The sequence below is a fragment of the Leucobacter sp. cx-42 genome (assembly GCF_014529985.1).
Classification (GTDB): domain Bacteria; phylum Actinomycetota; class Actinomycetes; order Actinomycetales; family Microbacteriaceae; genus Leucobacter.
In genome coordinates this window covers 512,187-569,857 of the sequence record NZ_JACVMU010000001.1, presented here as the reverse complement: position 1 = coordinate 569,857, position 57,671 = coordinate 512,187, and the positions used below count along the sequence as shown (strand labels likewise).

Below are 57,671 nucleotides of genomic sequence, written 5' to 3'. Positions count from 1 at the left end.
TTCGAGTCGGGAGCTGTTGCCACAGTGATACTGAGCTGGGACGTATGGAACCACAATTTGCCCCACTTCGAAATCTATGGCACGGGAGGCTCAATCTCGGCGCCGAACCCGGATCACTTCGACGGAGCACCCGTTCTGCGTCGCGGTGAAGCACGTGATTTGTCGCTCGACATGACTCCTCCAGGAGGCGGCGACTGGCGCGAGACCGCGTTGACACATCGTGATGATGCGTATCGTGGGATCGGACTTGCCGAGTTCGGGCATGCGATTCGCGCAGGCGTTGAACCGCGAACGGGCGGAGCTTTCGCTTTTCACGTGCTCGAAGTGCTGCTCGCGTTTGAGCAATCATCTCAGGGCGGTCACCACGTCGACATTGCTAGCACCTGCGAACGCCCGCGTCCGCTTCCCTCGGTTGGGCCGCACGAACCTTATCGATTCGACTGATATTAGAACAGTACGCCCCGGCCTCGGCCGGGGCGTACTGTTCTCTCAACAATGGGAGAAGACCGATGCTACAACGTAGAGTTCAGAACAGGTCAGCCCGTGGTCAACTGACTGTTGGCGAACTAGTGTCTAGGCCGCACCTTGGCCTTGAACTCGCTGCGGGGGCTGCCGGACTTGAACGGCGGGTTCAATGGACGCATACGTCAGAACTCGAAGATCCCGGTCCGTGGCTTGAAGGTGGTGAGCTGCTGATAGTCAATGGCTTTGGGATTCCGGAAGATGCTCCTGGCCAGACTGAGTATGTTCGTCGCCTCGCCCGACATCGGCTTGCTGGTGTTGCAGTGAGTGTTCGCGCCCCGGAGCTTACTTCGGAAATGCTCGCGGTTGCGGACGAACTTGGTTTCCCAGTGATGAGGATTCCACGCCAGGTTCCATTCATCGAACTCTCGTATCTCGTCGCCAATGCGAGCGAACGCTCGACTCGAGATCGGCTCGCCAAGCACCTCCATATATTCGATACGCTCCGGTTGCGGAACACGATCAACAGTGATGTCCCAGACATCTACCGCCAGCTCGAACAAATCTCCGGGTACCGGCTTGCGCTTGTTTCTCCTTCCGGCCAGGCATTGCTTGATGAATGGCCATGGGTACCTGAGATCGATTGGGGAGATCGACTCGACTCGACAGACCTGAGGGTTGTGCCAGGTGGTTATCTAGTCCCGCTCGTTGTCGGGGATCGGGTCACTGCCTATCTTGTGGGCATTGAAGACAACGACCTGTTACCTGAGGGGCTTGCAGCGCTTCAGCACGTGAGTACGCTCGCTGCTCTGGACGCCGTTGAGGATCAGCGCAGGCGTGAGTCTGAACACCGCATCGGGGCTTCAGCTTTGGCCAGAGCGTTGGAACAGGAAACGCCGCAGGAGGAGATCGAGCGGGAGCTTTACGAATCTGGACTTGTCAGGGAAGTGCCGTTCCGGCTGATTGCGTTCGGTCGGATTGCGCATGCAGTTCCCGAAACGCGCGCGCGGGATTGGCTCGCGGATCGACGGATTCGCCATGCGATTCTCTGGCAGGAACAACTCATCTGCATGCTGCAATGTGATGACGCGCAGCTCGCCGAGCTCAGTAGCGCTTTAGACGTCTCCATCGGTGCGAGCCCAACGAGTATGAACGTCGCTGAGATTCCGAGAATGCTGCGGCAGGCACGCTGGTCGTTGAGCCTTGCCGATGAGCATCAGGCTCCTGAGATTATTTTTACCGAGCAACAGCTTGGGCTTGCGCGTTGGCTGAATCCAGATGCCAAGACGATAGATCGGATTGCCGAAGATACCCTACGGCCGTTGTTCGAACACGACACTAGTCACGGGTCCGATCTTGTCGACACACTCGCTGTGTATTTCAAACAGAACGGTCGCATGCGAGCGGCTGCCGGTGTGCTTTTTGTGCATGAACATACACTGCGATACCGGTTGAGCCGAATTGAACAACTAACAGGCAAGAGTTTAAAGACTATGCGTGAATCATTCGAGCTCTGGCTCGCAGTAGAAGTTCAAGATCTGTTCGCTCGCAACGAGGAATAGCGCCCCAAACCGCTGGTATCAAAGTGGGACACTTTCGAGTTCATACGAAGTGGGAGCCTAAACCGGTACGCGTCGTCACCGGTCGACGACCCCGCTTCGAACTTTAGGAGAACCCATGAACAGCACGGCCGCAGCCGTCGCAGGTATTGGTGACCCCAAGGCGCCTGTTCGGCGTCGTACCGTCGCCCAAGCGATTATCGAATATCTACAGGTGCAGTACAGCGATTTCGACGGTGAACGCCGTCGTTTGATTCCCGGCATGTACGGAATCTTCGGCCACGGGAACTCTGTCGGGCTCGCGCAGGGCATTGACGAATATGGCGTTGACTTCCCACATTATCCGGGCAAGAACGAGCAGAGCATGGTGCACGCAGCCATTGGCTTTGCGAAAGCATCAAACCGTGCCGCAACACTCGCGTGTACCGCTTCAGCCGGCCCCGGCTCAACGAATATGGTGACCGGTGCTGCAACAGCCACGACGAACCGGTTGCCTGTGTTGCTCTTCCCGGCCGACATCATTAACAATCGGTTTGGCGACCCAGTGCTGCAGCAGATTGAGCATCCGATCGAACGCGATGTATCGGCAAACGACTGCTTCCGGCCGGTGAGTAGATACTTCGACCGTATTACCCACCCTGGCCAGCTGCTTTCCACGCTTCCTGAAGCAATGCGTGTGCTGACAGATCCCGTCGAGACAGGCGCAGTCGTTGTCTGTCTTCCTCAGGACGTGCAAGGAATGGAGTTCGACTTCCCGGAGGCATTCTTTACTCCACGAGTCTGGCACATTCGTCGCCGTTCCGCAGTAGAGGAAGAACTCATCGGTGCGGCTGAGATTATTGCTGCATCGAAGCGGCCAATCATTGTGGCCGGTGGTGGAGTGCGCTATTCAAAAGCGCAGAAGGCGTTGGCTGATTTTAGCGATCGCTTTGGCATCCCGGTCGTTGAGACCTATGCAGGCAAGGGCGCAGGCCCGATTGGTGCGCTCGGTCTCGGCGCTCTTGGCGTGACCGGTACCGTTGGCGGCAACCAGATTGCAGGGGACGCCGATTGCGTGATTACGGTCGGCACTCGTCTGCAAGACTTCATTACCGCATCGCACTCGATTTTCAGTCACCCTGACGTGAAGATCGTGAACCTGAACGTCGGTTCGTTTGACGCGCATAAGATGGGCTCATATCCAGTAGTTGGTGACGCGAAACGCTCATTGCTGGCAATACACGAGAAGCTTGTTGAGATTAACTTCGCTCCGGTTGATTCATACCCGGAGGAGATTGCGGCGGCTCAGGAGAAGACTCGCAAGGCACGCGAGTACGACCTTCAGGATTTTGCCAACGAGAAAATGAGCCAAGCTCAGGTGATCAATGTGCTCAACGAGCGCATCACCGCACAGGATGCGCTTGTGCTTGGCTCGGGCGGTGTTGTCGAGGGTATCCACAAGGCTTGGGATCCTTCCAACGGCGCTGAGATTCACTTCGAATATGCGAACTCCTGCATGGGCCATGAGATCCCAGCTGGACTCGGCTACAAGCTTGCCCAGCCTGATAGTGATGGCGAGGTGTATGTGCTGATCGGTGACGGCACCTATTACATGCAGCCGACCGAGCTCATCACTGCGGTGCAGGAAAAGCAGAAGATCATCGTGATCGTGATTGATAACCGTGGGCACCAGTGCATCTGGCCGCTCCAGGCTGCCAAGGGCGGCGGGCAGGAATTCGGTACTCAGTTGCGCGAACGTAACCCAGTTTCCGGACGGCTTGACGGACCGATCGTAGACGTCGACATCGCGGCGAACGCTGCGAGCATGGGTGCTGCAGCGTGGTCAACCAACACGGTCGAAGAATTCACAGCAGCTCTCGAAGAGGCGAACTCGGTCTCCGGCCCGGCCGTCATCGTGGCAAACGTCGAACAGTTCCGCTATTTGTCAGGAAATGGCGCGTTCTGGGATGTTGGTGTGCCAATGACCTCCCAGCGTGAAGTTACTCGTGAGGGCGTCGCGAAGCATCTCGCCGGACGCGAACGTCAACGCTATTACAGCGCGACGGTTGCTCCAAGCGAGAACTAGGAGCGCGGTAAGTAAACGCAGGGCGGGCTGAATCTAATCGTGATTCCGCCCGTCCTGCATGTGTTTTAACGAGGAAAGAGAGATTATGGGTTCATTCGTTGTTATTAACCCAGCAACCGGTGAAGAGGTAGCTGCATACCCTGCCGCTACCGATGCTCAAGTCGACGCCGGAATCGCAGCTGCTGATCATGCATATCGTGGCTGGGCACGCAACACGACGCTAGAACAGCGAACGACCGCCGCAGCGCGATTGGCAGAGTTGTTCGAGGAACGAGCGGAAGAGTTCGCAGAGACCATTAACTGTGAAATGGGAAAGCCCATTGCGCAGGGGATCGGTGAGACCAGATTCTCTGGAGCGATTACTTCGGCCTACGCCCGCAAATCGGCAGAATGGCTTGCCGATGACGCGGTGGAAGCCGAAGATGGGCTGCGAACCTTCGTACGTTACCAGGGCATTGGAGTGCTACTCGGGGTGATGCCGTGGAATTTTCCGGTGTATCAGGTCGTGCGTTTTGCTGTTCCCAACTTAATTCTCGGTAATACCGTACTACTGCGCCACGCCTCCCAATGCCCCGAATCCGCTCTGGCGCTCGAACGAATCTTCCGTGATTCTGGTTTCCCGGAGGGCGCCTACGTGAACCTTTTCGCGACCCATGACCAGATCGCAGAGATTATTGCGGACGATCGGGTTCAGGGTGTCTCGCTCACTGGATCGGAGCGGGCAGGTGCTGCCGTGGCCGCACAAGCTGGTAAGCATCTCAAGAAGTGCGTGCTTGAGCTCGGCGGTGCTGATGCGTTTTTGGTGCTCGACACCGAGGACCTCGATCACGCTGTGGAGCACGCGGTGCGCGGACGGATGGACAACAGCGGTCAGAGCTGCACCGGGTCCAAACGCATCGTCGTGCTTGACAAGTACTTCGACGAGTTCTCTGCGAAATTTGTAAGCGCACTCGGTGAGCAAAATCTCGCGAACGGTGACTTCGGCCCGCTTTCGTCGAGCGCGGTGACTCGTGAGCTCGCGGAAATGGTAAATGGCGCGGTTGCACAGGGCGCCGAGATCCTCGTCGGCGATGGGGACCCAGTGGGTAACGTCTTTACCCCAACGATTCTCGCTGGTGTCACCCCGGCCATGGATGTGTACCGTCAGGAGCTTTTTGGGCCTGTTGCGCAGCTCTACCGTGTGAGCACTGATGAAGAAGCAATTGAACTTGCAAATTCATCGCCATTGGGCCTCGGCTCAGTCATCATTTGCGATGATCTTGAGCGAGCAGAGCTGGTTGGATCACAGCTTGATGTCGGAATGGTGTTCATCGGCGCGGCAGGCCTGAGCGCAGCTGATGTGCCGTTCGGCGGCGTAAAGAAATCTGGGTTTGGTCGGGAAATGGGACGAGCTGGGCTCTTGGAATTTGCCAACAGGAAAGTTTTCAGGTTCGCAGAAAGAGCCGATCTGCCCCGTGCTACGGCGCAGATCAATTCAAATTCTGGCTGAGTTCATAGCAGGCAGGAAGCTCAAATGAGCATCAACGAAGAACACACAAGAGGAGCACCATGTCCAAATCACGCGCGATCCTCATCGTGCCAGAGGATCGACCAGCACCGCCATTGGAGTCATTCGCGAATGAGACCGAAGTGACGGTGGTGAGAACTGTGGCGGAGTTTCGGGAGGCGCTGCCAGGAACCGAGATTCTCTTCTTGAATGATTTCCGTACCCAGTTGCTCCGAGAAGTCGGGCCAGGCGACTTGAAGTGGATTCATACCTCAAGCATCGGAGTCGATGCGTTACTCACCCCCGAAATTGTTGACAGCGAGATTTTGGTGAGTAATTCACGCGGCGTCTGTGAGCGGCCGATCGCTGAGTGGATACTCGGGGTCATCGTCATGTTTGCAAAGGATCTGCGACGCACCGTAGAACTGCAACTCCAACGGAAATGGCTACACAAGGAGACTGAGCCAATTCTCGGACGAAAGGTACTAGTAGTCGGCCCTGGCCCAGTAGGACAGGAGACTGTGCTGCTTCTGCGTGGAGCAGGAATGGAAGTCACAGTGGTCGGACGAACTGCAAGGATCGACGACCGAATCGGTGAGATTCACGCGTTCTCGGATCTTGACTGTTTACTCGGAGGCGCTGACGATGTTGTGCTTACGATGCCTCTCACAGAAGAAACGCGTGGGCTTTTCAACCGCGAGCGTTTTGCGCGCATGCGACCGGGAGCACGACTAGTGAATGTCGGACGAGGGGCGGTCGTTGTGGAGGCGGATCTCCTTGACGCTATTGACTCTGGCCACCTCGCTGGAGCTGCCCTTGACGTGTTCGAACAGGAACCTCTCCCGCGCGATCATCCGTTCTGGTTGCGACCAACGATTCTTGTCTCTCCGCACGCTTCAGGTGACCTCGCCGGCTGGCGGGGTCGCGTCGCTGAATGTTTCGCCAAGAATCTGCTGAAGTGGAACGCCGGCCAGCCATTGGACGACGTTGTTGATTTGAAACGTATGGGGATCATCGCTGGTTAATTCGATACATGAAATGATGTGAGCCAGATGAATGGGGAATCTGGCTCACACGTGTTTCAGGCTGGGACATTTAGGGATGCCCTGCGGTGTCTAGGGTTGCTCTGCAAGCAAGATTGTTCAATGATGAGGATTCAATGACGCGCGTAATACAAGACTTCTCAGCGGAAGCGACGAGTGCCGGAAATACAACCCCAGTGACGAGCAAAATCTCGCTCAAAGGCAATATGGGAGTGGGCGAGCTCGTAATGAGTGTGCTCGCATTCTCATCACCATTGACCACAGTTGCTGGAACTCTACCGGTTCTACTTATTTTCAGTGGGCAGACCGCCCCTGCAATTTATATGTTACTCACACTGATGTTGGTGGTGTTCTCCGTGGGGTTCGTTCGGATGAGCCGGAACGTGAAGAACCCTGGCGGCTTTTACGCGTTTGTGACTGCTGGAATCGGGAAGCCTGCAGGTCTGGGTGGCGCCTTGCTGGCGCTCGTTGGTTACGTGTTTATTGGGTTCTTTGCCCCATCGCTGTTCGCGATTACGCTCCAAGGCTGGGTTGTTAACGCCTTGAACGGACCTGATATCCCGTGGTACTGGTATGCGCTTGGAATCATTGCTGTAACCACGTATCTTGCATACAACCGAATCGATCTGTCTGCCAAAGTGCTTACGACAGTCATGGTCTTGGAAGTCATCGTGGTCGTGGTGTTTGACGTGCTCGCATTTGTGAATTCCGGGGCGAAAGAGCCCGGGGGCCTAGGGCTTGCATTGCCGAGTTTGACGGACGCGAGTATTGGTTTGGCGTTGCTCTTTGCCGTTGGAAATTTCTTCGGCTTCGAAGCCACTGTGATCTACCGAGAAGAGGTGAAGAACCCAGAACGAACCATCCCTCGCGCGACATATCTTGCCGTCGTTGGAATTGGGCTCTTTTACGCTGTTGCGGCCATCGCCTACATTGCCTTCCTAGGCGGTTCAAATGTGCAGGCCGCCGCCGAAGCCAATACAGTCAACCTGTTCGACGACGCGTTACGTGCATTCGCAGGGAACCTATTCGCTGATATCGCAGTGGTGCTCTTGATGACCTCGATTCTTGCCTCAATGCTCTCAATTCAGAACATTGCCGCACGTTACAGCTTCTCGCTAGCCGTTGATCACGTGTTGCCGCGACGCCTAGCGCGTGTGCACCCGGCGCACGGCTCCCCACACATCTCAGCTCTTTCTGTTGGTGCGCTTTGGGCGGTTGCCACCGTGTTGTTCTCAGTTCTCGGCATCGCACCCGAGAAAATCTATCCTGTAGCCAGCGGTAGCGGTACGTTCTCTGTGCTGCTCCTGCTGTTTATTACCAGCATCGCTATTTTCGCGTTCTTCTTGCGTCCATCAGCACGGAAGGGGACAGCGGCTTGGAAGGTGCTTCTTGCTCCGGCGATCAGCGCGGTCTTCTTCGGTATCGTGACGTTCTTGGCGATCAGGAACTTTTCGGCGTTGATCGAAGGTTCAACGTTGATGACAGGAATCTTTATGTCATTCACCTTTGCACTCTTCATCGGCGGCATCGCTTACGCCCTGTATCTGCGTAGGCAGAAGCCTGACGTGTATGCGCGATTGGGCCGCCAGAGCGTATAAGGCCTCAGCGCAGCAGTGCCCCAGACAGGGATCAACATTCCTGCCTGGGGCACTGCTGCGTGTGGGCAGCGGCTTATTCGTCTGCAGTGTCTCAAAGCGGCACAAACTCCTTCGCGGCACTTGCTCGATAGTTATGTAACCGCAGGAAGCTCGCCAGTAACGGCGTCTTGCAGCGGGCCAGAGATCCATCAACGACGAGGATGATATGACTGACGCGCCCTCGGTGACCACTCCATTGGTCGCCCTGAACAACATCCAGAAAACCTTCGGTGCAGTAACTGCGCTTCGCGGCGTGAGTATCGATGTACTCCCGGGAGAGACATTCGCTCTACTTGGGGACAACGCGGCTGGAAAATCGACGCTCATGAAAGTGCTTACTGGTGTGTACCAGCCCGACCAAGGCACAATTCGCATGGACGGAGAACAAGTCGCTTTCTCGAGTCCTGCAGCGTCACGATCAGCCGGCATCGAAATGGTTTATCAGGACTTCGCCCTGGCCGACAATCTCGATGTGCGCACCAACATCTTCCTGGGGCGTGAACCACAGAGGAACGTCCTTGGGCCTTTGGTTCGTGTTGTTGACAGGAAGAAAATGGAACGCGAAACAAATCGCGTACTTGAGCGCCTCGATATTCCGATTAATCCGCGGTTGAAGGTAAAGCGGCTCTCCGGCGGCCAACGGCAGGCGGTGGCCATCGGTCGTGCGCTTGCCTTTGACGCGAAGCTCATCATCATGGATGAGCCAACGGCGAACTTGTCCGTCGCCAAGGTCGACAAGTTGATCGAGGTTACACAGAAACTCAAAGATCTTGGGATCGCGGTAATCATCATCACGCACCGCCTCGATGAAGCGTTCGCAGTCGCTGACCGCTGCGCCGTGATGCGGCAAGGCGAGGTGGTGGGGCGGTACCGGATGGATGAGGTATCTGAATCTGAGATCGCGCACCTGATTTCCCAGGGAAATCTCGACGCGTATGAGTCAGCCGAAACGGATATTCCCGCCGAACGTCGCCGGATAGGCAGCACCTCGGCAGTCACACACTCTGAACAGATTCCGACGAACGGGAGCGACGCATGAATACCAACACTGTCGCAGTCATGCTGCGTGAGATGAAGCAGGACGGTCCAACGCCAGCAACGCGCTTCAAACACTTCATTGGAGATTATGGAATTCTCCTCATCTTCGCGGCACTGCTGATCTTTCTAGCGTTCGCGGCTCCGAACTTCCTAACGCTCGATAACATCGTGAACGTCGTCCGGCAATCGTCAATCATTGGCATTGTCGCGCTCGGTATGACGTTTATTATGATCACTTCCGGCATCGACCTCTCGGTTGGTTCGGTCGTAGGCCTCGCGGGAATGGTGTTTGCGATTCTCGCCCCAGCGAGCGGGTCAGCACTGTGGATCCCACTGATCGTCGGCCTCAGCGTAGGTCTCCTGGTTGGTTTTCTCAGTGCGGCACTCGTTGTGTGGGGAAAAGTTCTGCCGTTCCTAGCAACACTGGCAACCATGGCGATCGCTCGCACTGCTGCTCTCGTCCTCACGGACGGTCAGGTGGTTTCTGGATTGAGTGGCCCTGCAGAATGGCTTGGCGCCGGTTTCATCGGCCCGATCCCAGTACCTGTGATCATTTTCATTGTCGCCGCGTTTATTTGCGACTTCGTTCTCAGCCGAACGAAGTTTGGATCTCACGTATACGCGGTCGGCGGAAACGAAGAGTCGTCGAGAAAGGTTGGCATTTCGGTCAGCCGTGTTTTGTTCACGGTTTATCTGATTGGTGGCGGACTCGCAGCGCTCGGCGGCTTGGTGCTGACTGCGCGTCTCAACGGAGCTGCCCCAACGGCCGGACTTACCTACGAATTGCAAGTGATCGCAGCGGTCGTGATCGGAGGTACCAGCCTCTTTGGCGGCGTCGGCACGATTCGCGGAACCGTGATCGGTGTCCTACTTCTCGGCGTCGTGATGAACGGCATGAACTTGCTTGGTGTTTCGAGTTATTACCAACAGGGCGTGCAGGGCGTGATCCTCGTTCTCGCGGTTCTGCTGACCCGTTGGAAATCTGACTAGAACGCCCACTTGTAATACCTAATTTTGAAAGGAACAGAACCATGAATATGCGACGACGCATGTCTACGGTAGCCGCTCTGATCGCTGCCGCCAGTCTCATCCTCACCGGATGCTCAAAGGGAGACTCCGGGGAAGCCGGGACTTCCGGCAATGAGGAACAGTACAACATTGGCCTAGTTGCGCTTGACCTGCAGGATCCAGATATTGCGCACATGGTCGATGCCATGCAGACAACCGCAGAATCGGAGAACGTGAAACTCCAGGTCGCTGACTCCAAACGGGACGTCTCGAGCGAGCTCAACCAAGTTGAGGATCTGCTCACACGTCAGGTGGATGCGGTCATCTTGCAACCACTCGACGGTGAGGCCAGCCAGAATGCTGCGAAGCGTGTCATAGACGCTGGTGTGCCGCTCTTTATCTTGTTGACGGAATTCGTTGAAGGTTCTGACATTGGATACGAAAGCTACATTGGCATTGACGATACGCTCGCGGGCAAGATGCAGGCCGAATACATGAACGAGTTGATGCCTGACGGTGGAGACATCGTCTTCGCCGCGGGTGCGTACGGTTCTTCGTGGACGGATCGTCGTAAAACAGGTTTTGCCGATGCGATCAACGATAACTTCAAGATCGTCGCCGAGTTCCAGGCGAAAGGTAGCCGTGACGAGGCAAAGCGCAACATGGAAGACGTGCTGCAGCGTTTTGGTGCTGGCAAGATCGACGCCGTTGTCGCGAACAATGACGAGATGGCGATTGGTGCGGCATCTGCCATTAAGGATGCCGGACGAACCGGGGACATCGGTGCGGTAGTCGGCGTGGACGGCACACCTGCCGCTGTAGCAGCAATTGAAGCGGGCGAGATGTCAGCGACCGTACGGCAGGACTCGGCTGGCCAGGGCGAAGAAGCTGTTCGCGTGGTGCACGCCTTCCTTGAAGGCGAAAAGGTTGAGAACCGGTACACGCTACCATTTACGCTAATCACCAAGGAGAACGCGGCCGAATTCGGTCAGTAGGACTGCGCTTCCGCCAGACGGGGTGCTCTTGCAGCAGCAGGGGCACCCCGTCCTGATCTGGCACAGATGGCACAGGTCTTTCACTGCATACACTGCGTGAGTAGGTAGTGATTGGGGTACAAGGATGTCGAATCAGACGATTAAGGCAATGGATAACACGCAGCTACTCACCAAGCTGCGAGCCTTTGGGATTGAGGTTGATGACGCATCGCGCCGTCGATCTGAGTATTCTTTCGACGCCTCGAACTATCGCATCCGTCCCAAAGCGGTGGTCTTTCCGAGGACTGTCGAAGAGATCAGGAATGTGCTTCGTGCAGCAAATGAAGCCGGCATGCCGGTCACTACGCGAGGTGGCGGCACCTCCATGGCTGGTAATGCCATTGGACACGGCCTCATCCTTGATCTTTCCCGGCGTTTTACTGCTGCTGCAGAAGTCAACATCGAGGATCGCACGGTGTGGGCGGATGCCGGAGTAGTTCTCGGTGAGCTGCGCAAGCTCGTTGAACGTACGACAGGCGGCGAACTAACCTTTGCGCCAGACCCGTCATCGCTCAGCCGTGCGACCGTCGGTGGTTCAATCGGTAATGATGCGTGTGGCAACCACTCTGTAGCCTACGGTCGTATGATGCAGCACCTGCGAGAAATTGAGGTGGTCACTGTTGACGGGGCGCACCTGCGGCTCGCACGCGGGAGCATCGAAGCGGTTGATCCGGAAGACGCGCAGTCGACTGCGCGCGCTAAGCAACTCACCACAGAACTCCGTGAACTGGTGCAGGCACATCTCGCTCCGTTGAGGGTCGAACTGCAGAGGATCCCTCGGCAGGTGTCGGGTTACCATCTCGGGCATTTGCTACCTGAACAGGGCTTTGATGCTGCGGCGGTGCTCGCCGGAAGCGAAGGTACTATTGCGGTCATTACTCGTGCATTGGTCGGGCTAGTGCCGCGCCCGGCGGCGGTGGCGCTATTGTGCCTCGGGTACGAAAGCACTATCGAATCAGCTCGCGACGTCATGAAAATTCTCGAGAGTCAGCCGACCGCAGTTGAAGGGCTTGACCGTTCCATTGTCGAGATCATGCGGCACCGGCGCGGCGCGGAGAGTGTCGCCGGGCTACCCAACGGCGGAGCGTTTCTCATGGTGGAGTTCTCAGCCAATGACGTCGACGATGCTCGGGTTCAGTGTGAGCGACTGCTCGAAGCGCTGAGCGTCGAGGGGCGGGCCATAGACTCCGCGGTCGTGACCGATCCGGCTACCCGTGCGAAACTGTGGCGTGTACGTGAGGACGGTGCCGGTCTCTCCTCACGTCGTGTCGACGGTAAACAGACATGGCCAGGTTGGGAAGACTCGGCCGTGGCACCTGAGCGGCTTGCTGACTACCTGGAGGAATTGCTCCCACTCGTTGAAAAATACCAGTACTCCGCGTTTATGTACGGCCATTTTGGAGCGGGCTGTGTGCATATGCGCCTCGACTACGATCTGAGGAGTCAAAGCGGCAGGAAAGACTTCGAAGCATTCACGCGAGAAGCTGCTGCACTCGTTGTCGCACATAGTGGCTCTCTTTCCGGCGAACACGGAGACGGTCGGGCCCGAAGCGAATTGCTCAGCGTGATGTATTCGCCTGAGATGATTCAACTTTTCGCGACCTTCAAGCGAATATGGGATCCCGAAAACCTGTTAAACCCGGGGATCATTGTTAGTCCTGATGCATTCACCGCTTCGATAGCGCTCGCTGGCATGCCTGCTCCGGGGGCAATACCCGGTGGCCAGTTGATCTCCGCTGAAAACGGGACCAAGGGTCTCTCCAACCAAACGCCAACGCAACTGCCTTTGGCTAGCCCGTATGTTGGCAATGCGCATGCGTGTATTGGCGTGGGACGCTGCCGTGCAACCAGCGGCGGGTTTATGTGCCCGAGCTACCGGGCAACCAAGGATGAGAAAGACAGCACCCGAGGTCGCGCGCGTGTCCTTCAGGAACTCACGCGCGCTAACAAGAACAGCGTTGGAGGCTGGTCCTCACCAGAGGTCAGGGATGCGCTCGATCTTTGCCTGTCATGTAAAGCATGTTCAAGTGACTGTCCAACCGGCGTCGACATCGCTGAAGCAAAGTCTGAGCTGATCGACGAACACTACCGGGGGAGGATCAGACCGTTCACGCACTATTCGATCGGCTGGCTACCACGGTGGCTACCGTTCATCGGATTGTTCTCAGGCATCGCTAACGCCGGATCCCGGATCGGTGTGCTCCGCCGCGTTGCCGATTGGCTTGGCGTAAGCGCCAGGCGGAGCCTGCCCACTTTCCGCTCTCGCAGCGAAATCCGTACACGTCTCAAAGAAGCGGCGTTCGAACCAGACGGAGCAGTCCTTCTGTTTGCTGACAGCTTTACGAAAGCTTTCCGGCCAGAAGCGATCCCTGCCGCGGCACGTGTGCTTGGATCTACCGGAACTACTGTTGGATGCACGGCAGAAGCCTGTTGCGGCCTCACTTGGATTTCGACCGGTCAGCGTGATGCTGCACGCCGGCGGCTTGAACGTCTGATTCGACGTTTCGACGACGGGACGGATCGCGACATCGTTGTGCTCGAACCGAGCTGTGCGGCAGCAATCCGTGATGAGGGACCCAAAATGGTCGGAAGCGCTGCAGCTGATCGTGTTGCTGCGCGAGTGCGTTCGTTCTCGGTTGCGGTTGACGAAGCGGTTCAGCGCGGATGGCTTCCGACCGCGCCTGCGCCGGAAGCCGCTGTGCTCCAAACTCACTGCCATGAGCACGCTGTCTTCGGTTCAGGCGCACAGAAACGAGTGTTGGGGGCGTGGGGTGTCCCTCAGATTGTCGAATCTTCGTCATGCTGTGGAGTCGCGGGAAACTTCGGATTCGAGTCGGAACACTTTGACATGTCGATGCAAGTGGCTGAACACTCGCTCGTGCCAGCACTGAGTCAGGCGCCCGAGGGGGCGATCGTGCTTACCGATGGGTTTAGCTGCACTATGCAAGTCTCACAAATCAACCCAGATCTTTCCGGGCAGCATCTGGCTCTCGCGCTTGATCCCGCCAGAGTAGTGATCTCAGATCCTTCGACGACGTAGAGGCTCTGGACATAGCTTCGGCGCTCACGACTGAAAAGACGTGAGCGCCGAAGCTATGTGAGATGCGAACAAAAGTGCGCTACCAGCCGCCCTGCCACCCGGTGAAGAGTCCGAAGGGAAGACGCTGCGGTTCCTCACCAGGAACCGCATGCAGGAAGTCGAAGTCGCACCCTTCGTCTGCCTGCGTCACATGGTCAAGGAAGAGGCGTCCGTAGCCACGCGTGTACTTGCGCTCCGGTAGCTTGAATTCTGCCAGTCGTCGTTCGAGTTCTTCAGCCGGAATGTCGAGGTCCAACCGTTTCATCGCGACATCAAGCACAATAGGATCGCCATCGCGCACCACTGCTAGTGGGCCGCCCGCTGCCGCCTCGGGTGAGACATGCAAAATCGTAGTACCGAATGCGGTACCGCTCATACGCGCGTCTGAGATGCGTACGACATCGCGAATGCCGCGCTTCAATAGCTTCTCCGGGATCGGAAGCATGCCCCACTCCGGCATGCCCGGGGCTCCCACAGGGCCGCAATTGCGGAGCACAAGTACTGATTCTTCGGTGATTTCTAGATCTGGATCGTCGATTCGGTTGCCGAGGTCAGTCATACTGTCAAACACGACAGCGGGACCGCGATGCGTGAGCAACTCTGGACTCGCGGCACTTCGCTTGATCACTGCGCCATTCGGGGCCAACGAGCCACGCACCACCGCGATGCCACCTGAAGTGTCGAAGGGAGTCTCGAGCTTGGAGATGACCTCGCCATCGGGGTCGGGCGCGTTTGCGAAACCTGCTGAGATTGATTCTCCCGTAACCGTGATCGCATCCTGCTTTAGGAATGGTGATAGCTCCTTCAACACTGCACCAATGCCTCCGGCATTGAACAGCTGCTGCACGAGGTACTCGCCAGAGGGGCGCACGTTGACGATGCGAGGTGTGCGCTCGGAGATCTGGTGGAAGCGATCGAGCTCGAGTTCATAGCCAACGCGGCGGGCGAGCGCGAGCAGATGGAGCACGGCATTCGTTGAACCACCGATCGCCATCAACAGCGTGATTGCGTTGTCGAATGCGTCGGGGGTGAGGATCTCACGCGGCGTTGGGCCGCCGGTCAGTGCCATCTCAACCGCACGGCGCCCGGTTGCTTCAGCTGCCTGAGCTCGCCGCGCATGCACCGCAGGAATCGCTGCGGTTGACGGGAGACACATACCTAGCGCTTCGGTGATTGAGGTCATGGTTGAAGCTGTACCCATTTCGCTGCAGTGCCCGGCAGTGGGTTTTGCTGAAGCTTCGAGCTCGTCGAAATCTGACTGTGTCATCCGGCCCGCGCGGAGTTCGTCGGCGTACTTCCAAGTGTCAGTTCCAACACCGAGCTGTTTACCTCGGAAAATCGCGGGCTCTTGGGGTCCGCCGGTGAGCATAATGGTGGGAATATCGGCGCTCGCCGCACCCATGAGCTGAGCTGGCACAGTTTTATCGCAGCCGCCGAGCAAAACGATCGCGTCTAACGGGTAGGCACGGATTGATTCTTCGACGTCCATTGCCATCAGGTTGCGGAACTGCATCGCTGAGGGCTTCATCAAGCTTTCGCCGAGAGAAATGGTTGGGAACTCGAGCGGCAGACCACCAGCCATCAGCACCCCACGTTTTACGGAGTCGGCCAAAAGCTTGAAATGTATGTTGCAATTGACAAGTTCTGACCAGGAATTCGCAATTCCAATAACCGGTCGATCCTTGATGGCAAAGCCGGAGAACCCCTCGGCTTGAATCGCTGTTCGATGTACGAATCCGGTGAGATCATGCGGCGCGAACCAGCGTGCACTGCGAAGGTCGGCCTTGGGTGAGTCTTCCATTTTGTTCTTCATTCCTTCTCATATCGGTGAGAAGACGAAATGCATTTGTGGAGTCAACATGGCGGGTGAACTCCAACGCAGCATCGCGTCGCCAATTGCAGTTCAGTACAGCAACCTACGAGCACTGAAACCTGTTCCAAAATGAGACATCCGCGTGCATTCGACGCCGACGTAATCTGACCTCAGACGCGGCGAGAGCAACGTCGGAACATCGGATTCGAAGACAAAGGGGTCGAAAAGGTGAGCAGTGAACGCATAGGTGTTGGGTTGATTTCAGTCGGCTGGATGGGACGCCTCCATGCGCGGGCATATCTGGCAACACGACAGTTCTACCCCGAACTCGAACGCTACCCCGAATTGGTAATCGCAGCGGATCCAGATGAGTCAGGGCGTGCCCATGCTGCTGATGCGCTCGGCTTCCGCGACACCACCGCCGACTATCGCGAGTTGCTAAAACACCCTGAGGTTGACGTCGTCTCGATCTGCGCGCCAAATTTCATGCACCACGAGATCGCCCTCGCCGCCATTGCGGCCGGAAAGCCGTTCTGGATCGAGAAGCCGATGGGGATCAGCGCAACCCAGTCCAGAGAAATCGCGCAGGGAGCCGCGGCAGCGGGTTTGATTACTGCGGTGGGGTTTAACTACCGTCATGCTCCGGCGGTAGCTGAAGCACGTCGCCTCGTTCGAAGTGGTGAGCTTGGCACGATCACAAATGTGCAGATGCGCCTGCTGACAAGTTACGCCTCAGACCGCCAACAAGTGTTTACCTGGAGATACGAGAAAGAACGCGCCGGTACCGGCGTGCTGGGCGATGTGCTCTCACACGGCTTCGATCTCGCCCAGTTCGTCGTCGGGCGGGTCGAATCACTGAATGCGATCACCGAGACCTTCATCCCGGAGCGCCCGCTCCCATCCGGGGGATCAGCGAATAGCTTTGCTAAAGGAGAGGCTTCCACGACCATGCGTGCGGTGGAGAATGAGGACTACGCGGCCGCGCTGGCCAGATTTGAAAATGGTGCTGTTGGGTATTTCGAATCGACCCGTGTCGGTGTCGGCCCCCATGCTGAATTTGTTCTTGAAGTGTATGGGACCGAAGGTTCGCTGCGGTGGAATTTTGAGCGCATGAATCAGCTGGAAATCGCAAAGGATCTGCGCGGTTACCAGACAGTGCTTGCCGATGCGACTTTCGGGGAGTTCGGCCGATTTCAACCGAACTCCGGTCCCGGGATCGGGTTCAACGATCTGAAGACTATTGAGGCCGCGCTGTTTATTCGGTCAGTCATCGAGAAAGAACAATTCGCGCCATCGGTCGCGGATGGATGGTCGGCATCCGAGCTGGTTGACGCCTCGGTTCGAAGCGCTGCCTCAGGGGCATGGGTGAAGGTTCCGGAGGTTACTGGAGTCACGACCTACGATCGCTGAAGTCGACGTCTAGGCCAGCGCCACCCTAACGCTTCTTAATAGCCCATCCACCGACGACCTCGTTGGGCGCTGGCAGCCGCATCTATTTGATGAGCGAAGCCAAGATGGCCACGTCGACGATGATGCCCGGAATCCTGACTTACAACTCATTGAAATGGGCCAGCTCGACATCTAAATCCAGGCCGAAGTAGGACTCCGGTGCAAGCGGTCAACCCCTGACCGAACGGAATGGTGGCCCCGTAGCACTCAGATTCCCCGCCAGGCGCCGATACCTCGAGAACGAACCCTGTAGCAAGTTACCCAACTTGTGGCCGCTGTCGTCGGTGCCTCGCTCGCGGTATACGTTGTGAACAAGGTAACTTTTCCGTTATTTATATAGAGGTAGCGGACCGCGGCAGTGTTCGGCGAGGTCGTCGGGGTTTGCAGGCGGACTTACTTGATTCGGGCTGAGCTTATTGCCAGAGAATCTTGCTACAGATATGGTGAAATCAATATGACATTCCCGCTTCTCGAGATGAGAGGCGGGTTTGTTCTTTCCAAGCGGAGTGATTCGCGGGGCCCGCGGCGATTCGGAGCGCTCCGGCCATCCAAAATGAGGCATTTCTGTTGGCAGTGCTGGCTGGACGCAAATGCCCGAGAATCGCAAAAGCACTGGGTCAAGTTCTTTGCACAGCTACACCAGCAGTACTATGCAAGAGTGTGTGACCTGCTCCACTGTTGGGGCGCTTGTGTGAATAACGCCAGTCAAGGGTCGCGTAAGCCCGGCTGTGTATCGTAGCCTTGCAGGCACTGCCTACCGCCGTCGTCAGGAGGGTTCCCGTGGGGGAGACAAAGAAACTCGTCATTGTCGAGTCACCGACCAAAGCAAAAACCATTGGTGGGTATCTTGGCGACGACTACGAAGTCATCGCTTCGGTCGGTCACGTCCGTGACCTCGCTGAGCCTTCGGCGCTCCCGGCAGAGCTCAAGAAGGGGCCCTTCGGCAAGTTCGCCGTTGACGTCGATAACGGTTTCGCACCGTACTACGTCGTCAACGACAACAAGAAGAAGACGGTCTCGGAACTCAAGCGTGCTCTGAAGGAGGCGGACGAGCTCTGGCTCGCAACAGATGAGGACCGCGAGGGTGAAGCCATCGCGTGGCATCTGCTTGAAGTTCTGAAGCCCAAGGTTCCCGTGCGCCGAATGGTGTTCCACGAGATCACCAAGGACGCAATTGAACAGGCAAAAGCGAACACTCGTGACCTCGATCACGCGCTTGTCGATGCGCAGGAGACTCGTCGTATTCTCGACCGTCTCTACGGCTACGACATTTCGCCCGTGCTGTGGCGCAAGGTCGCTCCCAAGCTTTCCGCTGGCCGCGTGCAGTCGGCAGCAACCCGTCTCGTTGTTGATCGTGAGCGCGAGCGTCTCGCATTCGTCACCTCCGAGTACTGGAGCCTCACCGCACGCTTCATGCCTGGCGATGACGCGGTTGACCGCGTTCCGTTCGACGCAAAGCTCGCTCGCCTCGACGGCAAGCGCGTAGCGACCGGCGGCGACTTCACCGACCACGGTGAGCTGTCTGAGAAGGCACAGCGCGCAGGCGTTGTTTGCCTCGACTCGGCGCGCGCCAACGCGCTGCAAGCTGCAGCCGAGAACGCGTCGGCAACCGTCGCGTCGATCGAGACGAAGCCGCACACGCGTCGTCCCGCAGCACCGTTCACCACTTCGACCCTGCAGCAGGAGGCGTCGCGTAAGCTCCGTTTCAGCTCGCGCCAGACGATGTCGTTTGCGCAGTCGCTGTACGAGAACGGTTACATAACGTATATGCGTACCGATTCGCCCACGCTCTCGCAGCAGGCAATCGCGGCAGCCCGCTCGCAGGCTGCCGAACTGTACGGTGCGCAGACCCTTCCCGAGAAGCCCCGCGTCTACACGGGCAAGGCGAAGGGCGCACAGGAAGCGCACGAAGCAATTCGTCCCGCCGGCGACAAGTTCGCTCGTCCGAGCGAGCTCAAGGGCAAGCTCACCCAGGGCGAGTTCGCGCTCTACGACCTCATCTGGAAGCGCACCGTCGCAAGCCAGATGGCCGATGCTAAGGGCTCGACCGATACCGTGACCCTCGCTGTCTCGCTCGCAGAAAACGGTGCACAGACCCGCGCAGAGTTCACCGCAAGCGGCACGGTCATCACCTTCCCCGGCTTCATGCTCGCGTATGAAGAAGGTAAGGACGAAAAGCGTGGCGACGCAGAGGCGAACATTTCGCTGCCGCAGCTGCACGAGGGGCAGCCCCTCGGCATCGCGCACCCCGAAGCAAAGGGCCACCAGACGAGCCCGCCGCCCCGCTACACCGAGGCAAGCCTCACGAAGCGCCTCGAAGAGCTCGGCGTTGGCCGTCCTTCGACCTACGCGGCAATCATCTCGACGATCATGGACCGCGGCTACGCGACCAAGCAGGGTCAGGCACTCGTGCCAAGCTGGATCGCTTTCTCGGTGGTCCGCCTCCTCGAAGACCACTTCTCAGAGCTCGTGAACTACGACTTCACAGCTGAGATGGAGAGCGACCTCGATGAGATCGCGGCAGGCAAGACCGACCGTGAGCAGTGGCTCAAGGAGTTCTACTTCGGTAGCGACAATCACCCGGGTCTGCGCGGCGTCGTCGACAACCTCGGTGAGATCGATGCGCGCGCGATCAACACGATCCGCATCGATGACCAGATTTCGCTCCGTAATGGCAAGTACGGTCCCTACCTCGAGGTCTTCGACGAGAAGAGCGAGGTTGACGAGAACGGTGAGCTGAAGCCCCGCAGCGTCAACATTCCTGACGGTATGGCACCAGATGAGCTCACGCCAGCAAAGGCACACGAGCTCGCCGATGCTGAGCCCGCAGAGGATCGCGTCGTCGGCTTGCATCCTCAGACCGGCAAGCGCATCATCGCCAAGAACGGCCGCTTCGGACCGTACGTTCAGGAGATCCCGAACGACGACGAAGAGCTGCCCAAGGGCGAGAAGCCGCGCACCGCGTCGCTCTTCAAGAGCATGGACCCCGCGACTGTCGATCTCGACACCGCAGTGGCGCTCCTGGAGCTGCCGCGCGTGGTTGGTGCAGATGCGGAGTCCGGCGCCGAAATCACCGCGCAGAACGGTCGCTACGGCCCCTACCTCAAGAAGGGCACCGACACCCGTTCGCTCACGAGCGAGGATGCGATCTTCACGATCGATCTCGCTGGCGCACAGGAGCTCTTCGCACAACCCAAGTACGGCGCTCGCAAGGCTTCGGCTGCCCTCAAGGAATTCGAGGCGGATCCCGTCAGCGGCAAGCCCATCAAAGTCAAGGACGGCCGTTTCGGTCCGTACGTGACCGACGGTGAGACCAACGCGACGATTCCCCGCGGCGACAGCGTTGAGGACATCACCTTCGAACGCGCGGCCGAGCTGCTCGCGATCAAGCGAGCCAAGGGCCCCGCGAAGAAGAAGGCGCCCGCGAAGAAGGCTGCTGCCAAGAAGCCTGCCGCGAAGAAGACCGCTGCAGCGAAGACCGGCGCGGCCAAGAAGGCCGTTGACCCTGCGCGATCCGCTGCTGCGAAGAAGGCAGCAGAGACCCGCAAGGCAAACGCTGCGAAGAAGGCTGCCGAGGCAGCCGCAGCAGAGTAAGGCACCGGCAGAGTGCGCGGAGTATTCATCACCTTCGAGGGCGGCGACGGCGCGGGTAAGACCACGCAGGTTCGCCTCCTCGAGGAGTGGCTCACCGAGCGCGGCCAGGAGGTCGTGCGCACCTTCGAGCCGGGCGCGACGCCGCTCGGCGCCGAGGTACGCCGTCTCCTCCTGCACGGTGGGGACGAGATTGGTGAGATCGATCCGCGCGCTGAGGCGTTGCTCTATGCGGCGGATCGCGCACAGCACGTCGCCCAGGTTGTCCGGCCTGCCATTGCCCGTGGGGCTGCCGTCGTGCAGGATCGCTACATCGATTCCTCGCTCGCGTACCAGGGCGCTGGCCGCGTGCTCGACGTCGAAGACGTCCGCCGCATCAGCGAGTGGGCAGCCGTCGGGCTGTGGCCCGAGCTGACCGTACTTCTCGACATCGACGCTGAGACTGCGGCTGAGCGCCGCCGTGAGCGCGGGGGAGCGGCGGATCGCCTCGAGGCCGAAGCCATCGAGTTCCACGAGGCCGTGCGCGCTGCCTTCCGTGCGCAGGCAGACGCGGATCCCAGCCGCTTCCTCAAGCTCGACGCATCACGGTCGATTGAGGAATTGCAGCAGGAGATCCGCGCCCGCGTCGCGAGTTTGCTCGACGACTCAGTCAGCGGCAATTAGACCATCGGCAGCGCTGCGGCCGACTCGTGATCGCTCACGAGCTTCAGACCGATCACGCACGCCACGATGCCGAGCAGCAGCAGAATCTTGAGCAGGCTTGCCTGCTCAGCACCGGTGATCATGCCGTAAATTACCGTCAGCGATGCGCCAATAGCGACCCATACCGCATAGCCGGTACCGGTCGGAATCTCACGCAGCGCAAAGGCAAGACCGCCCATGCTGATGACCACAGCGACGCCGAAGACAACCGACGGCCAGAGCTTCGTAAAGCCCTCGGACTTGCCGAGAGCGGTAGCCCAGACGGCCTCGAAGGCGCCAGAAATGATGAGAATGATCCAAGCGAGCACGCTTACCTCCTGTGGCAAGTCTTGTCGCTGTCGGGGTACTTGACCGTCGTCCCGTGGTTCGGATCAGAACCTTCTTTCACTGTACCTGATTTCGAAGGATTTGGCAGAGCGGCCGGTGCGAGGCAGGCTGCGGCTACTGCCAACACGCATCAGCGGTGAAGCACATTGCCGCAAGCCCTTGTGGCGCCTGCAGCACAGTGGGAGTTTGGAAAGCAACCTGCACCGACTGCCCCGGAAGGCTGATCCACATGGCTTCAAGACATCGCGACCGCCAGCAAAGAATTCAAGCCGAGCTTGACGCGGCTCTGGCTGAATTGCAAAACCACCCGTATAACCGCACCGAAATTGTCGCGGCTAGAGAGATCATTGACGGCTTAGAGGGCGAAGATGCCAAGACCATTAATGATGAACTGACCGCACAAAACCTGCCTGACCTCGTAGAAGTAGGCAGGGTGACTGCAAAGTACCTCATGTCATTCGCGAGGCTCCACCCAAGGCGCGTAAAGCTTGAACACAGGCTTCGCCGTATGAAAGCGAAAGAATCGGGGCAATAGGCGCTCTCGTGCCCCGCAAACCCCGCGAAGCATCCCTTTTCCCCCGAAACCGGTAGTTTCTACGCGCTGAAACCCCTGTTTTCGAGGGAAACTATCCTTTTCGCGGGGTTGGGGCGGAGCACGGACCGCGCAGCAGCGATCCGCCAACAAAAACAACGAGGCCCCCACTCACCGAAATGAGCAGGGGCCTCGCCGCAATGCGCCGGCTAGCGAGCTAGCTGGTCATCAGTAATTAGCCGATCGTCGCGCCGAAACGCTCGGGGAGCGTTGCGCGAACTGCGCCGCCGAGCTCAGCGAGCGGCAGCGTGAAGCGGTCCTGAACCTCGAGGGCAGCGTCTGCGCCTGCGAGGTCGGTGACACCGATGCGGAGCACGGGGAAGTCGCGACCTGCGCAGAGGCCACGGAACTTGACGTCTTCCTCGTGGGGGACAGCGACGAGCACGCGGCCCTGCGACTCCGAGAAGAGTGCAGCGGTTGCGTCGACGCCATCGCGCTCGATGATCTCTTCGATCCAGACGCGAGCGCCAACACCGAAGCGGAGTGCACCGTCGGTGAGTGCCTGTGCGAGGCCACCCTCCGAGAGGTCAACAGCAGCCGAGAGGATGCCACCCTGCGATGCAGCGTGCAACAGCTCAGCAAGGCGACGCTCTACACCGAGATCAACAACGGGGGGCTTGCCGCCGAGGTGATCGTGGATGGTGCCAGCCCATGCCGAGCCGTCGAGCTCGGTGCGGGTGGTGCCGAGGAGGTAGAGGTGCTCGCCCTGATCCTGCCAGCCCGACGGAACGCGGCGTGCCACGTCGTCGATGATGCCCATGACGCCAACGACCGGGGTCGGGTGGATCGGGCTGCCAGCGGTCTGGTTGTACATTGAGACGTTACCGCCGGTGACGGGAACCTCGAGCTCGAGGCAAGCGTCCGAGAGGCCTTCGACGACCTGCGAGAACTGCCACATGACCTCGGGGTCTTCCGGGCTGCCCATGTTCAGGCAGTCGGTGACTGCAGCAGGAACTGCACCCGAAGTTGCGACGTTACGGTATGCCTCTGCGAGTGCGAGCTGTGCACCTGCGAAGGGATCGAGCTGGCAGTAACGGCCGTTTGCATCGGTCGAGAACGCGACGCCGAGGCCCGACTCCTCGTCAACGCGGATCATGCCAGCGCCATCGGGGAATGCGAGAGCGGTGTTGCCGCCAACGTAGTAGTCGTACTGGTTCGTGATCCACGAAACATCAGCCTGGTTCGGCGATGCTGCGACTGCGATGAGCTGCTCGCGCAGTGCATCGTTGTCTGCTGCGCGGGGGAGCGTTGCAGCGGTGTCTGCCTGGAGCGCGTCGATCCAGGTGGGGTACGCGACGGGGCGGTCGTACACCGGGCCGTCGACAGCAACGGTCGAGGGATCGACGTTCACGATCTCTTCGCCGCGCCAGTTGATGATGAGTCGGTTGGTGTCGGTGACTTCACCGAGCACGCTGGTCTCAACGTCCCACTTCTGTGCGACTGCGAGGAACGCGTCGAGCTTCTCGGGCGCGACGATTGCCATCATGCGCTCCTGGCTCTCCGACATGAGGATCTCCTCAGCGGTGAGCGAGGGGTCGCGCAGGAGTACGCTGTCGAGCTCGATGAACATGCCACCGTCGCCGTTTGCTGCGAGCTCCGAGGTTGCGCACGAGATGCCTGCAGCACCGAGGTCCTGGATGCCCTCAACGAGCTCACCCTGGAACATCTCGAGGCAGCACTCGATGAGTACCTTCTCAGCGAAGGGGTCGCCGACCTGGACTGCGGGACGCTTGGTGGGGCCGCCCTCTTCGAAGCTGTCCGAAGCGAGTATCGATGCGCCACCGATGCCGTCGCCACCGGTGCGTGCACCGAAGAGTACGACCTTATTGCCGAGGCCCGAAGCGTTTGCGGTGTGGAGGTCTTCGTGGCGAAGTACGCCGACGCCCATCGCGTTCACGAGGGGGTTCTGCTGGTAGACCTTGTCGAAGACGGTCTCGCCGCCGATGTTCGGCAGGCCGAGGCAGTTTGCGTAAGACGAGATACCCGAGACAACGCCGTGCACAACGCGTGCGGTGTCGGGATCATCGATGTCGCCGAAGCGAAGCTGGTCCATGACTGCAACGGGGCGAGCGCCCATCGAGATGATGTCACGGATGATGCCGCCGACGCCGGTCGCAGCACCCTGGAAGGGCTCGATGTACGAGGGGTGGTTGTGGCTCTCCACCTTGAAGGTGACGGCCCAGCCCTCGCCAATGTTGACGACGCCTGCGTTTTCGCCCATGCCGACGAGCAGGTTTTCCTTCATCTTGTCGTTGACCTTCTGGCCAAACTGACGAAGGTACTTCTTCGACGACTTGTACGAGCAGTGCTCGGACCACATGACGGAGTACATTGCGAGCTCGCCCGAAGTTGGGCGGCGGCCGAGGATCTCACGGATCATCTCGTACTCGTCCGGCTTGAGGCCAAGCGCCGCGTAAGGCTGCTCTTTCTCAGGGGTGGCAATCGCATCTGCGACGGTGTCAGGATGATGGCCGGGAACGGCAGAAAGGTCAGTCACGCTCGAATTGCTCCGTTTGTCGAATGTGGATCGGGCGGCTCGAAAGAGAGCTCCATAGACCAGTCTACCTGCCTTGAGAGGTTCCGTGGACCCGCTGTGAAACTCGCGCTGTGACGCGCCTGAGAACGGCGAAAAATTGCGTATATGTAGCTTTTTGCATCTGGCCACGCAAGACTGGAGATATGACCGATACGAACACTCCGCAGCCGTCAGAGACGGTGAGCCAGCAGCAGTCTCCCGCACCGGCGAGCCCGCAGCGCCGCACGCGTGCAAAGTCGGAAACCGAGCCGCGCAAGCTGTCTGGTTTCTTGAAGGTAAGCATCGGAATGCTTATCGTCATCACTCTGTTGGCGATCGTCATGCTGTTTGTTGACCAGATCGATGCCAAGTTCGAGCGCGTGTTTGCGACGTTCTTGCTGTTCGTCATCTTCTCGGTATTCACCGCGGTTGACACGTCACGTCACCGAGTTGCCGAGTGGTATGCACCCGTGGCGCTCATCGCAAACTCATACATTCTCGCGATTTTGCTCGCTGTGATCTGGATGACGCCGAACCACTCGCTCCTGCTCATGGAGTTCTTCTGGAAGTCGTTGATCGTCATCTTCGTCGTCCGCCTGGTGCTCATCCTGAGCGAGGTGCTGATGACCGTGGCGGATCGCGCAGGCGAAACCGTCCTTCGCTTTGCATTCATCTCGAGTGCGCTCGCAGTGCTCTCGGGCATCATGTTCACTGCTCCGCTCGGCGTCGAAGCTTTCGGCCTTTCGATTCCCGATCTGTACTGGCGGATCGCAGTCTCGATTCTCATCCTCACCGCTCTCGGCCTGTCTGTGACGCTGCTGCTTCGCTGGGCGTACAGCTCGGATGAGCGTGCACGTCGCCGTCAGCAGGCGTTCGAGGCGCAGCACTTCGCGCAGCAGCAGGCAGCTGCATACCGCGCGGCTCAGGCACAGCAGGCTGGCATTCCAGGTGTTCCCGCCGTGCCCGTCGCGCAGGTGATCCCAGGCGCACCCGTGCTGCCTGCGGTTCCTGTCCAGCCAGCTGCTCCTGCGGCACCCGCAGCGCCCAGCTTCGCAGCGCCAACGACGCCAGCGGTTGAATCGGAACCGGTTGCCCCGACCGCTCACGTTGCAGCTGTTGCTATCGAACTTGAGGTCGAACGCCAGGCGTCTGCGCCAGATGGCCTGCTGCCCTGGCCGCGCTATGCAGATGGCAGCCCGCTGCCGATTGGCCCCGACGGTCAGCCTGACTTCTCGGCTCAGCAGCGTAAGCACTAGCCAATGAGTTGCTGTCGCTAGGATCCGCGCCGTCAGGTCATCCGGCCCGTCTGATCCCAGCCGACGATTCCAATCAGCGCCCTGTGTGTAGCTTCATTTCGAGGCTCCACACAGGGCGCTGATCTATTTCGCGTAGAATCCTCACGTGAATGAAGCTCCCCTGATCCGCCGTATTGCTGCCGAAGAATATGAGCCCGTAGGTCGATTCCTGCGCGAGGCGAACGAGCAGGACTACGATCTGCCCGAGGGATATCTTTCACAGATGCAACGAACCGGTGAGCGTGACGAGACCTCCGCGGTGATGGTTGCGGTCGATCGTGCCTCGGGTGAGCTGCTCGGCACCATCACCCTCCCGTTCCCTGGTGAACGTCTGCAGGACGACACCGCAGCCGATGAGCTGGATATTCGCCTGCTCGGTGTTGCGCACGCTGCACGTGGGCGTGGGGTTGCGCGACACATCCTCGCGTACTGCGCAGACGTTGCGCGCGAGCGCGGTCTGCGCCGCATTGTGCTCCACACCGGCTCGCACATGCCTGGCGCTCAGCGACTCTACGAGCGTCTTGGGTACCACCGCATCCCTGAGCGGGACTTCGAAATCTTTGAGCAGGGCGAGCAGCGCTTCGTGATCTCCTACGGGTTCAACGTGTAACAGTCGCTCGCTTCGTGGCCGCCCGACCTGGGACGTGCCCAACCCCGCGAAAATGCCCGATTCTCCCGAAACACCCACTTTCTACACGGAGAAACGGTCCATCTCGGCAGAAGCACCGCTTCTCGAAGGGCTGCCTCGGGCTGTCAGGCAACAAAAACCTCGGCCCGCTAGCCCTCCGAAGAGGACTAACGGGCCGAGGTAAGTAACCGAGCAAGCCCGGCTAACGCAAGATCTTAGATCTGAGCGAGCGAGCGCAGAACGCTCGTGAAGAAGCGGATGCCGTCTTCACCCGAACGCATTGCGTCGGGCATGTCAGGACCGAAGCCAGCCTCGATCGCGTGCTCGGGGTGCGGCATGAGGCCGACCACGTTGCCGCGAGCGTTGGTGATGCCTGCAATGTCATCGATCGAACCGTTGGGGTTGATCTCTGCGTAGCGGAAAGCGATGAGACCATCGCCCTCGAGCTGCTTGCGGGTCTCTTCGTTGGCAATGTAGCCACCGTCAGCGTTCTTGAGCGGGATCGTGATGGTCTCGCCCTGCGTGTACTCGTTGGTCCACGCGGTCGACGCGTTCTCAACGACGATGCGCTGGTCGCGGCGGATGAACTGCTGGTGTGCGTTACGGATCAGGCCGCCGGGGAGCAGGTGCGACTCAACGAGCACCTGGAAACCGTTGCAGATACCGAGAACGGGCATGCCCTTGTTCGCAGCATCGATGATGTCGGTCATGATCGGCGAAACCGCAGCGATCGCACCTGCGCGCAGGTAGTCGCCGTAGCTGAAGCCACCGGGAAGAACGATGGCATCAACGTTCTTCAGGTCGTGATCGGCGTGCCACAGGGGCACAACCTCTGCGCCGGCAACGCGAACCGCGCGCTGTGCGTCGCGGTCATCAAGCGAGCCGGGGAAAGTAACGACGCCAATACGAGCGGTCATTATTAACGTGCCTCGCCGTCAACGCTGATCGCGATGACATCTTCGATAACCGAGTTCGAGAGGATCTCGTCAGCTACCTGACGAACCTCAGCAAGAACTTCGTCGGTGACGGGGCCGTCAACGGTGAATTCAAAACGCTTGCCAATGCGAACGTTCTGGAACTTGCCGTGGCCGAGGCGGTTCAACGCACCGGTGGTTGCCTTGCCCTGGGGGTCGAGCAGTTCGGCCTTAGGCATGACATCAACAACAATCGTGGGCAAGGAGAGCCTCCAACTCGCAAGCGAAACAGTCTGTGAATAGTTTAGCCGGATATTTTCGGGAGCATTTCCCACGCCTCGGCTAGAGCGTAAATCTAAGCGTTCTGCGGATCGTTTCCGGTTACGCGTACGTACAGCTCGCGGTACCGATCGTGCGTCTGCGAAACGATGCTTTCTGGGAGCTCAGGAGGGGTGCCCTGCTTGTCCCAGCTGGCTGCGAGCCAGTTGCGTACGATCTGCTTGTCGAACGACGACAGGCGATCCGCGCCCGTGAGCGCCTCATCTGCGTACACCGCAGCGTCCCAGTAACGCGAGGAATCGCTCGTCAGTACTTCGTCAGCAAGTACCAACTCGCCGGTGCGCGGATCGCGTCCAAACTCGAACTTGGTATCTGCCAGCACGACTCCGCGTTCTGCAGCCAGCTCACGCGCGGCGGTGAAGATCTCAAGCGAGGCCTTACGCAGCGCGGACGCCACTTCTTCGCCAACGATCTCAACCGAGCGCTCGTACGTGATGTTTTCGTCGTGCTCGCCGAATGGCGCCTTGTAAGCGGGCGTGTAGATCGGCTCCGCGAGCAGATCACCATCGGTGAGGCCAGCGGGAAGCTCGATGCCGCAGACAGCACCGGTCTCGAGGTACTCCTTGTAGCCCGAGCCGGTCAGCGCACCGCGCACGACGCACTCGATCGGGTACATCTCAAGTCGGCGGCTCACGACCGCACGGTCTGCGACCTCAGCGGGAATCGCCGGAACGTCCTCGCCAGAAGCGAGGTGGTTCGGCATGTCGATCTCCGAGAACCACCAGTTCGACAGAGCTGTGAGCAACGCACCCTTACCCGGAATCGGGGGCTCGAGAACGAAATCAAACGCGCTCACGCGGTTCGATGCCACGACCAGCAGGTAGGGCGAAGCCTCTGCGGTCTCTCCTGCGGGCACGTACAGGTCACGGACCTTGCCCGAATAGATGTGGGTCCAGCCCTCGAGGGGAAGCGGTGCGGGGAGCGTCTGCGTAGTCACCGGTCTATTGTCCCATTAGCGCGGGGTCGTCGCGACATGGGAACTGCGTGCTGTGGATATCTGTCTGCTGTACGGGGCGCGGATCCGCCCAGCCTCCCCACGACACGGCAAGGCGCGTCTGCGATGTCAGTGGTCCCGGCTACCATCAAAGCATCACCAAATAGCCAGGCTTCGAGTGTCAAAATTGACGCTTCAACGGCCGAAATAGTACGGAGTGTGCAACATGATTCCTTTGGGTCCAGTCGTAGCTCGAACCCGTACTGTTGCCCCTCGCGAGCTGGTGTGGAGCTTCATTGCCGACGCTGTGAAGCGTGAAACCTGGTGGTCTGATCTCGTACTCACCGCTGAACTCGGTGCCGAGGTGACCGAGCAGTGGAGCGAGGGAGAGGGCGACGCGGCGGTTGGCCGCGATGCCTTCGGCACCGTTGATGTGTGCTCAGTCGGCCACGCGATCGGATTCCGTTGGCGCGAGCGCGGTGATGAAACTGAAACCGCGGTGCTCATTACGCTGCGTGCGTTCGACGGCGGCACGAGTGTGACCGTAACCGAGACTGGCTTCGATAAGCTCCCGAACGGCGCGGCTCGCGCTTCGGCTTCCCTGGAAGGCTGGAGTGCGTTGCTCCGCTACCTCATCGAGGCGCTGCCCGCGTCTGCCCCTGCCGCGGCCGACGACGCTGCGACTGCAAAGCCCGCCCCTGCAACTGAGCCGGCCACCGAAAATTTCGCCTAGGTAGCGAATCGCGCCTTCGGTAAGACGGTTCACGCCGATTTCGTCTTACCGAAGGTGCGATCCAATACCGAAGCGAAACAACACTGGCCCAAATCGAAAACCGGGCGCCCTCGATCTAGAACCGGGCGTCCTCGACTTGCCGTAGATATGTAATCGGCCGTCAATATGCTGTTTGCGGCGCAATTTGGCATATCTACGGCGGATTGCATATTGACGGCAACAGCGAGCCCCTCAAAACTGAAAATCGACCGTCGTCAGCACGAAAACCAAAGAATTCGTGCTGACGACGGTCGATTTCAAGACGAGGTCAAATCCCGGCCTGAGCCAGGACTTACCCGCTGCCGGCGGGCCCCGCACCGGGGACCAGCCCGCAGCGTCCTACTTACGCGACGCGTGCAGCGATGTCGGTGCGGTGCTGCGAGCCCTCGAGCGAAAGCTTGCCGACCGCATCGTACGCGCGCTCGCGCGCAGCCGCGAACGACTCACCACGTGCAACAACGCCGAGTACGCGGCCGCCGGTAGCAACCCAGCCGCCGTCTTCGGTGCGCGCGGTTGCCGCGTGTACGAGGTGTACGCCTTCGCCGGCGCCTGCAACCTGGCCGGCCTCGGTGATGCCTGCGATGGGGCGACCCGAAACGACGGTGCCGGGGTAGCCCTCGCTCGCGACGACGACGATGACTGCGGGCTCGTCGGAGAACTCGGGCGCCGGAACTTCAGCAAGCGTGCCCTGTGCCGAAGCGAGCAGGTAACGGCTGAGCGGCGAGGTCAGGCGTGCGAGCACGACCTGGGTCTCGGGGTCACCGAAGCGTGCGTTGAACTCGATGACGCGAATGCCCTTGGCAGTCACGATCAGACCGCAGTAGAGCAGGCCCTTGAACGGGGTGCCCTCAGCAGCGAGCTGGCGAACGGTCGGCAGCGCGACAGTCTCGGTGATCTCCTGGATGAAGGCAGCGTCGCCACCCGGCAGCCAGGGGAGGGGCGAGTATGCGCCCATGCCGCCGGTGTTGGGACCCTCGTCGCCATCGAAGATGCGCTTGTAGTCCTGTGCGGGGGTGAGCGGAACAACGTTCTCGCCGTCCGCGAAGAAGAAGAGTGAGACCTCCTGGCCGTCGAGGAACTCCTCAACAAGCACCTCACCGTGGGGTGCCCAGGTTGCGACGTGCTCGATGGCTGCGTCGCGGTCTTCGGTGACGAGCACACCCTTACCAGCAGCAAGGCCGTCGGCCTTCACCACGTAGGGAGCGCCGAACTCGTCGAGCACTGCGCCGGCTTCCTCAGCCGATGCGACGCGTGCAGCACGGCCGGTGGGCACGTTTGCCTCGTCCATGATGCGCTTCGCGAATGCCTTCGAACCTTCGAGCTGCGCAGCAGCTGCGTCGGGGCCGAAGACGGGAACGCCTGCGGCGCGCAGCGGATCCGCCACACCAGCAACAAGCGGCGCCTCGGGGCCGACGACAACGAGGTCGAAGCCGCGCTCAGCGACGAATGCCGAAACCGCAGCGGGATCGGTGTACGAAAGCTCTGCAACCTCGACACCGCTTGCCGCGATGCCAGCATTGCCGGGCGCGCAAACGATCTCGTGCTCGGCCTGTTCAGCGAGCAGAGCAAGGACGATGGCGTGTTCACGGGCACCCGGGCCCAGTACGAGAATCTTCACCTCAACAGGATACCCGGGCGGCACACCATTTTCGGCAGCCTGTGAGTTTGTAGGCTGGGGGTATGGCAAAACGGCGAATCTCAGTGGCTGACGGACTTTCTGCGTGCCGTGAGGTGCGGGCGGGTGAATCGGCGCGTACGGTGCGTGCGACCGCAGTGCGCTTCCTGCTGGAAGAGCTCGGGGAGCTTGCCCCTGGACATACCGTCGAGGTCCGCGTGCCACCGTTTGGTGCGGTGCAATGCATCGAGGGTCCGCAGCACACCCGCGGGACGCCCCCAAATGTCATCGAAATGGACGTCGACACCTGGCTTGGCCTTGCGCTCGGGTCACTGACTTGGGATGCGGCGGTCGCTGCTGGCAGCGTTCGTGCGTCCGGATCCCGCGCGGACATTCGCCAACTTCTTCCCATCATTCGCTTGTGAGCAACGCTGGCCCGGCATTTCGAGCGTTGTTCACAATCGCTGGGACGCGGATCGCATACCCACTCATCCACACTTCGGCAGGCCTGAACTGCACGTTCAGCGGAACCTGAGAGAATAGCAACCATGACGACGTCGAGTACTGAACCGACCGCTTCCGAGCAGGCGCTGCCCGAGGTGGCGCAGCCTGAGTCCGCCCAGCCTGCAGCGGCCCAGCCCGCGGCAGCCCAGCCTGCAGCGACTCAGCCGGAGATGGCCCAGCCAGAGGCTGAGCATGAACCGATCGTGACTGAGACGAAGCAGAACGTAGAGATCGTTCGCTCGGTTCGCTACGGCCGCATTCTGGTCGTGTTCGCTGTACTTGGCGGCTTGCTCGCAGCACTTGCGTGCGTGTTCTTCCCCGTAAACCCTGAGCAGCACTACACGCTTGCTCAGATCATGGGATTCATGGCAATGATTGGTGCTGCGGCTGGCCTGTGCGTTGGCGGCATTATCAGCATCCTGCTGAACCTGGCTGCGAAGCGTCGCAAGGGCACCGCAGTTGCTATCCAGTCTGACGTGCAATAATCACGCACGGGGAGCCGGTCTTACTATCCGGCACATGGCCTTGCGTGCCATAATGAACGAACTTGTAATGATCGGAGAACACCGTAATGATCGGTAACCTGTCTGGCGCTCACCTGATCGTCATTCTCTTTATTATCGTGCTGTTGTTTGGTGCACCGAAGCTTCCCGGCCTCGCGAAGAGCCTCGGCCAGTCGATGCGCATCCTGAAGAAGGAAGTTGCGAGCAACACCGAAGACTCCCCGAAGGACGACGCAGCGAAGAGCGAGTCGGCCGACAGCGATAAGAAGGACGAAGCTAAGTAGTTTCTCTGCGCGCGGCGCATGTGCTTTCGGCGCATGCGCCTTTTGTGCATCTCGAACTCAACGGTGAGTGCCGAGAAATTCGCACCAAAACAGTAAGGCCCGGTCAGGAATTCCTGACCGGGCCTTACTGCATAGAGGCTAGCTCTCCTGAGTTGCCTCAACCCAAGCGAGGTAGGCCTCGTCGATGTTGCCAGCGATGTACTCGCCAGTGAAGCAGCTCTCTTCGAGACGCTTGACCTCGGTCTGGCCGTCGAGGATGGCACGGTTCATGCCTTCGACGGTCTGGAAGACGAGGTGATCCGCGCCAATCTCAGCGGCGATCTCAGCCGTGGTGCGGCCGTGAGCGATGAGCTCCTTACGCGACGGCATGTTGATGCCGTAGACGTGGGGGAACAGCACGGGGGGAGCCGCCGACGCGAACGTCACCGACTTCGCGCCTGCCGCGCGAGCCATGTCGACGATCTCGCGAGAGGTCGTGCCGCGAACGATCGAGTCGTCAACGAGAAGCACGTTCTTGCCCTTGAACTCAATGCCCATGGCGTTGAGCTTCTGGCGCACGCTGCGCTTGCGCACTGCCTGGCCGGGCATGATGAAGGTACGGCCGACGTAGCGGTTCTTGAAGAAGCCCTCACGGTATTCGATACCGAGCTTCTGCGCGACCTGCATTGCGCTCGGACGAGCCGAGTCAGGAATCGGCATGACGACATCGATGTCGAGGTTCGGGAGTTCTGCGCGGATCTGCTCTGCGAGCACGTTGCCGAGGCGGAGGCGTGCGTCGTATACCGAGATGCCGCTGAGCACCGAGTCGGGACGTGCGAGGTAGATGTACTCGAACGCGCAGGGAACGAGCTCTGCGTTCTCGACGCACTGGCGTGAGAAGAGCTTGCCCTCGGGCGTAATCATGATCGCCTCGCCCGGAGCGACATCGCGGACGATTTCGAATCCACCAGATTCGAGCACGAGCGACTCAGAAGCGACCACCCAGTCGTCCTGGCCGTTTTCGTCGGTGCGGCGGCCGAGCACGAGGGGACGAATGCCCTTCGGGTCGCGGAATGCCACGAGGCCGTAACCTGCGATGAGCGCGATGGTTGCGTACGAGCCCTCGACGCGCTTGTACACGTTCTCGACGGCCTCGAAGAGCTGCTCAGGCGAGAGCTCAGTGCCGCGGATGCTCGACTGCAGCTCGTTTGCGAGAACGTTGAGCAGCAGCTCGGTGTCCGAGTGCGTGTTGAGGTGACGGCGGTCTACGTTGTACAGCTCTTCGGTGAGCTCGCGAGTGTTCGTGAGGTTACCGTTGTGCACAAGCGTGATGCCGTAAGGAGCGTTCACGTAGAAGGGCTGCGCCTCTTCTTCGCGGTTTGCGTCGCCCTTGGTCGCGTAGCGCACGTGACCAACGCCCATGTTGCCAATGAGGTGGCGCATGTCGCGGGTGCGGAAGCCCTCGCGTACCTGGCCCTTGGCCTTAACCGAGTGGAAGAACGTATCTTCAAGCGTCGTGATGCCAGTCGAGTCCTGACCGCGGTGCTGCAGAAGCAGGAGCGCATCATAGATCTGCTGGTTGGCTGGCTCCGAAGAGACGATTCCGACAATGCCGCACATAGTGGTGTGTTGCTCCCTGTGATTTCAATTGTGGTGAGCGCCGATGCTCCTCGCGTGCGGCGGGAGCGCGGCCTAACTTATCTAGTTTCTCACACCACCAGCTGAGCAGGGTACGCTTGTGGTGTGAGCGAACAGTCATCGATCTATGCGCAGTCCGGAGTAGATACCGCGGCGGGCGACCTTGCCGTCGAACTTATGAAGGCCGCTGTCTCCAAGACGCACGGCCCCGAGGTAGTTGGTGGTGTTGGCGGTTTCGCCGGCATGTTCGACGCCTCTGCCCTGCTGGGCTACAAGAAGCCCCTGCTCGCGTCGTCGACTGACGGCGTTGGCACCAAGGTTGCGATCGCGCAGGCGATCGACAAGCACGACACCATCGGCCAGGACCTGGTCGCAATGGTTGTCGATGACATCGTCGTGGTGGGTGCAAAGCCCCTCTTCATGACTGACTACATTGCGTGCGGCAAGGTTGTTCCCGAGCGCATCGCAGATATCGTTCGCGGTATTGCAGAGGCGTGTGCCGCAACCGGCACCGCACTCGTTGGCGGCGAAACCGCTGAGCACCCCGGTCTCCTCGGTCCCGATGACTACGACGTTGCAGGCGCAGCGACCGGTGTCGTCGAGGCGGATCGCATGCTCCACGCAGGCCTCGTCCGTGATGGTGACGTCGTCCTCGCAATGGGCGCTTCGGGCATCCACTCGAACGGCTACTCACTCGTTCGTCACATCCTTTCGGAAAAGGGCATCGGCTACAACGATCATTCGAACGAGCTCGGTGCGACCTACGGTGAGGCGCTCCTCACCCCGACCGCGCTGTACACCGGCCCGCTGCTGAAGGTGCTCGAGGACCCCTCGCTCGACGGCGCGATTCACTCGCTCAGCCACGTCACCGGTGGCGGTATTGCCGCGAACCTCGCACGTGTGCTGCCAGTTGGCTCGTGGGTTGAGCTCGAGCGTTCGACCTGGTCACCGCTCCCCGTATTCCGTCACCTTGCTGATCTTGGCGGTCATACCCTCGAGTCGCTTGAGGGCGCATGGAACCTCGGCGTTGGCATGTTCGCTGTCGTTGAGGAAGCACGCGCAACCCAGGTTGCTGCTGCACTCACCGCGCAGGGCCTCGACACCTGGGTTGCTGGCAAGATTTCGACCTCGGAGCGTGACTTCACCGGCTTTGAGCAGGGCGCGAAGGGCGTCAACGGCGGCGCTGTGCGCCTCGTTGGTAGCTTCGCAAACTAACTGCTGACACGAAAGCGGCCCCCGGGAATATTCCTGGGGGCCGCTTTCGGTTGTTTGGCGCGCGGTGCCTGTCGCGAACGTGGGGCGCGGATCAGGGCGCGGATCAGGGCGCGGATCGCGTCAGCGCATGATAAGCGCTGTCGCAATGGCCGCGAGGCCCTCGCCGCGGCCGGTGAAGCCCAGACGGTCGGTGGTTGTCGCTGAGAGGCTCACAGGGGCGCCTACGAGTTCTGACATGACTCGCTGGGCTTCCTCACGGCGGGGGGAGAACTTTGGCCGGTTGCCGACGACCTGCACGGTGACGTTTACGGGTTTCCAACCCTCGGCTGCAAGTTGTTCGAGTGCGAGCTGCACGAAGCCGGTGCTCGCTGCGTTTTCGGTGCCAGGAAGATCTACACCGACGAGACCGCCAATGTCGCCGAGGCCGGCCGCGGACAGCAGCGCATCAACGACCGCATGGCAGACGGCATCGCCATCGCTGTGACCAGAAAGCCCGGGCTCGCCCGGCCAATCAATACCGGCAAGTCGCAGCGGCGACTCGGAATCGTACGCGTGCACGTCGAATCCATTGCCGACACGAATGTCGGGGAAGCTCTGCGCGGTCATTCGCTCACCTCTACTGCGTCGATGTTTGCGGCAAGGAAGTGCTCGAGCACCGCCAGGTCTGCCTTGGTTGTGAGCTTGTGTGCGCGCTGTTCGCCCAGCACGGTGCGCACGGCGCCACCATTGCGCTGGACGACCTCCGCGTCATCCGTTGGGAGGGATGCGTTGCGCGGATCTGACCCCTGCAGCTGCGCGGTTTCATGCGCAGCTGAGAGCGTCTCAAAGGGGAAACCCTGGGGCGTCTGGACCGCGACAAGCGTGCTGCGATCGACGGTTTCGTGCACCACTCCATTCGCATCAACGCGCTTGAGTGTGTCGACGACTGGGAGTGCAGGAACAACAGCCTCGCCAGTGCGTTGCACTTCGGCAATCACGCGATCGAAGAGTGTGACACTCGCGAACGGGCGTGCAGCATCGTGCACGAGAACTGTCTCAATGCTCTCTGGGAGGGCAGCAAGGCCAAAACGGACGGACTCGTGACGCTCACGGCCGCCGGGCTGGACCGAAATCTGCCAGTTCGAGTTTGCGGGGAGAATCTTCTGGGCCATCTCGAGGGTCTGAGCCGCATAGGCCTCAGGGACTACCACTACGAGGTGACCAGCGTGGGGGAGCGACGTGATGACGCTCATGCCGAACTCGATGAGTGGTCGGCCGTGGAGCTCAACGAATGCCTTCGGCACGTCCATGCCAAGACGCTCGCCGCGCCCGGCGCCGACGAGTACGGCCCCAAGTGTGGGCAATTCGTGCGGCGTAGCACCGCTCGCCGCCTGTTCATTGTTGAGAACGCTCATGGCCCCCAGGTTACCGGTGACGGCGACCTGGAGGCCATGAAATGTGTGCGTGTTAGACGCGTGCGCCAAAAGTGTTTGGCGTGTGGCTTGCACCTGTTATCGGGTGCGCCCCAAACCTAAACTTAGGAAGCAAGAACCTCGTCGAGAAGCTCCGAAGCCTTATCTTCATCAGTCTTCTCAGCGAGCGCGAGCTCCGAAACGAGAATCTGACGTGCCTTAGCGAGCATTCGCTTCTCGCCAGCAGACAGCGACTTTACTTCCTGATCGCGGCGCCAGAGGTCGCGAACAACCTCGGAAACCTTGATGACGTCACCCGAAGCAAGCTTCTCGGTGTTCGCCTTGAAACGACGCGACCAGTTAGTCGGCTCCTCGGTGAACGGGGTGCGAAGCACCTCGAATACCTGCTCAAGGCCGTCCTTGTCGATAACGTCACGAACGCCGACGAGGTCGCAGTTCTCTGCGGGAACCTCGATCGTCAGGTCGCCCTGGTCGACCTGCAGCTTCAGGAAGAGCTTTTCTTCGCCGCCGATCTTGCGCGTCCTTGCCTCAATGATCTTGGCTGCGCCGTGGTGGGGGTAGACAACCGTCTCTCCAACCTCAAATTGCATTGAGTCACTCCTTCTTCAGTCCAACGACTAGAATACCACAGCCATGGCTATAGACTTAGGTGAACCTAAGCTGCGCCTGATATGCGCATGTCGGTAAGATAAAATCAAACTGTCGCCCCGGAACTACAAGCGGGCGTGGAACCTACGGCTCGGAGGAACCCTTTGAAGATTCGGATTGCCGCATCGATCGCACTCGCAGCTGGCCTCGCACTCGGTGCAACCGGCTGCAGCCTCATTGCACCGGTGGCTACCGTTGATCCCTACGCGCCCAGCGACGGCATCACGGTGTCGGCTGACGGCGTTGACGTTCGCAACATGATCCTCGTTGCTGACGAGACCGGCGAAAACCAGAACATCGTCTTCGGCTCGGTGAACAACACTGGCGCTCCTGCGACGCTGACGGTCAAGTTCGTTGTTGATGGTTCGGCATCATCGACCGCAACCTTCGAGCTTGAAGAAGGCCAGGAGCTCTTCGGTAACCCCGAGGTTCCTGCAAGCGTTCAGCTTGTTTCGATCGACGCTATCGCTGGTTCGACCGTGAAGGCATACTTCTCGGTCAACGGCGGTGCAGAGGTTGAGCACAACGTGCCCGTTCTCGACGGCACCATCAAGGAGTACCAGGCGTACGTTCTCCCCGCGACCGGCATTGCCGTGAACGAGGAAGACGCAGACGCTGCTGACAAGGACGCTGCTGATAAGGCAGATGCAAAGGCAGAGGCTCCCGCAGCGGAGTAATCCTGTCGGGGTCAGCCCCGTTGCAGACACGGTCTGCATGTGTAAAGCGCCTCGCTCGAAAGAGCGGGGCGCTTTTCCGTTGCCTGGCTTGGCAGCCCGTTGCCTGGCGCGGCCGCACGTTCCCTGCCCAGACCTGGCCGACCGCAAGCGGGCACTGCGAAGAGAGGGTGCGCGCGCCGCGTGCTCTGTGCATTCAAGCCCAGACGAGCCGCCCAATAGCCGGTTCGGAGCGGCTTCCTCGAATGTGAGGTGGGCTGGCGCTGGCGTGAGGCGCTATGGAGACTCCGCGAAGTGCTTTGCGCGTGTCACGTGGGGTTGAGTTAAAACCGGGCCGAGTCGCAGGGTTTCGCCAAGGCCGGCGCACCCTTGGGCCTAGCACCGAGAACACCCGATCACCCGAAGCGGTAGCCAACCCCGCGTACGGTCGAGATGAGCTTGGGCGATCCCGGCTCTTCTTCGACCTTCGCGCGCACACGCTTGATGTGTACGTCGAGTGTCTTCGTGTCGCCGAAGTAGTTGCTGCCCCAGACACGGTCGATGAGCTGACCGCGCGTGAGCACGCGCCCTGCGTGCCGCATGAGCATTTCGAGGAGCTCAAACTCGCGCAGCGGCATGGTGACCTCTGATCCGCGCACCGACACCGCGTGCCGGTCGATGTCGAGCCTGATGCCGTGTTCTTCAATGATCGCGTCGCCCGCGGGTTCGGGTTCTGCTGCGGGAGTGGGGGCGGATCCGCGCCTCACTGCCGCCCGCACGCGAGCGAGCAATTCACGGCTCGAGTAGGGCTTCGTGACGTAGTCGTCTGCGCCAAGCTCGAGGCCGACGACGATGTCGATTTCGCTGTCCTTTGCAGTGAGCATGATGATCGGCACCTGCGAAGTCTGACGGATCTCTCGGCACACCTCGGTGCCAGGGAGCGAGGGGAGCATGAGGTCGAGGAGCACGAGGTCTGCGGGCTCGGCAGCGAATGCGCGCACCGCCTCTGCGCCGTCGTCGACGACGGTGACGCGGTATCCCTCGCGCTCGAGCAGGAATGCGAGCGGAGTCGAGATCGATGGTTCGTCTTCAACCAAGAGAATGTGTGCGTTCACGCTGATTCTCCCTTCACAATTCGTTTGGCAAGTTTGAGGCGCTTTGCCTGCTTGTCTTTCGCGCGACCCTTGTGGACCGGGAAAGTGAGAGTGAACGTTGAGCCAACGCCCGGCTGTGACCAGACGGAGACGTCGCCCCCGTGCGCGCGCATGCTGTGCCGCGCGATGCTGAGGCCAAGGCCTGTTCCGCCGTCTTCGCCGCGGCGGGTGCGTGAATTGTCGACGCGGTAAAAGCGCTCGAAGATTCGCGTCTGATGCTCGGTGGAGATGCCCTCACCCTGATCGGTGACGGAGACCTGGAAGCTGTCGCGGTCGACGTACATTCCCACGCCAACGTGGCCGCCTTCGGGGGAGTAGCGCACGGCATTCGAGAGCAAGTTCGAGAGTGCAGATGCGAGCGCCGTTGGTCGGCCATAGATGACTGGATCTTCGGCGGCTTTGGCGGATCCGCGCGTGACATCCGTCATCGTAATCTCAACGTTGTTCTGCACCGCGTACTCGCGAATTGCGTCGACCTGCTGCTCAACGAGCGCGACAAGGTGCACCTCTTCGCGGTCCTCAGGGCGGAGCGTTGACTGCGCCTCAGACAGCTGGATGATGTCGCGTGACAGCTCGCCAAGCCGACGGGACTCCTTGATGAGGCTCTGAGAGAAGTTCTTGACGAGTTCTGGCTCGTTCGCGGCCTCGTGTACTGCTTCTGACAGCAGACTGATCGCAGCGATTGGTGTCTTGAGTTCGTGTGACACGTTCGCGATGAAATCGCGGCGCATTGCGTTTACGCGCTGCTGCTCGCCAAGATCCTCCGCGAGCACCACCAGGAATCTGGTTTCCACCCGCACGACCGAAATGCGCACGGTGTCGTGCGGATCATTCGGGTCAGGCTCTTTCGTGTACGGCACACCTGTGGTGAGGACGCTGCGAGCCTGTGTGAGGAAGTACTGGCTCTGCAGTTGGTTCGCGTTCACGAACCGTTCAACTCGCGCGATTGAGTTCGCGTAGACGGGCGTTAGCGACGCGTCGAGAATGACCGCGAAGGTGTCGATCGCGTCCAGGATTGAGGTCGCAATCACTGGAAGCTCGGGGCGCATGGCTGCGGCGCGCTTGCGTCCGCTTGCACGGGCAATCGTGATTGCGGCCACGAGTGCTGCTCCGGCAATGACGCCAAGCGCTACCGAGAGAAGTACAAGCGCGGTTGGTGTCATGGTTCTTATCGTAGGGCGAGCGCCGCGTGATCACTGGGAGAAATCTTTGCTGTTCAGGCGATGTTCACTTTGTGGATAGTTGGGGTTTACCGTGGCCATTCACAGTAGATTGAGGAAACGGGCGTACGTGCCCGAACTGGAACGTGTGCGAAAACGCACCAGCACCTACAGAAGGAGTACCGATGCGCGAGGTATTTCAGCAGTCGCTTCAGGAAGTTCAGGAGCGTCTCGTCGGCATCGCCGAACTCGTTGAGCAGTCGATCACGCAGGCAACCGCGGCGTTCGGTAATTCCGACGTAGCGCTCGCAGAGAACGTGCTCGACGAGGCGGAGCAGATCGGTGAGCTCGCGCTTGCGCTCGATGAGCTCGCGATCGACATTCTCGCGCGCCAGCAGCCCGTCGCGTCTGACCTGCGTCTCGTCGTTGGCGCATTGCGCATGGGCGCATCGCTGCAGCGCATGGGCGACCTTGCTGAGCACATCGCCCAGCTTTCGCGTTACCGCTACCCCGAGAGCGCGATTCCCAAGGGCCTGAGCAAGACGTTCGCGCGTATGGGTGAACTCGACGTTGAGATGGCGCAGCTCGTTGTGAAGCTCCTCTCGACCCAGGACCCCGAGGTGATTGAGGCGATCCGCGATCTCGATGACGACCTCGATGAGCTGCACGCAAAGGTGTTTGAGAAGGTGCTCAGCGACAAGCTCGCGAACAACCCGATGGGCGTCGTCGACGCGACCCTCGCAAGCCGCTACCACGAGCGATTCGGTGACTACGCGGTGAGCGTCGCGAAGCAGATGCGCTACTTCCTCGTTGGTGAACTGGCCTAATCTCGGCCTGATCTGCGCTGACCTGCCCTGAGCTGGAGAATAACTGAACGCCGGCGCTTGCGTCGTGCGGGTAAGCTAGTGACGTGAAACAACGCATCTACGACTCGCGCGCGCAAGACGTCGTCGACTTTATTCCCCTTGAAGCGGGCAAAGTTGGCATGTACGTCTGTGGTCCGACCGTGCAGTCGGCGCCGCACATTGGGCACCTCCGCAGTGCGCTCGTGTACGACCAGATCCGTCGCTGGCTCGCTGCCACCGGCCACGATGTGCGTTTGATCCGCAATGTCACTGACATTGATGACAAGATTCTCGACAATGCGCGGATCGCGCAGGCCGACGGATCTACCGAAACTTGGTGGGCGCTTGCCTACCGCGTCGAGCGTGAGTTCACAGCAGCGTATGACGCCCTCGGCGTGCTTGCGCCGACCTATGAGCCGCGTGCAACCGCGAACATTCGCGAGATGATCGACCTCATCGCGCTCCTCATCGAGCGCGGCCACGCGTACCAGGCGAACGATGGCACGGCGAACGTGTACTTCGACACCGCCAGCTGGTCTGAGTATGGCGCCCTCACACGTCAGAAGGTCGACCAGATGGAAGACGCTGCAGACTCCGAGCCCATGGGCAAGCGAGCTCCGCAAGACTTTGCGCTCTGGAAGTCGCACAAGGCGACCGAACCCGTGAGTGCTTCGTGGGATTCCCCGTGGGGCCGTGGTCGTCCAGGCTGGCACATTGAGTGCTCGGCGATGGCTACGCGCTACCTGGGTGAACACTTCGACATTCACGGCGGCGGCCTTGACCTTCGTTTCCCGCACCATGAGAACGAGCTGGCCCAGTCCGCTGCGGCCGGTCACGGCTTTGCGAATCACTGGATTCACAACGGCCTCGTCAACACCGGCGGCCAGAAGATGTCGAAGTCGCTCGGCAACTCGCTGTTTGCGGCTGACTTGCTGAGCTCCGCGCGACCGATTGTGTTGCGCTACTTCTTGGGATCCGCGCACTACCGATCGGTACTCGAATACTCGGCTGACTCACTCACCGAGGCAGCAGCGGCATTTGGTCGCATCGAGTCGTTTATTGATCGCGCGAGTGAAAAGCTTGCTGAATCGAGCGCTGGCGTGCCCGTATTCGGCGGCAGCGCAACGGTCGCCGAACTGCCTGAGGCGTTTGCCAAGGCAATGTTCGATGATTTCGCACTGCCGCAGGCGCTTGCTGCGATCCACGACGCCGTGCGCGCGGGTAATTCCGCGATTGACGCAGGCGATGCCGTCACGACGGCTGCTCGCGCTACTGAGGTAGCTGCGATGCTTGACGTGCTCGGACTCGATCCGCGCGCGACCGAGTGGGGTGACGGTGCCGTAGGTGAATCGAGCGATGCCGCTTCGGCCGCTCTTGATGAATTGATCACGGCGCTCATTGAGGAGCGTCGCGATGCCCGTGCCAACAAGGACTTCGCCACAAGCGATGCGATCCGTGACCGACTCGCGTCGGCTGGAATCGCCCTTGAAGACAGCCCGACCGGAACCCGCTGGAGCCTGACATGAGTAATAAAAGTAGCCGTACTGGAGCAGTCCGTAAGAAGGGCCTTGGTAAGGGCGTAGGCTCTGGTGGCCAGGGTCGCCAGGCGCTTGAGGGCCGTGGCCCCACGCCGAAGGCAGTGGACCGCGAGTACCACCCCGCGCACAAGGAAAAGATGGCGCGTGAGCGTTACGAGGCTGCAAAGGCACGTCGTGCCGGCGGCCGTAATGCCGCTCCTGTAAAGCGCAAGTCTGGCGACGAGAGCGAGCTCGTCACGGGTCGTAACGCGGTGCTCGAGGCACTGCGCACGAAGATCCCCGCGACCACGCTGTACGTTGCTGCGCGCATCGAGATGGACGATCGCACCCGCGAGATCCTTCGCCTTGCGACGAACCGCAACGTTCCCGTGCTTGAGATCATGCGTCCTGAGATGGACCGCATGGTTGAGCGCGACACCGTGCACCAGGGCATCATCCTCAAGGTGCCGCCGATGGAGTACGAGCACCCGCTTGACGTTCTCCAGAGCGTCATCGCAAAGAACGAGACCCCGCTGCTCGTTGCGCTTGACGGCGTGACCGACCCGCGTAACCTCGGTGCGATCATCCGTTCGGTTGCTGCGTTCGGTGGCCAGGGCGTCATCGTTCCCTCGCGTCGTTCGGCAAGCCTGAACTCGGCAGCGTGGAAGACTTCGGCAGGCGCTGCCGCTCGTATTCCCGTTGCACGCGCAGCGAACCTCACCCAGACCATCAAGGAATTCAAGAAGCAGGGCGTCTTCGTGATCGGCCTTGACGGTGGCGGCGACGTCATGATTCCGAACCTTGAGCTGGCCGACCGCCCGCTGCTCGTTGTCGTCGGCAGCGAGGGCAAGGGCCTGTCGCGTCTTGTCACCGAGACCTGCGATGCAATCGTGTCGATTCCCATCTCGTCGGCGACTGAGTCGCTCAACGCAGGTATTGCAGCCAGCGTCGCGCTCTACGAGATCTCGAAGCTGCGCGCGGAGCGTTCGGCAGAGTAATTACAAAACAGTGACTGCGGTCACGCGCCACCGACCTTTGTCGTGTTCAGCGCGGATCGCAACAGCTATGGCAGAGGCCGCGGTGTTGAGAATCACCGCGGCCTCTAGCGTTCCCTGGACCGGCGACGTGAGGTGCACGCCCTGCACTGTCGGCACCACACGCTTCGCCCCCGAACTCGCAAACCTGGTTTCTGCGCGGGCTGCGCGCAACTGGGAGAGATTCTGCGCAACGTCGTACGTGACAAGTTTTCCCAGCTGAGCGACGAGACGCACGCCGGTGATGACCTCAAACACCATGATGGCGATCCGCGCAACTAATGCCTCGCTTGGCAACTCTGGTGCGCTCCCAACGATCGCGACCGGCGCGACCGGATCTGGTCGCCACGCGCGAGCGGGCGCGGATCGTCCATCCCGCACCACATGACTCTCGAAGTACGTCTGTGGTGGTGACGGCGAGCGTAGTGATTGCACAGCGGGCATAAACGGCTCCTTTGGAAGGGTGCGATCGCGCGCCAGATCCCCGAGATTTCTGGTGTCAACGTTCGCGGCGTGAATGGAAAACCAACGATAAAGGCATGCGATTACGGGTCGTCAACGGAACTTGTGCCTTGTGAAATTTTGCCTAGGTGCCGTCTTCTTTCGCCATCTCGACACGAGGCGTTGCGCACTTGGTTAGGCTTATGGCATGCCAACGTTGCGTTCACTCACCACGAAGTACTCGACTCTTTCGCCGGAAGAGATCGATTGGCTCGAGCGCCTTGGCCTCGACCTCCCGCTCCTCGCTGATCTTTCACTCAGTGACGTTGTTTTGTGGGTACCGACGGAGGAAAACAGCTACCTCGCGATCGCACACAGCCGGCCCGCTGGTTCGATCACGCTGTTCTACCGCGACATCATCGGTGAGTTCCTCCGCCATGACTGGCGTGAAGTGGTCGACAAGACCATGGAAACTGAGAAGCCAGCCGCTTCGACCTCGCCAGCTTGGTACGAGGAGCACCCGATGCGCCTGACGGCCTACTCGGTGAGCCGTCGTGACGAGCAGGGTGGCGTGCACGGTCCGTTCGCTGTCCTTACGGTGCACACGAGCGCTGAGGAGACACAGGTCGCCTCGCGCATCGCAGCCGCTTCGAAGGAGATCGCTGAAGACCTCTTCGGAATGGCACAGACGGGTCTCTTCCCGTCCATGAACTCTGAGTGGGGCAGCGCACAGGGTGCGCCGCGCGCCGCTGACGGTCTCGTGCGAATCAACCTCGAGGGCACTGCGACCTTCGTGAGCCCGAACACACAGACCACCTTCTCCATGCTCGGCTACCGCGACGAGATTGAGGGCGAGAACTTCTCTGAGGTCATCGCTGAGATCGTGAAGGGTCAGTTCGACACCAACGAGTCGTTGCCGCTCATTGCGCAGGGCAAGGTTGCGCGCCGCCATGAGATCCACGCGCGTGGCCGCTCGGTGACGCTGCGCTCGATCCCGATCTACCACGGCAATACCCGCGTCGGTGGTGTGGTGCTGTCGCGCGACGTGACTGAGGTACGCCAGCAGGCGCAGGAACTCATCACGAAAGACGCGACGATCCGCGAGATTCACCACCGCGTGAAGAACAACCTGCAGACTGTGGCTTCGCTGCTGCGCGTGCAGGCTCGCCGCGCCCGCAGCGAGGAAGCTAAGCAGGTGCTTGGCCAGGCAATGCGCCGCGTTGCTGCGATTGCAGTGGTGCACGATACGCTCTCGACCGGCCTGTCGCAGATCGTCGACTTCGACGTCGTCTTCGATCGCGTGCTTGGCCTCGCGGCTGAGGTCGCGTCGCTGCACAACACGACCGTGCAGCTCAAGCGCGTCGGCAAGTTCGGCGAGCTGCCCTCTGAGTACGCGACCCCGCTCGCGCTCGCGCTCACCGAGATCGTGACGAACGCGGTCGAGCACGGCCTTGCTGGCCGTGAGGGCGAGGTGTTCATCAAGGCGGATCGCACCGAGGAACGCCTGGCAGTCGAGGTCATCGACTCCGGCACCGGCCTGCCCGGTGGCACGGTTGGTGACGGCCTCGGAACGCAGATCGTGCGTACCCTCATCGAGGGTGAGCTTGGCGGCTCGATCGTGTGGGGCGCTGACGTCGCTGGCGGCACGCGTGTCGCTATCGAGGTGCCGCTGCACTGGCTCGCAGCAGAGACGCGGCCGATTCCCACGCTGTAGCGTGGTGTGGGGGTCGTTCCGAGAGGTACGATAGACGGGTGATTACCCGGCTCAGCTCATTCTTTCTGAAGACCCTCCGCGAGGACCCTGCAGACGCAGAGGTCGCAAGCCACAAGCTCATGGTCCGTGCAGGATACATTCGTCGCCAGTCGCCGGGTGTATTCGGCTGGATGCCTCTGGGCCTGCGTGTTCGCCGCAAGCTCGAGAACATCATCCGTGAGGAGATGAACGCAGCTGGTGCGCACGAAGTGCACTTCCCTGCACTGCTGCCGCGCGAGCCTTACGAGGCAACCGGCCGCTGGGAAGAGTACGGCGACGCGCTCTTCCGTCTCCAGGACCGCCACGGTGCAGACCACCTGCTCGCTCCGACGCACGAGGAAGCCTTCACCACGATGGTGAAGGACATCGTTTCGTCGTACAAGGAGCTGCCGGTCACCCTGTACCAGATTCAGGACAAGTACCGCGACGAGGCTCGTCCCCGCGCAGGTCTGCTGCGTGGCCGCGAGTTCTCGATGAAGGACGCCTACTCGTTCGACGTTTCGGACGAGGGCCTCGCTGCAAGCTACGAGAACATGCGTGATGCGTACGAGCGCATCTTCACCCGCCTGAACCTCGATTACGCAATTGTTGCGGCTGACGCCGGCGCAATGGGCGGATCGCGAAGCGAAGAGTTCCTGCTCCCCATCGAGATCGGTGAGGACACCTTCGTGCGTTCGGCTGGCGGCTACGCTGCAAACGTCGAGGCATACAAGACTCCGGTTCCCGCTGAGATTCCGTTCGACGGCCAGCCCGAGCCCGTTGTCTATGATTCGCCGAACACTCCGACAATCGACACCCTCGTCGCGCACACCAACGCTGTGCTCGCACGTGAGGACGGCCGCGAGTGGACCGCCGCTGACACGCTCAAGAACGTCGTGCTCGCAGTGACCGATCTCGAGGGCAACCGCGAGGTCGTCGTTATCGGCCTGCCCGGTGACCGCGATGTCGACATGAAGCGCGTTGAGGTTGCATTCCCCAACTGCGAGGTTGAGCCCGCAACTGCTGACGATCTCAAGAAGCACCCCGGCCTCGTTCCCGGCTACATTGGTCCGTCGCTCGACGGCGCTGCTGTGCTCGGCGAAGAGGGTTCGACCGGCGTTCGCTACCTGCTTGACCCCCGTGTTGTTTCGGGCACCTCATGGGTGACCGGTGCAAACATCGCTGAGAAGCACGTTGCGTACCTCGTCGCAGGCCGTGACTTCACCGCTGACGGCATTGCCGACGTTGCGACCGTTCGCGATGGCGATCCCGCGCCCGACGGAAGCGGCCCCATCGAGACCGCACGCGGCATGGAGATCGGCCACATCTTCCAGCTCGGTCGTAAGTACGCTGAGGCGCTCGGTGCCAAGGTACTCGACGAAAACGGCAAGCTCGTCACCGTCACCATGGGTTCGTACGGCATCGGCGTGACCCGCATCATGGCGATCCTCGCCGAGCTCAACCACGACGACCGCGGCCTCATCTGGCCCCGTGAGATCGCACCTTACGACGTGCACATCGTTGCGACGGGCAAGGACCCCGCGATCCAGGAGATCGCAACCGAGCTCGCAGAGAAGCTCGACGCAGCTCGCATCGAGGTCATCTTCGACGACCGCCCCAAGGTTTCGCCCGGCGTGAAGTTCGGCGACGCCGAGCTGCTCGGTGTGCCCCGCGTCGTCGTCATCGGTCGCGATGCGGCTGAGGGCTTCGCTGAGGTTTGGGACCGTGCCGCTGGCACCAAGGAAAAGGTCGCCATCTCGGAGGTTCCCGCACTGTTCGGTGCGTAAGCCTTAACGGCTATTGCTGGAGCGCGCTCACCCTTCGGGGTGGGCGCGCTTTGTGTTGTGTTGTGTTGTGTTTGTTGTGTTGTGTTGGGCTGTCGCGGGGCGGGGCGGGTGCGTTTCTCGTGGGGTGTTCTGTACTTTGGGTGAGTGAGATTGGCGGATCTCTTTGCTCCGGTGCTTCGGCTGGGTTACTCATCGGGGTTCGCTGCTTGAACACCTCGTTTTTCTGCGGGTTTTCGGGGTGAGTACCGCGAAAAGGGGTGTTTCTCTCGAGATAGATAGTTGCAGGCAGCAGAAACGGGTCGTCTCGAGAGAAATGGGTGTTTTCGGCGTAATTGTCGCACTGAGGTGCGCAGGAGTGGCTCAGCGTTGAGGCGTTCTGTGCTGCTCACAGGTCGGGCCGGGCTTCACGGGAGACAAGTTATCCACAAGTTTGGCTGCGCGACTTCAGATGTCAGTGGCTTCCACTAATGTCGACGACATCAGTACCACTCCCTGGCGGGGATGGTCGGTGGGTGCTGCTGAAGCGTCGAATTGACGCGAGACAACTTTTGGCTGACGGGGGCGTTGCCAAGCCAATTGAAAGGAACGCCCCATGGCAAACGTCACAGTCTCTTACGACGAGCTCAATGCAGCGGCCGGTCGGCTTGATGCCGGCAAGACCGAGATCATCAGCAAGCTGCGCGAAATGCAGCAACAGATCCAGTCACTCGTGTCTTCAGGCTTCGTCACGGACAGCGCTTCGAAGCGATTCGAGTCTTCGTACGCGGAGTACACCGCATCAACGAACACCGTCGTTGAGAAGCTCACCGAGATCCGCCAGTTTGTGCTGAGCGTTGCGCAGGCGCATCAAGAGATGGACGCGCAGATCGCATCCCGTATTCAGTAGTTCCTCATGCTTTTGGGGTCACTGGTGCACGCCAACCGTTTGACTACGGGCGGCTGCCCTGGTGACCCCGCACGTGATCGTGAATGACAACTTCTTCCACCTGGAGGTAATGAAATGGTTCTGCTCAACATCGGGCTGAATGACCTAACTGAAGCGGGAAACAAGCTGGTATACGGCGGCAACCTGATGGTGCAAAACAACGTCCCCAGACCTCAAGACCTTGCGACCGGCGTGACAGGTATCGGCGGCGAAATTACAAGATTCTTGCTTGGGCTGCAGGTAGCGCGCGCGGCTCTTGCCGATGCCGCGAAGACCACGCATGGCGGTATTCGGGAATTGTGCGGCGAACTGACCTCACTCGACAAGGAATTTGCAGGCGTTCTCGCGACAGGATTTGCTCTTCGAGGTGACGAAAAGTGAGCATTGTCCTTCCGAACATCCGTCAGCACCTCGGTGCTTCACCCATTAGTGGCAGCACGGCTGAGTTGGAGGCGGTGCAGAAGTTTATCGCCGACGTTGAACGGGACACCTCTGGTTATGACTCCTCGGTGTGCTCCGCTGCAGAATGGCTTTCACGTCAATCATCGGAGGCCGTTGATCGGCTTCGAGTTCGGCTGCAAGAGACGCTTTCAGCTGGCGCAAAACGAGTAATCACAAGTACTAACGATGCGAAGACAGCATTGCGGGCCTACGCAGCCGAGGTCGAGGTCATTCACCGGGAAGCACGCGCAGTGATGATTGACACCGAAATGGCGTTCTCCTACATCCGCACCGCGGAGGCGAAGCTTTCCGAGATTGCCCACGAAATTGGCCGCCCTGGGTTGGTGCCAACGTACTGGAAAGAAGGGCCCAAACCATTCCCACAACCCAGGCTTGACTCTCGCGGTGACGCAATGGATGTGGCAGAACGGGAGGCGATGATCTCCCAGATGCGCAACATGTACGAACACGCTTGGACGATTGCAGCCAGTGAGTGGAAGCAAGCTCTCGAGACTGCAACTAGTTCGCCCAATAAATGGGGTGCGCTCTGGGAACGCAGGCGAAATGCAGAAGACAAGCTGCGAAGGTGGTTGCAAGATACTCCAGTCGGGCACCTAATGGGGCTAAGCCAGAACAGCAAGGGGCTTCAAACAAAACGAACAATTGCACTCGGGTTGACCGGCGAAGCCTGGGGCGGAGTCGGAACCTCCGCCGAGTTCAAGATTGATTGCCCGTCGTTAAGGGACCTCTTTGGCGGAGAGCCTGGAGTGGCCTGGTGGGACTCACCACCTGAATCTGAAGTAGTCATCTCCTGGTGGTTAGGCCTGACTCTCGAACAGCAAGAGTTTCTCATTCGCGAGCGGTCAGTGGTTATTGGAAATCTTCCGGGCTTGTCATTCGTCACAAGAGATAGGGCGAATCGCGAAACCTTGCGAATTATTGCTGCAAACCCGGCAGGCATTTCGGCGGATACCGCGAGACTGTTGTCAGGTCTTCAAACCGCCGTTGAGACGAAGCTTTCAGGAAATCTAGCTGGCGTCGAAAGGCAGATCGTTTCCCTAAACACACTTGTTGACCCACCTTGTGCAGCAATGAGCTTGGGGAACCTGGATCATGCTGAACGTATTACGTGGTTGGTGGCTGGCATGGAAAGCAATGCTCCCGCAGCGATTCGAAACTGGAACCAGGTGGGTCGCAACGTATTCGAAGAGCAAAGTAAACACTCATCAATTGCTGGAGAACACGCTGTCGCTGTTTGGCTGGGGTATGACACCCCGGCATTGGGTGATTCAGCGAGCTCCGCAGGAGTATTGGGGTCGGAGAAAGCCTTTGCAGGGGCGCAACGACTTGCTGGTGAAATCGATGGCACTTACCGGAATTCTGGTCAGGTTTCGAAGCGAAATCTAGTTGTAAATGTAGGTGCTCATTCCTACGGCGTGAACACTGCGTCGATCGCGCTCACACTCACGAAGAAACCAGTGGACTCGTTCACAACATTTGGTAGTGCAGGCGTAGACATGCGTTATGTGGCGAACCTTTCATCTTTGCACGTGCGAGAACGCGAGCCCGGTCAGCCCGCAATCTACGCAGTACATGCGGAGGACGACGATATTGCTCCTGTTGGGGCCGCTTTTTCGGGCCGTAAAACCTTTACGGACCAGCCGCAAAGGATACTCGGCCTAGAAGGACCGGCAAGTATGCCTGGAGTCATGGTGTTTTCTGCTGAGGGCGTTGAAAGCCAAGGGCTTCGGAGGACGGACGGTCATGCGGTCATCGGAGATGGCAATGACAACGGATTCATGGGACAGAGTGCGTCTGACGGGCACGGGTATCTGGACCGAAGCACGCAGTCTCTTAACTCGTTTGCTCGCATCACGTCTGATCCAAAAGGAGCTGAGGTAATTGGCGGATTCAAAAGGTCAATCGGAAAGTGAAAGCAGACTTACGCAAGAAAGAGCATCAATGACGAAAACACTCTTCAGATACCTTTGCGTTGGGCTTTCCGGGCTTGCTCTTCTTTTTACGGCTTCTTGCTCGGAAGCCGGAAATGAGAAGTACTGGGGAAACGGCGCAACATCAGTTGAACAAAGGCGTTGGATCGGAGCGCAATTTGAATCAGTAATTGGGGCAAGCGGTATCGAACGTGGCTGGGTCCAAGGGTACGATCCGCAGCTTGTGGAGTGGAGAAACGACGCCGCATCACATGGGCGAATTCTTGACTCTTTTGGCCCAGGGATGTGCTCTAAAAGATTCAGTGACGATATTGAACGGATGAACTTCATCGGACTTCTCAAGAACAGCGAGTTTGTTGGTGACGCTAGGGACGCTCTAAAGAACGTCGAATCCCTCCTAGCAGCGTCTGGCTGGGTATCGACGTATTCAGAAGGTCCGAGCGAGGGGGAAGCTGTCGTTAGGGCAAGCCGAGATGATGGAGCGGGAATCGATCTTCACTCGCTGAAACGCGGCTTGACTCTGTCGGTGACCTCGCCGTGTTCTTCGATGCCCTACGACTATGGCGGTATTGACCGCGACACAGTACCGAGCGTTTTAGACCCGGTGGTGAAGGACTTCCGCAGACTTCCCAGCACGAAGGAAGAGCGTGCGGCTTGGTCTCCAATGCAGAGAGACCCCGAGGAAGAACAGCAAAACCTCGAGCTCGAAGAGGAGTCGAAATAATGACGCGTCAATTGAAGCTGTGGCGGGCCACCCTGGCTCTGCTTCTCTGCTCGAGCACCCTGATGATCTCTGGTTGCAGCGCCGCCGAAGACATGAGCGAGCCACGATGGCCTACGGACACCGAGCTGGTAGACCTCAGACGGTGGATGGGAGGTACGTACGACTCCTTGATTTCGGCGACTGGCATCGGCGACGGGTGGACTGTGAGTTCCCCAACCGGTGACGTTGCGTGGGACGGAACGCTGGAGAACAGGCTGCGCGCGCTCGATGCGTTGCGCCCGGTGGCATGCGAGATGCCCTACGGAGCGACCGAGAGCCGGAACCGTCTGCATGAGAAACTCACGCTGACGGGGGACGGGGTGGACTACGTGGAGTCCGCGGAACGGATGTTCGCGTACCTCGAAGCAGACAGTTGGCTCGTGGTGTTTTACAACGAGCCAGAGCCCGGCCAATGGGAATACGAAGCATCGGTTGACGAGGAAGCCAGAATCAGAATTCACGTCAGTGAAGAATCACTCTTCGTCACAGTGGACTCACCGTGTTCTTCTGCTCATACGATGCTGGATCTCAACGGGATCGACCGTCAGCCGAGTGTGATGGATGCTGGCTCGCAGCAAGGTGTCAGAACGTGAGGTCGAATGACACAAACTGGAGTTCAAATCGATGAAGCTCCAGACAACGGTAGTGACGCATGACGGAAACCCTCACGACATCAGTATCGAATTCGGGGCGACGAGCACAGCATCGGAGGTGAGTTCCGCGCTTATTCGCACAGGCATGACCGGGAACCCTGAACTGGAAAGGATCGCGCTTCACAGTGCCGCACCGCTCACGTTGAGTGTGCGCGCTGCTGGACAGGCAGGGGAGTGGATCTGCGATCCACACTCCCTCATGAGCGGGACGATGAACGTCTTGGGCGCAACCATTCGCCCGATGCTTGAACAGGCGGTCCGTGTTGATGCGGTGCGCGAGATACAACCCGTAGGCGAAGCAGAAGTGCTCAATGGCGAGCAGCAGGGCGCAAAGTTCAGTCTTGTGCCCGGCGCGAACGTGATTGGCCGTGAACCTGGAAGCAGAATTCGGCTGCTTGATCAGAGCGTCTCACGGAAGCACGCGGTGCTGGAAGTAATGAACGCGGGCAGCATGGAGCTACGTGATCTTGGTTCCGCGAACGGCATTCTCATCGCAAATCAGCAGGTAAAGGACTTCCGAATTGCGACTGTCACCAATGTAGAAGTAGGCACAATCAGTCTGCGGATCACGCCGTGGGGAGTGCGACCTGACGCTACCCTTCAGCAGAGGCGAGAGCCGCACGTGCGAAGCCCCCGCGTGGAGCAGAGATTCCCTGCATCGGAACGTGAATTGCCGTCTGCCCCGAAACCGCCTGAGCCGGTGCGTGTGCCAACCGTCGGCCTGATTGCACCCATCTTGTTGGGAGGGGCAATGTATGCGTTTACTCAGTCGCCTCTCAGTCTCGTCATGATGGCGTTCTCCCCGCTGATGATGCTGGGGACCTGGCTCGACAATAGATCCACAGGGAAGCGTAGGTTTCGTCGGCAGAACAAACAGTTCACCGCTGAGCTTGAACAGGAAAAGCAGGAACTACAAAACTTTGCGATAGAGGAGGTCGCAACAAGAAATGAGGAACACCCAAAGAACCAGATAACAGATCACGCAGTGGCAGTGCGCGGTGAGTATCTGTGGACACGGAGACCTGAACACGAGGCATTTTTGTCGGTCAGGCTCGGAGAAGGAATGCTGCCGAGCCGAACACAGGTGAAGCTACCGAAGCGGAATGAGGCCCCGGTAGAGCTCTGGGACCAGCTCAAGTCTGTGACTGATGCGCACGAGAACGTAGGTCCGATCCCCGTCGTGGAGAACCTCACTGCGTGCGGAGCGCTAGGCATTGCGGGTGAGCTGACTGATGTGACGCGAATTACACAATCCTTGGTGACTCAACTCGTGTCTCTTCACTCACCGCTCGAGGTAGGGGTAGTGAGTTTCATTGATGAGCGAATTGAGCAGCACTGGTCGTGGCTGAAGTGGATCCCCCACACTCGCGCAGCTGAACAAACGATCGAGCAGTGGCCACTGACTGTGGTGAAAGGTCGTGGTGAGGGTAAGACAACGCTCGCCCTCATCTCAACCGTTGAGGCGATCATCGAACTCCGAACGGGGGAGAGCCGGTCTGGCAGTAGCGCCCGCCTGCTCCCCGTACTGGTGATCTTGGTACTCGGTGACCCCGGGACAGTACGAGCGCGTCTCACCGGGATCGCTGAGTGCGGACCCAGCGTGAGTGTTCACGTTATCTGGATGGCGGAGAGTTCAATCCAGCTGCCTGCAGCCTGCCGCACGTTTGTCACGGTTGATGGGCAAGGTGCCCGCGCGCACTTTGTTCAGGAACGCAAAGTGGTCACGCTCACGGGAGTCGAACGGTCAGAACCCCAGGCAGCACACACGCTTGCGCGCATGCTCGCACCTATCGTGGACGCCGCAGGGATCGACCGGGTAAGCGTTGAACTGCCAAACAAGGTGAATCTCAGAGACCTTTTGCAGCAGGACATTCTCAGCGGGCCGGCCCCCATACAAGTTGCGTGGCATCTTTCGGGGAGCTTGCACAGCAGCTGGAGAAACCACCGTGCAGGCAAGATGGTGGCGCTCGCTACAACTGTGGGGCAGGGGCCGGCGGGGCCGATCCGCCTCGATTTGAAAGCGGACGGCCCGCACGCCCTGGTCGGTGGGACAACTGGTGCAGGGAAGTCGGAGTTCCTACAGACGTGGATCATGAGCATGGCGGCGACGGTAAGTCCAGAACGGCTGAACGTCTTGTTGGTCGACTACAAGGGTGGGGCGGCGTTTGCAGAATGCGTGGATCTCCCGCACACGGTGGGGCTCGTGACCGATCTCAGCCCGCACCTCGTCAGGCGGGCGCTCACCTCGCTCCGGGCGGAACTGCGGAAACGGGAAGAACTCCTCGCGGAGTACGGAGCCAAAGACCTCGCTGCGATGGAACGTGAGGGGAACCCGGCCGCGCCGCCGGCACTGGTCATCGTAATTGACGAGTTCGCGGCGCTCGCCGCAGAGATCCCGGAGTTCCTCGACGGCGTCATTGACATCGCACAGCGCGGAAGATCTCTTGGACTGCACCTCATCATGGCGACTCAGCGTCCGGCAGGGGTGATTAATGACAACCTTCGTGCAAATACCAACTTGCGGATCGCGCTCCGGATGGCTGACGAGGCCGACAGCAGAGACGTGATTGGCACGACGGAGGCAGCGCTTTTCCCACCAGAATTCCCGGGCCGGGCGATGGTGAAAACCGGACCCGGCCGTGTGACCCACTTTCAGAGTGGCTACCTGGGCGGGGCTGCGAACGAATCCGACAAGCAGGAGATCATCATTCGCTCCTTCGGTACGAGCGAGGGGGAGCCGTGGCCGATCAGCCCGGAAGAACGGCGGCCGCGGAAACGACGAAAGCAGGCGCGAGATATTGAGCGACTTCGTGATGCAATCATCGACGCGAATCAGGCCGAGGGGATCGCTCCGCCGAGAAGACCGTGGCTCGACGAGCTACCCAGTAGATTGACGCTTCAACAGCTGCAGTGGTCGAGATCTGCCGGTTCCGAGCTTGATCGGTACCAACCTGGCGATGAACCCATGATCGGGCTGTGCGACGACCCAGAGCAGCAGGCGCAGTATCCGATCTCGCTGCACTTCGAGGCAGACGGGAACATCGCAATTTACGGCGCGAGCGGCACGGGCAAAACCACGGCATTGGTGTCGATCGCCGCGGAACTCAGTGATGCCGACGGCTCCACCCCAGTCGAGATCTACGGGATCGACGCGAGCAACGGAGGGCTCGCGTTACTTTCGGCGCTGCCAACGGTTGGCGCCGTGGCGCCGTTGCATGACGAGGAACTGGTGGAGCGGATCCTGCGTCGGCTCACGGAGTACATCTCCGATCGCGGGAACCGATTCGCCGCGGCGCGTGCGGCCTCGCTCTCGGCCTATCGGACGGCGCGACCGGCGGATCGGTTGCCCAGGGTGTTCCTGCTCGTTGACGGCATTGTGGCCTACCGGCAGGTCGCAGAGCGTGACAGCGAATCCGCCAAACTCATGGATGGGCTCGGGGAAATCATGATGCACGGGCGTTCGGTAGGTGTGCACGTGGTGTTGACGGCGGACCGTCCGGCAAGTATCCCGCATCGACTCTCCGCCCATGTGCAAAAACAGTTCACCCTGCGTCTCGCAAACGCGATCGACTACGCCGCCGTCGATGTAAAAGGCGATGCGCTTGATGACGCCTGCCCTGGGCGTGCATTGGCCGCAGGCGATACCCGGCTGCTTCAGCTCGCGCTGCCAGTGGATGCGTGCGAACTACAAGAGTTCGACGCAGAAATACGCGATCGAGCAGAGCGGCTGCTCGCCGCGGGTAGTGAACAGGTAGCTCCGGTGCAGAAGGCGCCGACCGAGCTCCTGTTGGAAAGCCTGGGGGACTGGGTCGCCGGCACACTCGCCTCGGAGGACCGAGCAGGGATCGGGCTACGGGTGCGCGAGCTCTCGCTCGCGACGATGCCGACCCGTGGGCTGGCGGTGGTCGCGGGCGGAAGTGGGCATGGCATCTCCGAAGCAGCACTCGCTTGTGTGACTGCTGCCGCCACCGAATCACAAGAAACCGTGCTGCTCACGTTCGCGCAGCCAGGGCTCGCGCACCGATTCAGCTGGGGTCGGGTGGCTTTCGGTGCGAAGGAAATCGCAACAGTGGCACGCGAACTCGCAGACGAGTGCGCAGGAGACCAAAACAGTACAGGACGAATTATCGTGGTTGAACGATCCGCGCTCGCAGAAGGCACCGCCGCGTTAGCACCGCTCGCGGCGCTCTGTCAGGCCGCCAAGCGAGCCAAGCACGCCAACGTGTTAGTGATTTGTGAGTTTGAATGCGGATCCGCCGGCGGGGTCTGGGAACTCGCGCAGGCGGTGAAGCAGCCGACCTGGGGCGCGCTGCTGCGACCGGACGAAAATGAAATGCAGCAGCCCTTCGCTGGACTGGGCCGCGTGCCGAAGGGTGAGTATCCGCCGGGCCGAGGGCTTGTGATCGAAGACGGCAAGACCTACGCAGTGCAACTCGCCCGCGTCGCGCCAGACAGCGATTGACCAGGCAATGAACAGCGCGGTGCGGTAAGCTGAACGATCTGCTCGGGTGCGGTGACGCATCCGAGTCACATC

Annotated in this window: 47 protein-coding genes (1 of these 47 only partly in view); 33 read left to right on the top strand and 14 right to left on the bottom strand. The window is 60.0% G+C overall.

All coding sequences use genetic code 11. The features are described 5' to 3' along the window. The 10 genes from ICM05_RS02520 to ICM05_RS02475 all read left to right on the top strand — a co-directional run. Positions 1-444, top strand: the 3' portion of a protein-coding gene (locus ICM05_RS02520) for a Gfo/Idh/MocA family protein (protein WP_188022965.1). The gene continues 699 nt to the left of window position 1, outside the view; 444 of the gene's 1,143 nt are visible here — the last part of the coding sequence; its start codon lies off the left edge, out of view; it ends in the stop codon at positions 442-444. A 125-nt stretch (positions 445-569) separates the two neighbouring features. Continuing rightward, positions 570-2,024 carry a PucR family transcriptional regulator gene (locus ICM05_RS02515; protein WP_188022964.1) on the top strand — a complete coding sequence of 485 codons (1,455 nt, stop codon included), beginning with the start codon at positions 570-572 and terminating at the stop codon, positions 2,022-2,024. Positions 2,025-2,139: 115 nt separating this feature from the next. Beyond that, positions 2,140-4,086 carry a 3D-(3,5/4)-trihydroxycyclohexane-1,2-dione acylhydrolase (decyclizing) gene (gene iolD, locus ICM05_RS02510; protein WP_188022963.1) on the top strand — a complete coding sequence of 649 codons (1,947 nt, stop codon included), beginning with the start codon at positions 2,140-2,142 and terminating at the stop codon, positions 4,084-4,086. A gap of 85 nt (positions 4,087-4,171) precedes the next feature. After that, a complete protein-coding gene (locus ICM05_RS02505; protein WP_188022962.1) occupies positions 4,172-5,575 on the top strand; it encodes an aldehyde dehydrogenase family protein in 1,404 nt (467 codons plus the stop codon). Between the two features lie 59 nt (positions 5,576-5,634). Next, entirely contained in the window at positions 5,635-6,597 is a 963-nt protein-coding gene (locus ICM05_RS02500; RefSeq protein ID WP_188022961.1) for a D-2-hydroxyacid dehydrogenase, read from the top strand. A gap of 224 nt (positions 6,598-6,821) precedes the next feature. After that, positions 6,822-8,213, top strand: coding sequence for an APC family permease (locus ICM05_RS02495; protein ID WP_251364470.1), 1,392 nt, complete (start codon positions 6,822-6,824; stop codon positions 8,211-8,213). A gap of 205 nt (positions 8,214-8,418) precedes the next feature. After that, positions 8,419-9,291, top strand: a complete 873-nt coding sequence (locus tag ICM05_RS02490) for an ATP-binding cassette domain-containing protein (RefSeq protein ID WP_188022960.1) — start codon at positions 8,419-8,421, stop codon at positions 9,289-9,291. Then, entirely contained in the window at positions 9,288-10,280 is a 993-nt protein-coding gene (locus tag ICM05_RS02485) for an ABC transporter permease (RefSeq protein WP_188022959.1), read from the top strand. The genes ICM05_RS02490 and ICM05_RS02485 overlap by 4 nt, the downstream gene beginning before the upstream one ends. Positions 10,281-10,321: 41 nt before the next feature. Continuing rightward, positions 10,322-11,293 (top strand): sugar ABC transporter substrate-binding protein, encoded by a 972-nt coding sequence (locus ICM05_RS02480; protein WP_188022958.1) that lies wholly within the window; start codon positions 10,322-10,324, stop codon positions 11,291-11,293. Positions 11,294-11,441: 148 nt separating this feature from the next. Then, complete coding sequence (locus tag ICM05_RS02475) at positions 11,442-14,372, top strand: FAD-binding and (Fe-S)-binding domain-containing protein (RefSeq protein ID WP_251364435.1); 2,931 nt, start codon at positions 11,442-11,444, stop codon at positions 14,370-14,372. Between the two features lie 79 nt (positions 14,373-14,451). Here the strand turns inward: ICM05_RS02475 and ICM05_RS02470 are convergent, their stop codons facing one another. Beyond that, on the bottom strand, positions 14,452-16,224 hold the full coding sequence (locus tag ICM05_RS02470) for an IlvD/Edd family dehydratase (RefSeq protein WP_251364434.1): 1,773 nt from the start codon (positions 16,222-16,224) through the stop codon (positions 14,452-14,454). Positions 16,225-16,452: 228 nt separating this feature from the next. Here ICM05_RS02470 and ICM05_RS02465 point away from each other — a divergent pair, with 228 nt between their 5' ends. The 3 genes from ICM05_RS02465 to tmk all read left to right on the top strand — a co-directional run bounded on the left by ICM05_RS02465 (position 16,453) and on the right by tmk (position 21,927). Next, on the top strand, positions 16,453-17,634 hold the full coding sequence (locus ICM05_RS02465) for a Gfo/Idh/MocA family protein (protein WP_188022956.1): 1,182 nt from the start codon (positions 16,453-16,455) through the stop codon (positions 17,632-17,634). 819 nt (positions 17,635-18,453) lie between these two features. Further along, positions 18,454-21,267, top strand: coding sequence for a type I DNA topoisomerase (gene topA, locus ICM05_RS02460; protein ID WP_188022955.1), 2,814 nt, complete (start codon positions 18,454-18,456; stop codon positions 21,265-21,267). A gap of 12 nt (positions 21,268-21,279) precedes the next feature. Then, positions 21,280-21,927 (top strand): dTMP kinase, encoded by a 648-nt coding sequence (tmk, locus tag ICM05_RS02455; RefSeq protein WP_188022954.1) that lies wholly within the window; start codon positions 21,280-21,282, stop codon positions 21,925-21,927. Here tmk and ICM05_RS02450 read toward each other — a convergent pair. Then, a complete protein-coding gene (locus ICM05_RS02450) occupies positions 21,924-22,274 on the bottom strand; it encodes a multidrug efflux SMR transporter (protein ID WP_188022953.1) in 351 nt (116 codons plus the stop codon). The two genes, tmk and ICM05_RS02450, sit on opposite strands and share 4 nt — an antisense overlap. A gap of 248 nt (positions 22,275-22,522) precedes the next feature. Between ICM05_RS02450 and ICM05_RS02445 the strand changes: the two genes are divergently transcribed. Then, positions 22,523-22,828 (top strand): hypothetical protein, encoded by a 306-nt coding sequence (locus ICM05_RS02445; RefSeq protein ID WP_188022952.1) that lies wholly within the window; start codon positions 22,523-22,525, stop codon positions 22,826-22,828. A 232-nt stretch (positions 22,829-23,060) separates the two neighbouring features. Here the strand turns inward: ICM05_RS02445 and purL are convergent, their stop codons facing one another. Beyond that, positions 23,061-25,382 carry a phosphoribosylformylglycinamidine synthase subunit PurL gene (purL, locus tag ICM05_RS02440; RefSeq protein WP_188022951.1) on the bottom strand — a complete coding sequence of 774 codons (2,322 nt, stop codon included), beginning with the start codon at positions 25,380-25,382 and terminating at the stop codon, positions 23,061-23,063. A gap of 182 nt (positions 25,383-25,564) precedes the next feature. Here purL and ICM05_RS02435 point away from each other — a divergent pair, with 182 nt between their 5' ends. Both ICM05_RS02435 and ICM05_RS02430 read left to right on the top strand, forming a co-directional pair. Further along, entirely contained in the window at positions 25,565-26,656 is a 1,092-nt protein-coding gene (locus ICM05_RS02435) for a hypothetical protein (protein ID WP_188022950.1), read from the top strand. 145 nt (positions 26,657-26,801) lie between these two features. Further along, entirely contained in the window at positions 26,802-27,305 is a 504-nt protein-coding gene (locus tag ICM05_RS02430) for a GNAT family N-acetyltransferase (RefSeq protein WP_188022949.1), read from the top strand. Positions 27,306-27,538: 233 nt separating this feature from the next. Here ICM05_RS02430 and purQ read toward each other — a convergent pair whose 3' ends face one another. The 3 genes from purQ to ICM05_RS02415 all read right to left on the bottom strand — a co-directional run bounded on the left by purQ (position 27,539) and on the right by ICM05_RS02415 (position 29,513). Next, the gene (gene purQ, locus ICM05_RS02425; RefSeq protein ID WP_188022948.1) at positions 27,539-28,240 is read right to left on the bottom strand and encodes a phosphoribosylformylglycinamidine synthase subunit PurQ; all 702 of its coding nucleotides are present in this window, start codon (positions 28,238-28,240) and stop codon (positions 27,539-27,541) included. 2 nt (positions 28,241-28,242) lie between these two features. Beyond that, a complete protein-coding gene (gene purS / locus ICM05_RS02420) occupies positions 28,243-28,500 on the bottom strand; it encodes a phosphoribosylformylglycinamidine synthase subunit PurS (protein ID WP_188022947.1) in 258 nt (85 codons plus the stop codon). A gap of 92 nt (positions 28,501-28,592) precedes the next feature. After that, positions 28,593-29,513, bottom strand: a complete 921-nt coding sequence (locus tag ICM05_RS02415; RefSeq protein WP_188022946.1) for a phosphoribosylaminoimidazolesuccinocarboxamide synthase — start codon at positions 29,511-29,513, stop codon at positions 28,593-28,595. Between the two features lie 223 nt (positions 29,514-29,736). Between ICM05_RS02415 and ICM05_RS02410 the strand changes: the two genes are divergently transcribed. Next, the gene (locus tag ICM05_RS02410) at positions 29,737-30,243 is read left to right on the top strand and encodes an SRPBCC domain-containing protein (protein ID WP_188022945.1); all 507 of its coding nucleotides are present in this window, start codon (positions 29,737-29,739) and stop codon (positions 30,241-30,243) included. A 382-nt stretch (positions 30,244-30,625) separates the two neighbouring features. Here ICM05_RS02410 and purD read toward each other — a convergent pair whose 3' ends face one another. Further along, a complete protein-coding gene (gene purD / locus ICM05_RS02405; RefSeq protein ID WP_188022944.1) occupies positions 30,626-31,900 on the bottom strand; it encodes a phosphoribosylamine--glycine ligase in 1,275 nt (424 codons plus the stop codon). A gap of 62 nt (positions 31,901-31,962) precedes the next feature. Here purD and ICM05_RS02400 point away from each other — a divergent pair, with 62 nt between their 5' ends. The 3 genes from ICM05_RS02400 to tatA all read left to right on the top strand — a co-directional run bounded on the left by ICM05_RS02400 (position 31,963) and on the right by tatA (position 33,188). Continuing rightward, entirely contained in the window at positions 31,963-32,322 is a 360-nt protein-coding gene (locus tag ICM05_RS02400) for a sterol carrier family protein (protein WP_188022943.1), read from the top strand. A gap of 123 nt (positions 32,323-32,445) precedes the next feature. After that, the gene (locus ICM05_RS02395; protein WP_188022942.1) at positions 32,446-32,886 is read left to right on the top strand and encodes a hypothetical protein; all 441 of its coding nucleotides are present in this window, start codon (positions 32,446-32,448) and stop codon (positions 32,884-32,886) included. Positions 32,887-32,972: 86 nt separating this feature from the next. Further along, on the top strand, positions 32,973-33,188 hold the full coding sequence (gene tatA / locus ICM05_RS02390) for a twin-arginine translocase TatA/TatE family subunit (RefSeq protein ID WP_188022941.1): 216 nt from the start codon (positions 32,973-32,975) through the stop codon (positions 33,186-33,188). Between the two features lie 138 nt (positions 33,189-33,326). Here the strand turns inward: tatA and purF are convergent, their stop codons facing one another. Continuing rightward, positions 33,327-34,787, bottom strand: coding sequence for an amidophosphoribosyltransferase (purF, locus tag ICM05_RS02385; protein ID WP_188022940.1), 1,461 nt, complete (start codon positions 34,785-34,787; stop codon positions 33,327-33,329). 123 nt (positions 34,788-34,910) lie between these two features. Between purF and purM the strand changes: the two genes are divergently transcribed. Next, entirely contained in the window at positions 34,911-36,020 is a 1,110-nt protein-coding gene (gene purM, locus ICM05_RS02380) for a phosphoribosylformylglycinamidine cyclo-ligase (RefSeq protein ID WP_188022939.1), read from the top strand. Between the two features lie 120 nt (positions 36,021-36,140). Here purM and ispF read toward each other — a convergent pair whose 3' ends face one another. The 3 genes from ispF to ICM05_RS02365 all read right to left on the bottom strand — a co-directional run bounded on the left by ispF (position 36,141) and on the right by ICM05_RS02365 (position 38,022). Beyond that, positions 36,141-36,626, bottom strand: coding sequence for a 2-C-methyl-D-erythritol 2,4-cyclodiphosphate synthase (ispF, locus tag ICM05_RS02375; RefSeq protein ID WP_188022938.1), 486 nt, complete (start codon positions 36,624-36,626; stop codon positions 36,141-36,143). After that, on the bottom strand, positions 36,623-37,414 hold the full coding sequence (gene ispD, locus ICM05_RS02370; RefSeq protein WP_188022937.1) for a 2-C-methyl-D-erythritol 4-phosphate cytidylyltransferase: 792 nt from the start codon (positions 37,412-37,414) through the stop codon (positions 36,623-36,625). The genes ispF and ispD overlap by 4 nt, the downstream gene beginning before the upstream one ends. Positions 37,415-37,536: 122 nt before the next feature. Further along, positions 37,537-38,022: a CarD family transcriptional regulator gene (locus ICM05_RS02365; protein ID WP_188022936.1), complete on the bottom strand. Its 486-nt coding sequence runs from the start codon at positions 38,020-38,022 to the stop codon at positions 37,537-37,539. A gap of 162 nt (positions 38,023-38,184) precedes the next feature. Between ICM05_RS02365 and ICM05_RS02360 the strand changes: the two genes are divergently transcribed. Next, the gene (locus ICM05_RS02360) at positions 38,185-38,757 is read left to right on the top strand and encodes a DNA modification methylase (protein WP_188022935.1); all 573 of its coding nucleotides are present in this window, start codon (positions 38,185-38,187) and stop codon (positions 38,755-38,757) included. 392 nt (positions 38,758-39,149) lie between these two features. Here ICM05_RS02360 and ICM05_RS02355 read toward each other — a convergent pair whose 3' ends face one another. Next, entirely contained in the window at positions 39,150-39,848 is a 699-nt protein-coding gene (locus tag ICM05_RS02355) for a response regulator transcription factor (RefSeq protein ID WP_188022934.1), read from the bottom strand. Beyond that, positions 39,845-41,050 carry a cell wall metabolism sensor histidine kinase WalK gene (locus ICM05_RS02350; protein WP_188022933.1) on the bottom strand — a complete coding sequence of 402 codons (1,206 nt, stop codon included), beginning with the start codon at positions 41,048-41,050 and terminating at the stop codon, positions 39,845-39,847. The genes ICM05_RS02355 and ICM05_RS02350 overlap by 4 nt, the downstream gene beginning before the upstream one ends. Before the next feature lie 182 nt (positions 41,051-41,232). On the opposite strand from ICM05_RS02350, the gene phoU reads away from it, so the two are divergent. The 3 genes from phoU (at position 41,233) to rlmB (ending at position 44,407) form a co-directional block, all read left to right on the top strand. Beyond that, complete coding sequence (gene phoU / locus ICM05_RS02345; protein WP_188022932.1) at positions 41,233-41,874, top strand: phosphate signaling complex protein PhoU; 642 nt, start codon at positions 41,233-41,235, stop codon at positions 41,872-41,874. 83 nt (positions 41,875-41,957) lie between these two features. Beyond that, positions 41,958-43,418, top strand: coding sequence for a cysteine--tRNA ligase (gene cysS / locus ICM05_RS02340; protein ID WP_188022931.1), 1,461 nt, complete (start codon positions 41,958-41,960; stop codon positions 43,416-43,418). After that, positions 43,415-44,407 (top strand): 23S rRNA (guanosine(2251)-2'-O)-methyltransferase RlmB, encoded by a 993-nt coding sequence (gene rlmB / locus ICM05_RS02335; protein ID WP_188022930.1) that lies wholly within the window; start codon positions 43,415-43,417, stop codon positions 44,405-44,407. Before cysS ends, rlmB begins: the two co-directional genes overlap by 4 nt. On the opposite strand, the gene ICM05_RS02330 is transcribed toward rlmB, so the two are convergent. Then, a complete protein-coding gene (locus tag ICM05_RS02330; RefSeq protein WP_188022929.1) occupies positions 44,408-44,887 on the bottom strand; it encodes an Rv3235 family protein in 480 nt (159 codons plus the stop codon). It abuts the gene before it with no gap. Positions 44,888-45,092: 205 nt separating this feature from the next. On the opposite strand from ICM05_RS02330, the gene ICM05_RS02325 reads away from it, so the two are divergent. From ICM05_RS02325 to ICM05_RS02290, 8 genes are all read left to right on the top strand, one after another. Next, positions 45,093-46,598, top strand: coding sequence for a sensor histidine kinase (locus ICM05_RS02325; RefSeq protein WP_188022928.1), 1,506 nt, complete (start codon positions 45,093-45,095; stop codon positions 46,596-46,598). A gap of 38 nt (positions 46,599-46,636) precedes the next feature. Beyond that, a complete protein-coding gene (locus ICM05_RS02320; protein WP_188022927.1) occupies positions 46,637-48,403 on the top strand; it encodes a proline--tRNA ligase in 1,767 nt (588 codons plus the stop codon). A gap of 592 nt (positions 48,404-48,995) precedes the next feature. Beyond that, positions 48,996-49,289, top strand: a complete 294-nt coding sequence (locus tag ICM05_RS02315) for a WXG100 family type VII secretion target (protein WP_188022926.1) — start codon at positions 48,996-48,998, stop codon at positions 49,287-49,289. 114 nt (positions 49,290-49,403) lie between these two features. Next, positions 49,404-49,709, top strand: coding sequence for a hypothetical protein (locus ICM05_RS02310; protein WP_188022925.1), 306 nt, complete (start codon positions 49,404-49,406; stop codon positions 49,707-49,709). Then, positions 49,706-51,703: an alpha/beta hydrolase gene (locus ICM05_RS12880; RefSeq protein ID WP_188022924.1), complete on the top strand. Its 1,998-nt coding sequence runs from the start codon at positions 49,706-49,708 to the stop codon at positions 51,701-51,703. Before ICM05_RS02310 ends, ICM05_RS12880 begins: the two co-directional genes overlap by 4 nt. Before the next feature lie 28 nt (positions 51,704-51,731). Continuing rightward, positions 51,732-52,445: a hypothetical protein gene (locus tag ICM05_RS02300; RefSeq protein WP_188022923.1), complete on the top strand. Its 714-nt coding sequence runs from the start codon at positions 51,732-51,734 to the stop codon at positions 52,443-52,445. Next, positions 52,445-53,077, top strand: a complete 633-nt coding sequence (locus tag ICM05_RS02295) for a hypothetical protein (RefSeq protein ID WP_188022922.1) — start codon at positions 52,445-52,447, stop codon at positions 53,075-53,077. The genes ICM05_RS02300 and ICM05_RS02295 overlap by 1 nt, the downstream gene beginning before the upstream one ends. Positions 53,078-53,336: 259 nt before the next feature. After that, complete coding sequence (locus ICM05_RS02290; protein ID WP_251364433.1) at positions 53,337-57,599, top strand: FtsK/SpoIIIE domain-containing protein; 4,263 nt, start codon at positions 53,337-53,339, stop codon at positions 57,597-57,599. Positions 57,600-57,671 lie beyond the last annotated feature (72 nt).

Excerpts from the sequence above, each read along its gene's own strand:
- iolD (WP_188022963.1), top strand. The coding sequence starts at position 2,140 with ATGAACAGCACGGCCGCAGCCGTCGCAGGTATTGGTGACCCCAAGGCG.
- ICM05_RS02505 (WP_188022962.1), top strand. The coding sequence starts at position 4,172 with ATGGGTTCATTCGTTGTTATTAACCCAGCAACCGGTGAAGAGGTAGCT.
- ICM05_RS02500 (WP_188022961.1), top strand. The coding sequence starts at position 5,635 with ATGTCCAAATCACGCGCGATCCTCATCGTGCCAGAGGATCGACCAGCA.
- ICM05_RS02495 (WP_251364470.1), top strand. The coding sequence starts at position 6,822 with ATGGGAGTGGGCGAGCTCGTAATGAGTGTGCTCGCATTCTCATCACCA.
- ICM05_RS02490 (WP_188022960.1), top strand. The coding sequence starts at position 8,419 with ATGACTGACGCGCCCTCGGTGACCACTCCATTGGTCGCCCTGAACAAC.
- ICM05_RS02485 (WP_188022959.1), top strand. The coding sequence starts at position 9,288 with ATGAATACCAACACTGTCGCAGTCATGCTGCGTGAGATGAAGCAGGAC.
- ICM05_RS02480 (WP_188022958.1), top strand. The coding sequence starts at position 10,322 with ATGAATATGCGACGACGCATGTCTACGGTAGCCGCTCTGATCGCTGCC.
- ICM05_RS02475 (WP_251364435.1), top strand. The coding sequence starts at position 11,442 with ATGGATAACACGCAGCTACTCACCAAGCTGCGAGCCTTTGGGATTGAG.
- ICM05_RS02470 (WP_251364434.1), bottom strand. The coding sequence starts at position 16,224 with ATGAAGAACAAAATGGAAGACTCACCCAAGGCCGACCTTCGCAGTGCA.
- ICM05_RS02445 (WP_188022952.1), top strand. The coding sequence starts at position 22,523 with ATGGCTTCAAGACATCGCGACCGCCAGCAAAGAATTCAAGCCGAGCTT.
- ICM05_RS02435 (WP_188022950.1), top strand. The coding sequence starts at position 25,565 with ATGACCGATACGAACACTCCGCAGCCGTCAGAGACGGTGAGCCAGCAG.
- purQ (WP_188022948.1), bottom strand. The coding sequence starts at position 28,240 with ATGACCGCTCGTATTGGCGTCGTTACTTTCCCCGGCTCGCTTGATGAC.
- ICM05_RS02410 (WP_188022945.1), top strand. The coding sequence starts at position 29,737 with ATGATTCCTTTGGGTCCAGTCGTAGCTCGAACCCGTACTGTTGCCCCT.
- ICM05_RS02400 (WP_188022943.1), top strand. The coding sequence starts at position 31,963 with ATGGCAAAACGGCGAATCTCAGTGGCTGACGGACTTTCTGCGTGCCGT.
- ICM05_RS02395 (WP_188022942.1), top strand. The coding sequence starts at position 32,446 with ATGACGACGTCGAGTACTGAACCGACCGCTTCCGAGCAGGCGCTGCCC.
- tatA (WP_188022941.1), top strand. The coding sequence starts at position 32,973 with ATGATCGGTAACCTGTCTGGCGCTCACCTGATCGTCATTCTCTTTATT.
- purF (WP_188022940.1), bottom strand. The coding sequence starts at position 34,787 with ATGTGCGGCATTGTCGGAATCGTCTCTTCGGAGCCAGCCAACCAGCAG.
- ispF (WP_188022938.1), bottom strand. The coding sequence starts at position 36,626 with ATGACCGCGCAGAGCTTCCCCGACATTCGTGTCGGCAATGGATTCGAC.
- ispD (WP_188022937.1), bottom strand. The coding sequence starts at position 37,414 with ATGAGCGTTCTCAACAATGAACAGGCGGCGAGCGGTGCTACGCCGCAC.
- ICM05_RS02365 (WP_188022936.1), bottom strand. The coding sequence starts at position 38,022 with ATGCAATTTGAGGTTGGAGAGACGGTTGTCTACCCCCACCACGGCGCA.
- ICM05_RS02350 (WP_188022933.1), bottom strand. The coding sequence starts at position 41,050 with ATGACACCAACCGCGCTTGTACTTCTCTCGGTAGCGCTTGGCGTCATT.
- phoU (WP_188022932.1), top strand. The coding sequence starts at position 41,233 with ATGCGCGAGGTATTTCAGCAGTCGCTTCAGGAAGTTCAGGAGCGTCTC.
- rlmB (WP_188022930.1), top strand. The coding sequence starts at position 43,415 with ATGAGTAATAAAAGTAGCCGTACTGGAGCAGTCCGTAAGAAGGGCCTT.
- ICM05_RS02330 (WP_188022929.1), bottom strand. The coding sequence starts at position 44,887 with ATGCCCGCTGTGCAATCACTACGCTCGCCGTCACCACCACAGACGTAC.
- ICM05_RS02325 (WP_188022928.1), top strand. The coding sequence starts at position 45,093 with ATGCCAACGTTGCGTTCACTCACCACGAAGTACTCGACTCTTTCGCCG.
- ICM05_RS02315 (WP_188022926.1), top strand. The coding sequence starts at position 48,996 with ATGGCAAACGTCACAGTCTCTTACGACGAGCTCAATGCAGCGGCCGGT.
- ICM05_RS02310 (WP_188022925.1), top strand. The coding sequence starts at position 49,404 with ATGGTTCTGCTCAACATCGGGCTGAATGACCTAACTGAAGCGGGAAAC.
- ICM05_RS02300 (WP_188022923.1), top strand. The coding sequence starts at position 51,732 with ATGACGAAAACACTCTTCAGATACCTTTGCGTTGGGCTTTCCGGGCTT.
- ICM05_RS02295 (WP_188022922.1), top strand. The coding sequence starts at position 52,445 with ATGACGCGTCAATTGAAGCTGTGGCGGGCCACCCTGGCTCTGCTTCTC.
- ICM05_RS02290 (WP_251364433.1), top strand. The coding sequence starts at position 53,337 with ATGAGCGGGACGATGAACGTCTTGGGCGCAACCATTCGCCCGATGCTT.